41 protein-coding genes and 1 pseudogene are annotated in these 53,270 nt (G+C 49.1%); 17 read left to right on the top strand and 25 right to left on the bottom strand.

Features of this window, described 5'->3' with window-relative positions:
- Together PSE6802_RS0104875 and PSE6802_RS0104870 are read right to left on the bottom strand one after the other, a co-directional pair.
- Positions 1-344: pseudogene (locus PSE6802_RS0104875) on the bottom strand (NAD(P)H-quinone oxidoreductase subunit D4); the annotation flags it as partial.
- Between the two features lie 145 nt (positions 345-489).
- On the bottom strand, positions 490-2,349 hold the full coding sequence (locus PSE6802_RS0104870) for an NAD(P)H-quinone oxidoreductase subunit F (protein ID WP_019498940.1): 1,860 nt from the start codon (positions 2,347-2,349) through the stop codon (positions 490-492).
- 285 nt (positions 2,350-2,634) lie between these two features.
- Here PSE6802_RS0104870 and PSE6802_RS0104865 point away from each other — a divergent pair, with 285 nt between their 5' ends.
- The 12 genes from PSE6802_RS0104865 (at position 2,635) to PSE6802_RS27815 (ending at position 15,907) form a co-directional block, all read left to right on the top strand.
- The gene (locus PSE6802_RS0104865; RefSeq protein ID WP_019498939.1) at positions 2,635-3,627 is read left to right on the top strand and encodes a sodium-dependent bicarbonate transport family permease; all 993 of its coding nucleotides are present in this window, start codon (positions 2,635-2,637) and stop codon (positions 3,625-3,627) included.
- Between the two features lie 4 nt (positions 3,628-3,631).
- Complete coding sequence (locus PSE6802_RS0104860) at positions 3,632-3,946, top strand: P-II family nitrogen regulator (RefSeq protein ID WP_019498938.1); 315 nt, start codon at positions 3,632-3,634, stop codon at positions 3,944-3,946.
- A gap of 3 nt (positions 3,947-3,949) precedes the next feature.
- Positions 3,950-4,663, top strand: a complete 714-nt coding sequence (locus tag PSE6802_RS0104855; protein WP_156815425.1) for a carbonic anhydrase — start codon at positions 3,950-3,952, stop codon at positions 4,661-4,663.
- A 451-nt stretch (positions 4,664-5,114) separates the two neighbouring features.
- Positions 5,115-5,423, top strand: coding sequence for a carbon dioxide-concentrating mechanism protein CcmK (locus PSE6802_RS0104850; protein ID WP_019498936.1), 309 nt, complete (start codon positions 5,115-5,117; stop codon positions 5,421-5,423).
- Between the two features lie 122 nt (positions 5,424-5,545).
- Positions 5,546-5,887 carry a carbon dioxide-concentrating mechanism protein CcmK gene (locus PSE6802_RS0104845; RefSeq protein WP_019498935.1) on the top strand — a complete coding sequence of 114 codons (342 nt, stop codon included), beginning with the start codon at positions 5,546-5,548 and terminating at the stop codon, positions 5,885-5,887.
- Positions 5,888-5,951: 64 nt separating this feature from the next.
- Positions 5,952-6,245, top strand: a complete 294-nt coding sequence (locus PSE6802_RS0104840) for a EutN/CcmL family microcompartment protein (protein WP_019498934.1) — start codon at positions 5,952-5,954, stop codon at positions 6,243-6,245.
- Positions 6,246-6,406: 161 nt separating this feature from the next.
- Entirely contained in the window at positions 6,407-8,437 is a 2,031-nt protein-coding gene (locus PSE6802_RS0104835) for a ribulose bisphosphate carboxylase small subunit (RefSeq protein ID WP_019498933.1), read from the top strand.
- Positions 8,438-8,439: 2 nt separating this feature from the next.
- Positions 8,440-9,051: an LbetaH domain-containing protein gene (locus PSE6802_RS0104830; protein WP_019498932.1), complete on the top strand. Its 612-nt coding sequence runs from the start codon at positions 8,440-8,442 to the stop codon at positions 9,049-9,051.
- A 193-nt stretch (positions 9,052-9,244) separates the two neighbouring features.
- Entirely contained in the window at positions 9,245-10,327 is a 1,083-nt protein-coding gene (gene psbA, locus PSE6802_RS0104825; protein ID WP_019498931.1) for a photosystem II q(b) protein, read from the top strand.
- 252 nt (positions 10,328-10,579) lie between these two features.
- Positions 10,580-11,788, top strand: coding sequence for a DUF4336 domain-containing protein (locus tag PSE6802_RS0104820; RefSeq protein ID WP_019498930.1), 1,209 nt, complete (start codon positions 10,580-10,582; stop codon positions 11,786-11,788).
- 70 nt (positions 11,789-11,858) lie between these two features.
- Positions 11,859-15,482: a WD40 domain-containing protein gene (locus PSE6802_RS0104815; RefSeq protein ID WP_019498929.1), complete on the top strand. Its 3,624-nt coding sequence runs from the start codon at positions 11,859-11,861 to the stop codon at positions 15,480-15,482.
- Between the two features lie 113 nt (positions 15,483-15,595).
- Complete coding sequence (locus tag PSE6802_RS27815; RefSeq protein ID WP_156815423.1) at positions 15,596-15,907, top strand: hypothetical protein; 312 nt, start codon at positions 15,596-15,598, stop codon at positions 15,905-15,907.
- Positions 15,908-16,148: 241 nt separating this feature from the next.
- On the opposite strand, the gene PSE6802_RS0104805 is transcribed toward PSE6802_RS27815, so the two are convergent.
- Complete coding sequence (locus tag PSE6802_RS0104805; protein ID WP_019498927.1) at positions 16,149-17,036, bottom strand: hypothetical protein; 888 nt, start codon at positions 17,034-17,036, stop codon at positions 16,149-16,151.
- Positions 17,037-17,783: 747 nt separating this feature from the next.
- Between PSE6802_RS0104805 and PSE6802_RS0104800 the strand changes: the two genes are divergently transcribed.
- A complete protein-coding gene (locus PSE6802_RS0104800) occupies positions 17,784-19,448 on the top strand; it encodes a lipoxygenase family protein (protein WP_019498926.1) in 1,665 nt (554 codons plus the stop codon).
- Positions 19,449-19,504: 56 nt separating this feature from the next.
- Here PSE6802_RS0104800 and PSE6802_RS0104795 read toward each other — a convergent pair whose 3' ends face one another.
- Together PSE6802_RS0104795 and PSE6802_RS0104790 are read right to left on the bottom strand one after the other, a co-directional pair.
- Entirely contained in the window at positions 19,505-20,086 is a 582-nt protein-coding gene (locus PSE6802_RS0104795; RefSeq protein WP_019498925.1) for a cupin domain-containing protein, read from the bottom strand.
- A gap of 39 nt (positions 20,087-20,125) precedes the next feature.
- On the bottom strand, positions 20,126-20,701 hold the full coding sequence (locus PSE6802_RS0104790; RefSeq protein WP_019498924.1) for a sigma-70 family RNA polymerase sigma factor: 576 nt from the start codon (positions 20,699-20,701) through the stop codon (positions 20,126-20,128).
- Positions 20,702-20,988: 287 nt separating this feature from the next.
- On the opposite strand from PSE6802_RS0104790, the gene PSE6802_RS0104785 reads away from it, so the two are divergent.
- Complete coding sequence (locus tag PSE6802_RS0104785; protein WP_019498923.1) at positions 20,989-21,639, top strand: ferritin-like domain-containing protein; 651 nt, start codon at positions 20,989-20,991, stop codon at positions 21,637-21,639.
- 269 nt (positions 21,640-21,908) lie between these two features.
- Positions 21,909-22,286 carry a nuclear transport factor 2 family protein gene (locus tag PSE6802_RS0104780; protein ID WP_019498922.1) on the top strand — a complete coding sequence of 126 codons (378 nt, stop codon included), beginning with the start codon at positions 21,909-21,911 and terminating at the stop codon, positions 22,284-22,286.
- A 313-nt stretch (positions 22,287-22,599) separates the two neighbouring features.
- On the opposite strand, the gene PSE6802_RS0104775 is transcribed toward PSE6802_RS0104780, so the two are convergent.
- The 11 genes from PSE6802_RS0104775 to PSE6802_RS0104725 form a co-directional block, all read right to left on the bottom strand.
- Positions 22,600-23,082: a hypothetical protein gene (locus PSE6802_RS0104775; protein WP_225902650.1), complete on the bottom strand. Its 483-nt coding sequence runs from the start codon at positions 23,080-23,082 to the stop codon at positions 22,600-22,602.
- A 42-nt stretch (positions 23,083-23,124) separates the two neighbouring features.
- The gene (locus PSE6802_RS27810) at positions 23,125-23,352 is read right to left on the bottom strand and encodes a helix-turn-helix domain-containing protein (protein WP_019498920.1); all 228 of its coding nucleotides are present in this window, start codon (positions 23,350-23,352) and stop codon (positions 23,125-23,127) included.
- 265 nt (positions 23,353-23,617) lie between these two features.
- On the bottom strand, positions 23,618-27,148 hold the full coding sequence (locus tag PSE6802_RS30790; protein ID WP_019498919.1) for a Calx-beta domain-containing protein: 3,531 nt from the start codon (positions 27,146-27,148) through the stop codon (positions 23,618-23,620).
- Positions 27,149-27,349: 201 nt separating this feature from the next.
- Positions 27,350-28,084, bottom strand: a complete 735-nt coding sequence (locus PSE6802_RS30785) for a calcium-binding protein (RefSeq protein WP_019498918.1) — start codon at positions 28,082-28,084, stop codon at positions 27,350-27,352.
- A gap of 154 nt (positions 28,085-28,238) precedes the next feature.
- Positions 28,239-29,660 carry a WGR domain-containing protein gene (locus tag PSE6802_RS0104755; RefSeq protein ID WP_019498917.1) on the bottom strand — a complete coding sequence of 474 codons (1,422 nt, stop codon included), beginning with the start codon at positions 29,658-29,660 and terminating at the stop codon, positions 28,239-28,241.
- 14 nt (positions 29,661-29,674) lie between these two features.
- Complete coding sequence (locus PSE6802_RS0104750; protein ID WP_019498916.1) at positions 29,675-31,105, bottom strand: reverse transcriptase family protein; 1,431 nt, start codon at positions 31,103-31,105, stop codon at positions 29,675-29,677.
- Between the two features lie 280 nt (positions 31,106-31,385).
- Positions 31,386-33,029, bottom strand: a complete 1,644-nt coding sequence (locus PSE6802_RS0104745) for an SWIM zinc finger family protein (RefSeq protein ID WP_019498915.1) — start codon at positions 33,027-33,029, stop codon at positions 31,386-31,388.
- A gap of 65 nt (positions 33,030-33,094) precedes the next feature.
- Positions 33,095-33,466: a hypothetical protein gene (locus PSE6802_RS0104740; RefSeq protein ID WP_019498914.1), complete on the bottom strand. Its 372-nt coding sequence runs from the start codon at positions 33,464-33,466 to the stop codon at positions 33,095-33,097.
- Positions 33,463-33,738 (bottom strand): hypothetical protein, encoded by a 276-nt coding sequence (locus tag PSE6802_RS0104735; protein ID WP_019498913.1) that lies wholly within the window; start codon positions 33,736-33,738, stop codon positions 33,463-33,465. The genes PSE6802_RS0104740 and PSE6802_RS0104735 overlap by 4 nt, the downstream gene beginning before the upstream one ends.
- 222 nt (positions 33,739-33,960) lie before the next feature.
- A complete protein-coding gene (locus PSE6802_RS33150) occupies positions 33,961-34,137 on the bottom strand; it encodes a hypothetical protein (protein ID WP_019498912.1) in 177 nt (58 codons plus the stop codon).
- 165 nt (positions 34,138-34,302) lie between these two features.
- Complete coding sequence (locus PSE6802_RS0104725) at positions 34,303-37,500, bottom strand: WGR domain-containing protein (RefSeq protein WP_019498911.1); 3,198 nt, start codon at positions 37,498-37,500, stop codon at positions 34,303-34,305.
- Positions 37,501-37,985: 485 nt separating this feature from the next.
- On the opposite strand from PSE6802_RS0104725, the gene PSE6802_RS0104720 reads away from it, so the two are divergent.
- On the top strand, positions 37,986-38,897 hold the full coding sequence (locus PSE6802_RS0104720) for an alpha/beta hydrolase (RefSeq protein ID WP_019498910.1): 912 nt from the start codon (positions 37,986-37,988) through the stop codon (positions 38,895-38,897).
- A 199-nt stretch (positions 38,898-39,096) separates the two neighbouring features.
- Positions 39,097-40,398, top strand: a complete 1,302-nt coding sequence (locus PSE6802_RS0104715; protein WP_019498766.1) for an NF041680 family putative transposase — start codon at positions 39,097-39,099, stop codon at positions 40,396-40,398.
- 67 nt (positions 40,399-40,465) lie between these two features.
- Here PSE6802_RS0104715 and PSE6802_RS27795 read toward each other — a convergent pair whose 3' ends face one another.
- The 9 genes from PSE6802_RS27795 to PSE6802_RS33145 form a co-directional block, all read right to left on the bottom strand.
- Complete coding sequence (locus PSE6802_RS27795; protein WP_019498909.1) at positions 40,466-40,879, bottom strand: hypothetical protein; 414 nt, start codon at positions 40,877-40,879, stop codon at positions 40,466-40,468.
- Entirely contained in the window at positions 40,876-42,663 is a 1,788-nt protein-coding gene (locus tag PSE6802_RS0104705; RefSeq protein ID WP_019498908.1) for an Hsp70 family protein, read from the bottom strand. Before PSE6802_RS0104705 ends, PSE6802_RS27795 begins: the two co-directional genes overlap by 4 nt.
- Before the next feature lie 22 nt (positions 42,664-42,685).
- A complete protein-coding gene (locus tag PSE6802_RS0104700) occupies positions 42,686-43,414 on the bottom strand; it encodes a nucleotide exchange factor GrpE (protein ID WP_019498907.1) in 729 nt (242 codons plus the stop codon).
- Positions 43,415-43,506: 92 nt separating this feature from the next.
- On the bottom strand, positions 43,507-44,691 hold the full coding sequence (locus PSE6802_RS0104695) for an RNA-guided endonuclease InsQ/TnpB family protein (protein WP_019498906.1): 1,185 nt from the start codon (positions 44,689-44,691) through the stop codon (positions 43,507-43,509).
- A 130-nt stretch (positions 44,692-44,821) separates the two neighbouring features.
- Complete coding sequence (locus PSE6802_RS0104690) at positions 44,822-45,121, bottom strand: J domain-containing protein (protein WP_019498905.1); 300 nt, start codon at positions 45,119-45,121, stop codon at positions 44,822-44,824.
- 159 nt (positions 45,122-45,280) lie between these two features.
- Complete coding sequence (locus PSE6802_RS0104680; RefSeq protein WP_019498903.1) at positions 45,281-47,773, bottom strand: tetratricopeptide repeat protein; 2,493 nt, start codon at positions 47,771-47,773, stop codon at positions 45,281-45,283.
- Between the two features lie 31 nt (positions 47,774-47,804).
- Positions 47,805-51,227: a pre-mRNA-splicing factor CWC21 gene (locus tag PSE6802_RS0104675; protein ID WP_019498902.1), complete on the bottom strand. Its 3,423-nt coding sequence runs from the start codon at positions 51,225-51,227 to the stop codon at positions 47,805-47,807.
- A 649-nt stretch (positions 51,228-51,876) separates the two neighbouring features.
- A complete protein-coding gene (locus tag PSE6802_RS0104670; RefSeq protein ID WP_019498901.1) occupies positions 51,877-53,037 on the bottom strand; it encodes a helix-turn-helix domain-containing protein in 1,161 nt (386 codons plus the stop codon).
- Positions 53,038-53,057: 20 nt separating this feature from the next.
- Positions 53,058-53,210 (bottom strand): hypothetical protein, encoded by a 153-nt coding sequence (locus PSE6802_RS33145; RefSeq protein ID WP_156815421.1) that lies wholly within the window; start codon positions 53,208-53,210, stop codon positions 53,058-53,060.
- Positions 53,211-53,270 lie beyond the last annotated feature (60 nt).

Genomic DNA, 53,270 nt, shown 5'->3' with positions numbered 1-53,270 from the left:
AGTAACAGGATCAGAGCATAGTAAAAGCCAGGGCGCTTGACATCGCCGCTACTGTAGATCGCAATCCAGACTAAAAGAGCATTGAGAATTAATAAAGGTAGTGACAGACCATCAATACCAATGCGGTAGTTTAATCCTAAATTTGCAATCCAGGGAAAGGATTCCTGGAGTTGATAGCCGATGTGGTTGGGATCGAATTGCCATAGGAGAAAAAACGTCCAACCTAGCAAGCCAGTGGCGATCGCCAGCGATACACCTCGTAATTGTTCGGCTTTTAGATAGCTAGCACCGAAGCCCACTAGCAATGCCGCGCAGATTGGAACCCAAATTAGAACACTCAGCATTATTTATAGATTTAGTAAACGGGATTTTAAATTGAAGTTTTATAGCGATTGGTGTAAGGGCAGGTTTTGTAGTTAATCTTCACCTAGAGCCGTTGAATGCAGGCTAAAACTGCCCCTACCAGGATTTTGCGATCTCTAGAATCGCCTAAAACACGACGAATGCCACGATGCTGGCCAGAACAACACCTAGCAGGATGGTTAAGAGATATTGCTGCGATCGCCCAGTCACCGTATATTTGAGTGTTTCGCCCGTCATAATTGAGGCGAAGCCAAATAGATTAACCACACCGTCAACAATGTATCGATCGAACCATGATATGAGTCGCGAGCCATTACCCACGAGAAATATGACGCTGACGCGGTAGATACCCATAACGTAGAGGTCGTAGGCTAGGAGGTCTTGCACAAATTTCCAGATGGGTCGGACGGGACGCGGTAGCATCGGTACCGTACTACCTATTGCGTAGTTTGTGCGGAGATAGATCGCACCACCCGCTAAGCAACCGATCGCTCCGGAACCGACCAAAAGACCGACCTCATACCAGTTCCAATTGGAGCGATCGGGCAGCATCTGCCAGTTGCTCAGCATCAATGGCACTAGCAAGGTAATGATAATTGTAGAAACCATGGGAATGGCGATCGGCCAGGGGGCTTCAGGCATCCGCCGTGTCTTGATCTTTGGAGCACCCCAAAATACGAGGCCAAATACGCGCGTTAAGCCAAACGCAGTGGAGCCGTTTACAAATGCCATCACGCCTACTAGCCAGGGGTGGGCTTCCCACAAATTATCTACCCATTGCAGTATCGTCCAAAAGTTGCCCAGAGGTAAGATCGCCGTGAGACCCAGGGAAGCGACTATGAAGGCAATTGATGTGGCTGGCATCCGGGGTAACAGTCCGCCCATCTCGGTTAGATCTTGGGTTGGTGTCATCATCATCACGGAGCCACTACTCATAAATAGGAGAGCGCGGGCGATCGCATGGGTAAACAGAAATGCCAAAGCCACATCAGTCTGTTGAGTCCCCACGGCGATAAACACTAAGCCCAAATGGGCGCTGGTGGAATGGGATAGCGCTCGCTTCATGTCGATCTGGGCGATCGCCACCAGAGAAGCTCCTACTGCCGTCACCGTACCGACTGCTACCAGCGTATATAAAGCCAGAGGTGACAGACCTAGAATCGGCTGCAATTTGATTAAGATATAGGCTCCGCAAGCTACAACCACGGAATTCCGCAATATAGAAGCCGGATTAGGACCTTCCATGGCCTCATCCAGCCAGAGATGCAGCGGGAACTGGGCGCACTTCCCGATTGGCCCTGCAATTAAAGCTAACCCCAAAAGGTCAGCCACTCGGGGATTGAGATCGACATTACTCGCCCAAACTGCTAAATCGGAAAAATTCAAACTATCTGTGAGCGAGGAAAGCGCCACCACGCCCATTAGTAGGATCAAATCGCCGATACGCTTTGTCCAGAAAGCATCCCTTGCTGCGGTCACGACCAGAGGCTGGGCATACCAAAAGCCAACTAGCAAATAAGTAGAAAGGGTGAGTAGCTCCAGAAGCGCGTAACTCAAGAACAAGGAATCGCTAATAGCAATGCCGCTCATTGCTCCTTCAAAGAATCCCATCATGCCGTAGAAACGCGCCAGAGCCCAGTCCATTTCCATGGAGCCGATCGCGTAGGTTTGCGCAAATATGCTGATCGCGCCAATTAATACCGAGGCACCGACTGTAACTGTAGAAATATTGAGATCCAGATTTAAATTCAGTCCTGGGGCTTGCAACCATGCGATCTCTATTTGCAGAGCCGGTTGCAGCCAGATAGTTTTTAAAATAATCAGACTGTGCACCAGCGTAAAGATGCTCATCAATAGGTTAAGGTATGCGGCTGGGCGCGGCCCCGTGCTGCGCACAAGACCTATAGACCAGGGTAAAGTTGCGATCGCGCCGAACAGCCCATAACAGGGAACTAACCAAACCGTGTTTACTAAAAATTGATCCATTATTTAAAGTCGCCAATTTTGCGGCAAGAGGCTGCAAAAGTCTGATAGTTAAACCATAATACCGATAAACTAGACTCTATATATATTTGAGTTCCCGCGCAGATAGTTTGGCGTCTTTAACTGTCTGAGAGCCAAATATCAACAATTTGCCATAGCCATGCGAGCAATCGCCTACTGTCTGGGAGCCATAGCGCAGGGCTATATTTACATTTCTTGATAATCCAAGACTAGCTGGTAATAACTTTTGATAATGATTATTTACGGTAAGTATAAGGAGATGTGGGCATGGATGTAAGTCTGGTGATGTCTAACATCTTGAGTCCCCCTGTCCTATTTTTCTTCCTCGGTATGTTGGCGATTTTGCTGAAGTCAGATCTAGAAATCCCTCAGCCTTTGCCCAAGCTTTTTTCCCTGTATCTTTTATTTGCGATCGGGTTTAAAGGTGGTAGCGAACTTGCCAAGAGTGGAGTTACCCAGGAAGTTTTGCTCACTCTGGTAGCAGCGATTCTGATGGCTTGTGCCGTTCCCGTGTACACGTTTTTCATCCTGAGACTCAAGCTGGATTTGTATAATGCCGCTGCGATCGCTGCCACCTACGGATCCATCAGCGCCGTTACATTTATTACTGCTAGTTCTTTTCTCACGGAACTGAGCATACCCTTTAGCGGTTATATGGTAGCTGCCCTGGCTTTGATGGAATCACCCGCAATTATTGTCGGTCTTTTGCTGGTTAAAGTATTTGCCAATAGTAAGCAAGAAAATGGCGAAGATGGCAAAGATAATGGTTTCTCGTGGTCAGAGGTGATGCAGGAGGCGTTCCTGAATAGCTCGGTTTTTCTGCTGGTCGGCAGCGTGATTATTGGAGCTTTAACTGGTCAAAAAGGTTGGAAAGTAGAGGAACCGTTTGTCCAGGGTATCTTTTATGGAGTCTTGACCTTCTTTTTACTCGATATGGGCTTGGTAGCAGCGAGGCGGATTAAAGACTTGAAACAGACGGGAGTATTTTTAATTAGTTTCTCCGTCCTGGTTCCGATCGCCAACGCCTTTATTGGTATCCTTTTAGCTAAAGTAATTGGCATGTCTCAAGGGAATGCCCTGCTGTTTTCCGTATTGTGTGCCAGTGCTTCCTATATCGCTGTACCTGCGGCGATGCGGATGACCTTGCCAGAGGCCAACCCCAGTCTTTACGTTACGGCTGCCCTAGCACTAACGTTCCCTTTCAACATTATTGTGGGCATTCCCCTGTACCTGTTTGGCATTCAAATGCTGTGGAGTTAAGAATATGCATGCAGTCAAAAGATTAGAAATAGTCAGCGATTCTGTCGAACTGGCTAAAATTGTTTCCGCCTTAGAGAAGGCTGGCGTGAGTAGCTATAGCGTCGTGCGTAATGTGGCAGGCAGGCTGCCCGGTGGCATGAATTCCGACGATATGGCGGTCACGACCCTCGATAGCGTTTATCTACTGGCTTTTTGCTTGCCCGATCAAGTGAAACCCTTGGTGGAGACAATTAGACCCGTCCTCAACAAGTTTGGGGGGGCTTGCTATGTTTCTGATGCTATGGAAGTTAAATCAATGCGATGTGTGGCATCGCTGTAAATTATGGAACGTATTCATGGAATGCTAGGTCGTCGCAGTCTCATGCAAATCGCCGTTGCGGGTGGATTGGGGGTTGCGATCGATGCTTTGAATAGTGTTTCTGGCTCTATCCCGCCTGCTTATGCAGGGGAAACCGAAACCATCGGTCCCGATGCTGCTCTCAAGAAATTGCTTGAGGGCAATCAGCGCTTTATGCAACAAAAGCGCGAGTATCCGCATCAAGCCCAACAGCGCCTGCAAGAGGTAGCCCAGGCACAGCATCCAGTCGTCACTGTCCTTAGCTGTGCGGATTCGCGCGTACCGCCGGAACTGATTTTTGACCAGGGGATTGGCGACCTGTTCGACGTGCGGATTGCGGGTAATATCGTGACGCCGGAATCCCTCGGCAGCGTGGAATACGCGGCAGCTTTGCTGCATACTCCCCTGGTTTTAGTATTAGGACACGAGCGATGCGGTGCGGTGACGGCAGCGGTGCAAAACGGCACTCTACCCGGTCAAATCGGTACTTTTGTACGGGCGATCGCCCCCGCGATCGCGAGAATAAAAAAGGAATCGCTCGATCCAGTCGAGGATTTAGTAGTGGCAAATGTCCGGTATCAAGTCGAGAAATTAAGACAAGATTCACCCCTACTAGTAGATCTAGAGAAATCCGGCAAGCTCAAAATCGTGGGAGGTCGCTACGACCTCGATACAGGCAAAGTTACACTTGTGACCTGAAGGTTGCTACTTTGCTGCAACGCACCCTACGTGCAATTGTAAACAAAAAATAAGTTTTAGTAATAAACACAATTTGAAATAATCATTGCAATTTATGTTGCTAAAGGTGCAATGCCTCTTTATTCTGTATATATAAAGAAAAACTGAAAAGCTTGAAAAAGCTGATAATGACCAACTCTGTGCGTAAAGCATAAATTGTTAAGTAGTAATACACAGATTGCTGCATCAAGTCCAGTGACAGTGTATGAAAGTGTGGTAGTTCTCACAATTATTCAGAATCGCAGTTCTAAACTGCGCGAGTTTTTCGGAAATCTTAACTAAGTAGTTGCACCCATATCCTTGGTGTCTATGGGAAGGGATTAATGCGCGACTTTGGTACCAATTTAGATGTAAGATACGCATTGCTAAAGAACCGTGCCAAACACGGGAGTCCAGGAGATATTAGATAACTATGCCAATTGCAGTTGGAATGATTGAAACCAGGGGATTTCCTGCCATCGTAGAGGCAGCCGATGCCATGGTCAAAGCAGCCCGCGTCACCCTTGTGGGATATGAAAAAATCGGTAGCGCTCGCGTCACCGTAATCGTGCGCGGCGACGTGTCTGAAGTGCAAGCTTCTCTCGCTGCTGGCGTAGAATCAGCCAAGCGCGTTAATGGTGGTGAAGTAGTTTCTACTCACATCATTGCTCGCCCGCACGAGAACTTAGAGTACGTTCTACCAATTCGATATACCAAGGAAGTAGAACAGTTCTCGTTCTAGTCGCTGACGCGCGATAGATAGTTCTCATCTTTACTCGTCAGTTTCATACATATTCTCACTGAGTATATTTCTCTAATCTGATTTTTAGTTTTCCTAAAGTTTTTTGTAAGGAGTACAAACTCATGGCGATCGCCGTTGGAATGATCGAAACCCTAGGTTTCCCCGCCGTCGTAGAAGCAGCGGATGCAATGGTAAAGGCTGCTCGTGTCACGCTGGTTGGCTACGAAAAGATTGGTAGCGGTCGCGTCACCGTAATCGTGCGCGGTGATGTTTCGGAAGTACAGGCTTCTGTTGCTGCTGGAACCGAATCCGTTAAGCGCGTTAATGGCGGTCAGGTGCTATCTACCCACATTATTGCGCGTCCTCACGAAAACCTCGAATACGTTCTACCGATTCGCTACACCGAAGAAGTCGAACAGTTTCGCGATAACGTGAACGCCATTCGTCCTATGAACAGACCATAGGTGCGAGATATTTAGTTTAAATATTGCCAACAGCTAATAACTAAACGCTCAAACAAAGCTCAAAATGCAAATTGCCAAAGTTCGCGGCACGGTGGTGAGTACTTCCAAAGAGCCTAGCTTGACGGGAACGAAGTTTCTCTTTCTCCAACTTGTAGACGATCGGGGTCAACTCTTACCAGAGTATGAAGTGGCAGCGGATACAGTTGGTGCAGGTATAGATGAATGGGTACTGGTCAGTCGTGGTAGCGCTGCCCGTCAGGTGCGGGATAGTGAAAAACGTCCTCTGGATGCTTCAGTAGTGGCAATCATCGATACTGTGAATGTTGATAACTACCTGCTTTACAGTAAATATAGTTAAGGGAAAGCATTCTGGTGAGCTAGTCTCACGATCCTGACTGCTTCACCACATGGCTATCCCAACAGAATTTATAATTTGTCGTTATTCGGAGGGTGCGCTTAATATCTCAATTGCGTCTGTAAATGCCGTTGTTGAGGTAGTTAATGGCGTACTGGTTCTAGATGGTAGTTCGTGGTTTTGCTGCGCCGATCGCTACCTCATCCAAAAATCTGGCCGAGCCAATCATCGATCCCACTGCCTACGTACACTCGTTTTCCAATATTATTGGCGACGTTTATATTGGTCCGCAGGTCTCGATCGCTCCTGGTACCTCCATTCGAGCAGATGAAGGTACTCCTTTTTATATCAGCGCAGGAGCGAAGATCCAGGATGGAGCGATCGTGCATGGCTTGGCCAACGGTCGAGTAGTTGGGGATGATGGTAATGATTACTCAGTTTGGATAGGCAAAAATTCTTCCCTTACCCACATGGTTTTAATTCATGGGCCGGTCTATGTGGGAGATAATTGCTTTATCGGCTTTCGTTCTACGATTTTTAACGCACGGGTTGGTAGTGGCTGCATCGTCATGATGCACGCTCTGGTGCAGGATGTCGAAATTCCCCCAGGTAAGCTCGTACCTTCGGGAGCAATTATTACTAGTCAGCAACAAGCGGATCGACTACCCGATGTCCAGGATCGCGATCGCTTTTTTGTAGATCGCGTACTCAGTAGTAATGATGCTTTGAGAATGGAGCATCACAGCGTTGAGGGTGTCGCTGTTCGGCCTATCCACGACGAAATCAATCAATCTCAATTACATGGAGCAACTCACAACAAAGTCAAGACTATGCAGTTACAGACTAAACAAGCCAAAATGGGTATAGCCCAACAAGTACGCCAGCTTCTATCTCAGGGCTATCGCGTCGGGGCTGAGTATGCCGACGAGCGCCATTTCCGCACCAGTTCTTGGTACAGTTGCGCGTCGATTAATTCTAATAGCGAGTCCAGTGCGATCGCGGCTTTGCAAACCTGCTTGGCCGAGCATACTGGTGAATATGTCCGCCTGATCGGTATCGATTCCAAGAGCAAGCGGCGTGTATTTGAAGAGATTATCCAGAGACCTGGCGAAAACGCATCTCAAATTAGCTCGGCACCTTCTAGCGGCAGCAGCTACGCTAGCAGCTACAGCGCACCCAGCCAGAATGGCAGATTGCAAACAGATTTAATCGGTCAAATTCGACAATTGCTAGCACAAGGCTACCGTATTGGTACGGAACACGCCGACGAGCGTCGCTTCCGCACCAGCTCTTGGCATACCTGCGCTCCGATTGAGTCTAATACTGAGTCTGGTGTAGTCAGTGCTTTAGAAGCTTGTCTGCGCGAGCATAGTGGCGAGTACGTTCGTTTAATTGGCATCGATACTAAAGCTAAGCGCCGCGTTGTGGAAACCATCGTGCAGCGTCCGGGAGACCAGCCTCAAAGCATCGCTTCGATGTCTACTTCTACCAGCAGCTATTCCAGCTCTGGCCGCAGCCACAGCCCTACATTTAGCTCTGTGAGTTCTGGTAGCCAGAATGGCAAGCTCGCGTCAGATACGATCGCTCAAGTCCGACAGCTCATAAATCAAGGCTATCGCGTTGGCACCGAGCACGCCGACGAGCGGCGCTTCCGCACCAGTTCCTGGCATAGCTGCGGACAAATAACTGCCAACAACGAATCGGGCGTAGTTGCAGCTTTAGAAGCCTGTCTGAGGGAGCATAACGGCGAATACGTGCGCTTGATTGGCATCGATCCTAAATCGAAGCGTCGTGTAGTCGAAACCATAATTCAGCGCCCTGGTGGTAAGTCTGCTCCTGGTACGGCTGCTAGCTCGTCCAGCTACTCCAGTGCGAGCAGCACCAGCCCTGCTAGTTACGTCCAGTCATCCGGCGCGGCTACGGCTACCAGGATCGGTCAGGATGTCGTCACCCAAATCCGACAGTTACTGATGCAAGGACATCGCATCGGTGCCGAGCACGCCGACGAGCGTCGCTTCCGCACCAGCTCTTGGCATAGCTGCGCTCCGATTGAAGCCAGCACGGAAAGTGGAGTTGTGGCAGCTTTAGAAGCAAGCCTGAGTCAATACAGCGGCGAGTACGTGCGCTTATACGGCATCGATACCAAATCTAAGCGCCGCGTCCTCGAAGCAATCGTACAGAGGCCCAAGAAGTAGCGATGTACCAATCTCCACTGCAACCCATAAGCACCTCTCCCGCTTGTGTCAGTGGTGATGTCGCAATCGATCCGAGTGCCGCGATCGCGATCGGTGTATTAATTCAAGCAGACCCTAACAGCAAGATCGCGATCGCTGCTGGGGTCTGCATTGGCATGGGTTCGATCGTCCACGCCCAGAACGGCACGTTAGAGATCGGAGCCGGAGCCAACCTGGGCGCGGGCGTGTTGATTTTAGGTCAATGCCACATAGCCGAAAATACCTGTATTGGCTCCCTTTCCACCATCCTCAACAGCTCGACTACCCCCGGTCAAGTAATCCCTCCCAACTCTCTACTTGACGGTATCAGTACCCCAGAAATTGACGCTCCAGCCGTAGCAATTAAACCTGAAGTCACTGCATCGCATCCAACCACCCAGGCAACAGCAAATGAAACGGTAGTATCGACTTCAACTGCTCAGGTCATTGCTGAAGTGGTTACTGAAGTAAAGTCCAGCGACTCCACCAGCCAGACCAAAGCAACAGCCCACGGCCAGGAACAACTAAACCGCCTCATGGGCAAACTTTTTCCTCACCGCCAACCCCTAGATCTCTCGCCTAACAACCCTCAGTAAGGGTTTAGCATTTGTCATGAATTCTTGGCATCAAACCCAAGAATTCATGACAAATGCTAAACCACTACCCCCAATATCTACACCCAACGGCAGGTTTACAAAGCTTTACAAAACTACTAATTTGTTAATGTAGGGTTTTTACTACAAAACCACTACAAAAATTATTCCAACTAACGCTAATTAATTCGCACTTATGACAATCGCAGCCCAAAGACGCGAGAGCGCTTCGCTGTGGGATCGGGTCTGCAACTGGATTACCAGCACCGAGAACCGCCTCTATATCGGTTGGTTCGGCGTTCTGATGATTCCCTGCTTGCTGGCAGCTACCACATGCTTCGTCATCGCCTTCATCGCCGCTCCCCCCGTGGACATCGACGGCATCCGCGAGCCTGTTTCCGGCTCCTTAGTCTATGGCAACAACATGATCTCTGGTGCCGTAGTTCCTTCTTCCAACGCTATTGGCTTGCACTTTTACCCCATTTGGGAAGCAGACAGCTTAGACGAGTGGCTCTATAACGGTGGTCCTTACCAATTTGTGATCTTCCATTTCCTGATCGGCATTTTTTGCTACATGGGTCGGGAATGGGAGTTGAGCTACCGCTTAGGTATGCGTCCGTGGATTGCTGTGGCTTACAGCGCTCCCGTCGCCGCCGCCACCGCCGTATTCTTGATTTACCCCATCGGTCAAGGCTCCTTCTCTGATGGTATGCCTCTGGGTATCTCTGGTACGTTCAACTTCATGATCGTGTTCCAAGCCGAGCACAACATCTTGATGCACCCCTTCCACATGTTGGGCGTAGCGGGTGTGTTCGGTGGTAGCTTGTTCAGCGCCATGCACGGTTCTTTAGTTACCTCTAGCTTGATCCGCGAAACCACCGAGAACGAATCTGCCAACTACGGTTACAAGTTCGGTCAAGAGGAAGAAACCTACAACATAGTTGCCGCTCACGGTTACTTTGGACGATTGATTTTCCAATACGCAAGCTTCAGCAATAGCCGTAGCTTGCACTTCTTCTTGGCGCTATGGCCAGTGGCAGGTATCTGGTTCACCTCGTTGGGCGTAAGCACGATGGCGTTCAACCTGAATGGGTTTAACTTCAACCAGTCAATTGCAGACAGCCAGGGACATGTGGTGCCGAGCTGGGCAGATGTGATCAACCGCGCCAATCTGGGTATGGAAGTCATGCACGAGCGCAACGCTCACAACTTCCCGCTCGACCTGGCCGCGATTGATGTAGCTCCAGTGGCATTGACTGCTCCTGCAATTAACGGCTAATCTGGCTAATCCAGTCAATCTAGTATTCTCCAATTAGTCTAAATTAGAAACAAAGAGCCACCCTTTTGGGTGGCTCTTTGTTTTTCATCTATGGCTATATACCCGTAGCTTTAGAATTATAGCTATAGCCAACAGGCTTAGGACGGGGTGCAGGGGTGGAACCCCTGCGTGGGGGCGAAGCCCCCACACCCCCCCTTTCCTAACAGATCTGTCTATGGCTATAAGTAACCACTGTTTAGACTTGGCGCGATCGTGACTGAACCTCAAGCACCGCATTCCACTGACTTACTGAATCGCCACCGCGATCGCGCGTGGGCATTTTGGCCTGTAGTGCCTATGTATCCCTACGGTCAAAGGCGAACGCTGCGCGTAGAAGTAGTAAAGGATACGATCTGGACGTTCGAGCAGGTACAGGGCATTCTCTACGTGGTCGTTCCCATTCGCATGACGGTTGTGAAGTTAGAAGCAGGCGGCTTACTCGTACATGCACCCGTCGCACCTACGTCCGAATGCCTGCGGTTGCTTGACGAGCTGGTGCAGATACATGGCAACGTGCAATACATTATTCTACCCACGATATCGGGGCTAGAGCATAAGGTGTTTGTCGGCCCGTTTGCCCGTTGCTTTCCTCAAGCGCAGGTATTTGTTGCGCCTTATCAATGGAGCTATCCGATCGATTTGCCCCTGAGTTGGTTGGGATTTCCACCAGGACGTACGCAGATATTGCCAGAAAATAGCAGCGATGCCCCCTTTGGTAATGAATTTGACTACACCATGCTGGGGCCAGTTCGTCTCGGTTTAGGTGCATTTGGAGAAGTGGCGTTCCTGCATAAGCGATCGCAGACCTTACTAGTCACCGATGCGGTAGTTTCCATATCCGATCGCCCGCCCGCGATCGTACAGTTAGACCCCTATCCTCTACTCTTTCATGCCAGGGATAGCGCTTGCGATCGCATAGAAGATAGCGAGGAAAATCGGCTTAAGGGTTGGCTGCGCACGGTTTTATTCGCACTCTATTTTCGTCCTAGCGTACTGGAGACATTGGGCTTTGGTGAGGTGTTGCGGGTGGTGTTCAAATCGCCGGAGCGATCGCCGCAAGCCTATTTCGGTTTATTCCCCTTTAAATGGAAAGAGAATTGGCAGTCTTCGTTTGAGTTACTGCGCAATAAGGGCAATCCATTTGTGGCACCAATTTTACAAGTACTCATTCTCAATCGCGCTCCCAAAAGAACGATTATTTGGGCCGATCGGCTAGCTACCTGGAATTTCAAGCAAGTTATTGCCTGTCACTTTGATGCCCCCGTTACCGTAAATCCACATCAGTTTCGTCAAGCTTTTAACTTTCTTGAGAAGGATTCTCCCTCTTCGGATCGCATGACTGGATCTGAAAGTGACCTTACTTTTCTGAAGGAAATCGAAGCGGGTTTGAATAAAAGAGGTATTACCTTACCGGCTAAATAAATGTAGATATGGATAAGTTCAGGAAATTTCATGTAAACTGAAAACTAGCTGTTGGAAACCTTTGAGCGCGATGGACACCGATGAAGCAGCAAAAATCGCTGATGCCGCTGTGTTTGCTACGGCTAGAAGGCACTTGAAAGATATCGAGTTGCTGATCGTGCGCGGGTCGGTACGCGGGCAAAAATATGAAGAAATAGCCGAGTCCAATAGTTATACGCCGGAATACCTCAAGTCTGACGTGGGGCCGAAGCTGTGGAGCCTGCTGTCAGAAGCATTGGGAGAAAAGGTCACTAAGAAAAATTTTCAAGCGGCACTGGAGCGGCATCGTCAACTGCTTGATGGTGAAGCAACTGCCACAGCAGTTACTGAAGCGATCGCTGTCATCCCTCGCTCTAAGCTACCTTTTGCTGGGGGCAGGAAATCCTCTAATGAAGGATCTCTGCAACAACTACAAGATTGGGGCGAAGCGCCCGATATCTCTGTATTCTACGGACAGGCGGAGGCGCTAACCACCTTGACACAGTGGTTGGTGCAGGATCGCTGTCGGTTAGTAGCTCTGTGCGGTCTGGGGGGAGCTGGTAAGACTTCACTAACCGTAAAAGTGGCACAAAGGTTACAAACTGAATTCGATCGCATTATCTGGCGATCGCTGCGAGATGCGCCCCTGCCTCAAGATATTTTGCTGAGTTGGTTATCGTTTCTGTCCGACGGACAAGAAATGAGCTTGCCTGTAACCCTCGATGCTGCGATCTCGCGCTTAATGGTTTATTTGCGCGATTATCGCTGTCTGCTGATCCTCGATAACATGGAGTCAGTTTTGTCCAGTGGAGGCAGTGCCGGGGAGTACAAGGAAGGCTATGAAGGTTACGGTCAGTTATTGCGCAGACTAGCTGAGACATCTCATCAAAGCTGCGCGATCTTGACGAGCCGAGAAAAGCCGAAGGAAGTGGGATGGTTTGAGGGGAACCTATCACTGGTGCGCTCGTTGCGCGTGGTTGGTCTGACGCAAGCAGAAGGGCAAGAACTGTTACAAGCTAAGGGAATTGTGGGCGATCGCTCCGACTGCGAGACTTTGATCGAGCTATATCGCGGCAACCCGCTGGCACTCAAAATTGTCTCTACGACGATTCAAGATTTATTTGACGGACAAATATCTGCATTTCTAGATGTCGGTACGACTGCGATCGCAGATGTCTGGCGGCTTTTAGACGAGCAATTCAATCGCCTGTCGGATCTTGAAAAGCAGATTATGTACTGGTTTGCCATTAATCGCGATTGGATCTCCTTATTAGAACTTAAATCCGATTTACTAGGAGGAGTGTCAGAGAGGAACCTCTTAGATGCGCTAGATTCTTTGCAACGGCGATCGCTAATCGAGTGTAGATCGAGCCGCTTTACCCAGCAATCCGTGGTGATGGAATATATCACTGCAACCCTGATCGATTGCGTCTGCCAAGAGATTCTCACTGGAACGATTAATTTGCTCAACAGCCATGCCCTCCTTAAAGCCAGAGCCAAAGACTACATTCGAGAAACTCAACTGCGAGCGATCGTCCAACCCATTGCCGAACGACTGACGATTTCCCTGAGCACGAAAACAAATGTCGATAACAAGCTCATGCAGATCGTGTCCGATCTACAGGCACGGGAATCGACTGCGATCGGTTACGCTGCTGGTAATATTCTGAATCTGCTGGTGCAAATGCAAATCGATTTGCGCGATCGCGATTTTTCCACCTTAGTAATTTGGCAAGCGGATCTGCGCGATGTGGATTTATTAGGTGTTAACTTTGCCCACTGCGACTTAGCTCAAACTGCTTTTAACGAGACTTTTGGCGGCATTATCTCGCTCGCTTTTCACCCGCAAGGGCACCTGTTTGCGACAGGCACTGTTACGGGTGAAGTACATTTGTGGAGCGCGACCGAGGGCAAGCAAATAGTTACGTTTAGGGCGCACGTCGGTTGGGTGCTATCAGTTGCCTTTAGTCCCGATGGCAAACTGCTAGCCACCTGTAGCGACGATCGCACCGTCAAAATCTGGGATGTCAGTGCTAGAGAATGCATTAAAACGTTCCGCGAGCATAGTGATTGGGTATGGTCGGTTGCCTTTAGTCCTGATGGCGAGACGATCGCCAGCGCCAGCGCGGATCGTACGATTCGCCTGTGGCACCTGCGGCGAGATCGCGCCGTTAGCACCTGGCGCGGTCATGCGGGACTAGTGCGATCGCTTGCCTTTAGTCCCGACGGACAAACCCTAGCCAGTGGCAGCGACGATCGCACGGTCAAAATCTGGGATGTCAGCACGGGAAAATGTATTAGAACATTTGAAGGGCATCTGAGTTGGGTTTGGGCGGTTAAGTTCAGCCCGGATGGACAGTTCATTGCCAGTAGCAGCGTCGATAGCACGATTAGGATTTGGGATACCAGCACGGGCGAACTCCGGTGGAAACTGCGCGGACATACTGGCTTAGTTAAATCCATTGCCTTTAGCTGCGATGGCTGCATTTTAGCCAGTGGTGGCGACGATAATATGGTCAGGCTATGGGATCTGGAGACTGGTACTTGCCTGACAACCCTTCCGGGGCATGGTGGTTGGGTATGGGCAGTTGCCTTCAGCCCGGTTAACTATTTACTGGTGAGTTGCAGCGACAACTACATCATTAAAATTTGCGACGTGCAAGCTGCTAAGCCCCTCAGAACCCTTAAAGGACATACATCAGAAATTAGATCCCTAGCACTCAGCCCCAACGGTCAAGTTATTGCCACGGGCAGTAGCGACCACACTGCCAGACTCTGGCAAATCGATGCGGATCGAGCCTATCGGGTTTTGCATGGCAATCGGCACTGGGTAGCAGCAGTGGCCTTTAGTCCCAACGGTCAGACCCTCGCTACTGGTAGCGACCTGCTCAAGCTATGGCACGTATCTGGCTGTCAGTATATTAAATCTCTGTACGGTCATACGAGCTTGATCAACGCGATCGCCTATACTCCCACGGGTGACATGCTGGTTACAGGTAGTTGCGATAACACGGCAAAACTTTGGCACGTGGAAAGCGGCGAGTGCCTGAGAACGTTTCAGGCGCATACAAACTGGGTCTGGGCGATCGCGCTCAGTCCCGACGGTAGCAAACTGGCGACCGCCAGCGGCGACACCACCGCCAGACTCTGGGATCTGGCGACTGGCGCATGTTTGAAAGTCCTGCGCGGCCATCGCGGGCAACTGTGGGCGGTAGCTTTTAGTCCCGATGGCAAACTGCTGGCAACGGGCAGCGACGATCGTACTATTAAGCTGTGGGATGCCGATACGGGGGAATGCTTGGCCGATCTAGAGGCACACACTGGCGGTGTTAAGTCCCTGGCCTTTAGCCCCGATGGTGAAATTCTTGCCAGTGGTAGCGACGATCGCACGATCCAGATGTGGCAGGTAAAAACGCAAACCAACCTCAAAGTCCTGGGCGTGCATGAGGGGCGGGTCTGGGCGATCGCTTTTACACAGGACAGTCAAACTTTAATTAGCGGCAGTCAGGATACGACCATCAAGTTTTGGCATATACATACGGGTGCCTGCCGGAAGACTCTAAGAGTCAGCGATCCCTATGAAGGCATGAATATCACTGGCGTAACGGGACTGACGGAAGGGCAGCGATCGGTACTCTTATCCCTAGGTGCAATAGAAATAGTAGAGATTGAGTAGGAGCAGATTTAGCGAGAAATGCGGCATCACCCAATCCCCTTTTTTTCGCAATATTTGAACCTTCTTGCGAGCTAGCGTGTCTAACTGGCTGAACCAAGTTTTGGAGGAATTCAATGATGAGACGTTTAGCTTATATCATGCTCGCTACCGTTGCTACTGCCGCGATCGCCTATCCCATGTCTGCTTCGGCGGGTCAATTTAGCGATCGGCTTGTGAATCAACAAAGACGCATCTACAACGGAGTCTCTAACGGTAGCCTCACCCCGACCGAGTATGCGAATTTACAGAGACGCGAAGCCTCAATCAATCGCCAGCGCCGTCATTTTCTCAAGACTGGTGATGGCTTGCAGCCCTGGGAAAGAGGAGTGCTTGACTATCGCTTAGATAACACTTCGAGAGCTATCTATCGCAACAAGCATGATTAGTTTATAAACTAAACCACTATGCACTGGCAGTGCATAGTGGTTTAGTTGCGAATCCATACGCCTGATACGCATGTATACGAACCTAATATATAACCTGAAGGATACCACTTGCCATCGTAGAAACATCCATCTTCAGTTGCGTAAACCAGGGAAAATGAAGATAACCCAAACAGAAGAATAGATAAAGTTATTGTTCTTTTCATGAGAGATCGCTAATGAAAACTACTTGGATTTCAAAAAGTTAGTTATTTTTGGAAGTCAGAAGTCTACCACTAAAACGTGCATATGCAGACTCACATTTTCCAAGATTATTTAGTTTGTATCGTTCGGGAAATAAATATTTAGCATCAGAGAAAGATATCTGAATATAATATTTGTTACTTATAGGTTTGGGACTCTCTTGATTGCAGGGATCGTGCGGGCAAGGCCAAGGGTTATTCACTGAAACTGAGACAAGCCTAGGATAATTTACTTGTGTAGAGAGATCGATATTTTTGTTTATATAAACACTTCCTGTGCAAGCTGCAGCTTGACCTTTAACAAGGCTTGTTTCATCTGCAAAACCAACAAGGATCTGTTGATAATTAAATGGCTCTAAACCTGAGTTCATTCTATCTACAAGCTCAATAACAATTTTGTCATCTGAGTTTAATTTTGAAAGACCTTCAATGATTTTAGAGTCATGTATGTGATAAAGATTATATTTATTCAAAATATCAGAAATAGAACCTTTTGTTAATTTAACTATTTGTTCTTCATGTTTTGAATTTAGTTTATCATTACTTTTTCCTGATAAATCCGCATCTAATGTTTTTAAAACAGGTTCAACTTTAAATATACCCAACACACTAAGGTTGGCATATAATGAAACTATATTGCTTTGCGAATCACCACTGCTTTCATTTTCAGAATCTTTTTCCATTTTTTGAATTACTTTATTAAGAGGTTGACTCCCAATAGTTACCTGACCATCTTTAATGGTAATTTCATTAGACTTACTTCCTATTGAATAGCCAAGAAAAAAAGATATTAATCCTATGGCCAACCACCATCCATACTTCGATTCGAGTTTTGATAGAAGATCTTTAATGAGAGGTAATTCTTTTAAATCAAATAAAAAGTTAAACATACGATCGTTAACTCGAGAATAGGACTTAATAATTAAGCTTTAAAAACGTAGACTATTTATTTTAGAAGCTAATGCAAGCGCTCAATACCTTACACCTTGTAGAATAATGTCGTATCACCTTTACTTCTCTCTCGTATTTAAGATGACTGTAGAGTCGATCGGAGAAATTATTCTCTCTCTTGGTACTGGAATGGAACTTTGTCTTAAGCAAAGTTAACACTAGACTTTATTGGCAATAACTGACCCACGCCCTAGGTAGCAGATGAAGCTTAGCATTTAAATAGCGTAGCTATTTTATTCGATTAAGTCTATTAAATACTTTATCTACATATTATCAGAGTTTTCTGGAAATCTACTAATTTTTTAATTTAATAAACAATTTACAATATGCTGCTCTATCCGAAAGCAATACATCTATCTCTTATGACACCCGTCAAGTCCTTTAAGATCTAAACTAATTTGCAATTTAACTTGTGCTACTGGGAAATAGTTATGGTATTAAAAGGTGAGGAAAAGTGAGAAAAAGTGGGATCTTCGATCGCATCGATTGTGGATAATGGTAAAGCCGATACAATGAAGTGACTCTCATTAGTTTCCCACAGCATCACTCGCTCGGTTTAGAGTCAGGTTATTTTTCAAAATTTAGGGATTGTCCCGCGTTTGCGATCGGGGGCAGTGCCCAAAACTCTGCTCGGGGTTACTTTGGGGAGCAAATGTACTCGATCGAAAAGCTCTCAGGCCAAACCTATGAACGCGTATAACTTAGATCTGGATCCGACCTATATCAAATACAAAACTATTCTCACTGAAAACCGCAACGAATATGAATTCGATCTTAGCGATCGCGACCTCGCACCCATACCGATGCTGAAGGGAAACCTGCCGCGCTCGGAAAACTTTTCCATCGATTACCTGGGTAGGGTAGCGGCTCCAATGGCTAAGCTGGCAGCAAATACCCTGGCGGTCAAACTAAAATCTGCTTGGGATCCGCTTGACGAACTGCAAGACTATGAAGATTTCTTTCAGGTTCTGGAGAAACCCAAAGTCATCTCTACCTACCAAAGCGATAAAGCCTTTGCCGAACAAAGACTGTCCGGCCCTAATCCCCTGGTACTCAAGCGAGTTGATGACTTAGCTCAATATTTTCAGAGCAGCGATATTGCCGAAATAGAAACCAAACTAGGCGACTCCATAGATTTGACAGATAACCTGTACGTTGCCGACTACACCGAACTGCTGCCCATTCCCAGCGGCACCTTCGATCGCGGGCGTACCTATTTACCCAGACCGATCGCTTTGTTTAGCTGGCGCAGTGAGGCATCTAGCGATCGCGGTCAGCTCGTGCCCGTAGCAATTAAACTCGACGTGCCGCTCAAAGATAAAACCATCCTTACGCCCGAGGATGAATCGCTGGACTGGCTCTATGCCAAAACCTGCGTGCAGATTGCCGATGGCAACTATCACGAACTAATGAGCCACCTCTGCCGCACGCATTTTGTGATGGAACCCTTTGCGATCGCCACCGGACAGCATTTGCCCGAAACCCATCATCTCGGAGCGCTCTTGAGGCAGCATTTTAAATTTATGCTGGCGTTAAGTAAGTTTGCCCGCAAAACCCTGATTGCCAGCGGTGGTTCGATCGATCGCATCTTGGCAGGAGAACTATCCGGTTCCCTAGAGATCATCAGGCAAGCCTTTAGAACCTGGCGGTTCGATAGTTTTTCTTTCCCGCAAGCGATCGCGGCACGCGGTATGGACGATGCCCAAAAGCTGCCTCACTACCCCTATCGCGATGATGGCAAGCTGGTTTGGGATGCAATTTGGCAATTTGTTTCAGCTTATTTGGGGCTTCACTACCACACTGCCGATAGTATTAGCAGCGATCGGGCGTTGCAAGACTGGGCGCAAAAACTCCATCTCGTGTTTAGCATAGCTGGCGGTGATGGCAAAGGGATGCCTGCACAAATAGATACGCTGGAGCAATTAGTGGAAGTTGTGACTACGATTGTCTTCACCTGCGGGCCGCAACACGCGGCGGTCAATTTCCCTCAATACGAGTACATGACCTTTGCACCTAATATGCCGCTATCCTCTTATCGCGAGTTTGCCGGAGCAGCGGAGTTTACTCAAAAGGATTTCATGCGATTCCTACCGCCATCCCAACAAGCCGCCGGACAGCTCTCGACTACTTTTCTACTGTCTTCATTCCGCTACGATCGGTTGGGGCATTACGATCCATCTTTCTTCGAGGCCTTTGCCGATGGTATGCAGGACAAAGTCAAAACTGTAGTAACGGCTTTTCAGCAGCAATTGGATGTGGTAGAGGCTGAAATCGATCGCCGCAACCAAAACCGGACAGTTCCCTATCCCTATCTCAAACCATCGCTTATTCCTAACAGCATTAGCATCTAAACGGATTCCCACATATATCCACTGTAGGGGCAGTGCCCCCGTGCCTGCCCCTGCTCTCAATTACCCATGCGATCGTCAAGGGAGGCACGCACGAGGAAAAGGCATCCATCGCGGGTCGATATGGGTGGATGTTTGGAGCCACTGGCTGAAACGATATAGTCCCCACTGCTATAGGTTTTGCCCTCGCACACAAAATCTCCCTCTAGCATAAAAATTTCCTCCGTACCCGCATGACTGTGCTCTGGATAGTAGGCTCCAGGCTCGCAGCGGATCAGCGAAGTAATTTGTCGCGTCGCCCGATCCATGTGAAGTACGGACATGGTCAGACCTGGAACGGGATGTGGCTGCCATACTCGTTCGGCAGCAGTGATGGCGATGCTGGCTGGCTGAGTCGGTTGAGGTGTAGCTCGATCTTCCTCTGCGGCGATCCGTTGGAACAAGCGCTCCTTGAGATTGCTTGATATAGGTAAGGTGGGATTGCCATAGGGAATACAGCCAACTGCTTCGCGCATTTCTGCCAGTTCCCTTTCCAATTCAACTGACGTGGCTGCATAGTCATCTGCCAACTGCATTGAGCGATCGTCAAGCGCTTCGATCGCCGCCAGTGCGATAAGTTCAGAGCTTTCTGGATCTAACATCAGGTCCCTCCTGGTATACCTCGATTTTTACTGGTGTCGTCAGTCATCTTCACCGATTGCTTTGAGAGACTCACGTAACTTGTTTAGCCCTAAACGAATGCGTGTTTTGATCGTACCCAATGATTTGCCAGTGGCAAGCGCGATCTGGGTATGGGTCATGCCCTTGTAGTAAGCTAGCTCCAGCACTTCGCGCTGCTCGACAGGTAACTGTGCCAGCGCGGACTTAACTACAGCCGATCGCTCTAGCAAAATAGCATTTTCCTCGGGCGTGTCCGAAGGCGATCGCGTCATGGCCAGCTCCTCAGAGGCAACAGTAGCCTTGGTCGTTCGCGCCAAGCTGCGCAAGCGGTCTAAGGCTCGACTGCGCGTCAGCATAAATAACCAAGCATCAACTCTTCCTTTTTGGGCAGTATAGGTTCCTGCAATGCGCCACACTTGATTAAATACGTCAAGAACCACCTCTTCGGATTCCTCGACGGAACCTAAAACTCTGTAAGCCAGAGTATAAATGATGCGCGCGTAGCGATCGTAAAGAATCGAGAGTGCCGCTTGATCTTTAGCTGTAATCCTCTCTAACAGATGAGCTTCATCGACACTGTACTGTTGCTGCGCCATTGACTAGCACTGATTCCTTCTCGATTTTAACTTAACTTAATATTTTTTGCGATCGCAAGACAAAACATCGGCTACCTAAATAGTATTTTGCTTCGTACGTACGAGTCAAATCTCCTAAAGAAAGAAGCCCGATCGCTCGCATGGCATATTTGCCCAAATTTTTTGTTTTTTAGAGATCCGCCCCGAAAAAGCGATCGTATACAAGTTCAGATTGGCGCAATTTAACTGCCAACCGTCTACCGAAGCCATTCCTGTAAATCAAACCTTTTATTCTAGAGAGAAAAACTATGTACAAGACTAGAAGCAGCCTTGCCACCAAAACCTCGTCTCGTCGCCAGTTAATCAAAACCGGTATCTTTGGTGCTGTGGGTCTAGCTGGAGTCGCATCCGTGCCCAGCGTTATGGCTACAACACATGGAGCTGCTGCCAACGATATCAAGATTCTCAATAATGCTCTGTACTACGAGCATCAGGCAATTTGGGCCTATGGCTTTGCTGCAACTAAGCTCAGCCAAAGTAATGTGGGTAAGGCGGTTCTGGCGATCGCTCTGGCCAACCAAGCAGACCATAAGGAGCACCGCGACACTCTGGCTTCTGTCATAACTCAGTTGGGAGGCAAGCCCGTGAATGCGCGATCTGAGTATTTAGAAACGGTGAAACCTTATTTAGAAAAGGGTGAGGGCAACCTTGACTCTGACGTGAATATTGCCAAGCTAGCTTTAGCTTTAGAAGTGGATGCGGCGATCGCCTACACCTCAGAAGTAGCGAAGCTAAAAACTCCAGCTCTGGTGACCGCAGGTGCTAGTATTGGTTCAACGGAAGCATCTCACGCCACCGCTATTCGCTTTGCCTTCAAGACTTTAGGTGTGGATCTCAAGGTAGTACCCGCTGCCTTTGTCAGTGCCGACACCCGTAACAGTTGGATTGTGAGAGTTTAGGCGTTTCTTGTATTGTAGGGGTAGCGCCCCCGTGCCTACCCCAAACCATTAAGGCAAATACGGGGGGATTCTCTTTAACAAATACTTGTTACTGTAAAAAATCCGTTGAGGTAGGGGTAGGTTTTGCCAGAGCGCTATTGATACAAGTCAATAACTTTTAGCCAAACCTGCCCCTACATGCAGATATCAACGAAAAATTTACAGGTGGAAATATTTTATTTACGAGAGAGTTCTTTTATTGATAGAAATAAAGAGAAACAGGTGAATCCATGTCCGCAACAATTCCCAAAACGATTCAAAGCTACTTTGCCGCTACGCGCGCGATGGATGTAGATGGTTACCTGGCTGCCTTTGCACCAGATGCGATTAACTACGATCCTGTGGGTGGCGAGCCACTAAAAGGGCACGAGGCCATGCGCCAATTTTTTCTCGGTATTGCCGGACTGTTTGAGCAAGTCGGTTTAACCGAGGAGTTTGTCTCTGTGGCTGGTAACGAGGTAGCGGTGAAGTGGAAGGGAGAGGGAATTAGTAAAAGTGGAAAGGCAGTAGTATTTGAGGGAATTGATATCTTTGAACTCAACTCCGAGGGATTAGTTCAGACGCTCAAAGCCTATTGGAATCCATCTGAAATGATGACCCGACTCTAGCAAATTTGTCAGAATATCTAGGTGTTATATCCCACATTCCGCAAGTTTAACTCTCGATCAAAATATTTTCACGAGTCTATGAGCCTTCCAGAAGTCACTATTGAGATTATAGTCAATAAAGCTATCTCAAGTTGAGACTTCATTTTCTCGTGATTTTGAAAACCTTTCTGGGAAGGGCTTTAGAAAAATACCTGGTCACACTTTGTACCTGCGGAATGTGGGTTATATAGCGGTTTTCAGATGAAAACGAGAAGGGGGGTTGGGGGCTGTTACCCGACACGCAGTTCACTCATGTGTGCGACATCAGGTTACATCAAGGAGTAGTTTTGGGGAAGAGGGTACGATACTTAGCTGTGGAACGATACTGTTGCAATTGACAGATAACGGTCGGATTAATTTCCAATGCCAATGTACGTGCGACTTCGCGACCAGCGTCATCGAAAACGAGCCAATCTCCAGTGGAGGCATCAAAGCGCACCCATACGGGGTGTTTGGCTAGAGCACGAGCAACAGTGTAATTGCGGTTGTAGAGAGAGATTCTGCCAGACGCATCCACCTTCCGTTGCCAGCAACCCTGCGCCAGGTAGGTGTAAACCCGTTGTAACGACCACAGTTGTGCTTCCTGGGAGCGTCGATAGGGACGAGTGCAGATGAGTAAATCAGGATGGAGTTCTAAGCGGGTTCGTCCCCTGACAGCGAGATAAAATGGGATGGACACCCCTGCTGGCACAAACCACCTCTGCAATGTCCGTTCGCTCGGGATTTGCTGTTGTGGCCAGCGTTGTTGCAATTGCACCCGGATGATGCCGCCGCCCCAGTCGGGGTGACGTCGTTTCAGCTAAATTGCGGCTCGCCAAATTAATCGCTCTGAGCGGATCCCTCCATGTCCACAGTGTTGATAATCCGGGGTCAATGCACTGTTTCCTCCTTGGCTCCAGCGCCGACAGATTTGCCGCACACTGTGGCGCGATTGTCCTAATGCCTCTGCGATCGCTCTATAACTTTTGCCTTGTTGACGCAGTTCTATCATCCGTTGACGGATGGGGACAGCTACTGCACTGGGCATATACACCTCCTGAGATCTCAAATCCTGACTTAATTCTGGTGTACCATTTACTTCCCCTGAGGAGGGTTAAATCTTGTGTCGTTCTACATGTTCTAACCGCGTGTCGGGTAACAGGGGGCTGCGCCCCCACGCAGGGGTTCCACCCCTGCACCCCGTCCTAAGCCTGTTGGCTATAGCTATATCTCTAGCATCAGGTCAAAAGCTTAAAAGGTTTTTAGCCCCTTGTCTAGCATAGAGTACGGGGCTTTTACAGGCAGCTTCAGGGTTAAACAGCATCCACAAATGAGGCAAGCGTAGGCACAGCACCCTGTACTACTGCGACCAAGTCAGTGCCCAGGTAGATTGCCTTACCAGAAACGCCTGTCGGTAAAGTACCACCAATTGTTAGTACGTCGCTACCATATTTTTGGATGACATCGCCAGTACCGAAATCGGTAATCAAGACGTAATCTGACATCCCACTACCGACGTAATAGGTTCTGTTCGCATTTCCTAAGACAAAGCGATCGCTGCCCACACTACCAGAAAGCCTGTCAATTTCATTAATACCAAAGCTCGTAGCACCAGGGGCAGTATCGATTCCAATTAAGGTATCATTACCGCTGTTGCCGAGCAGAGTATCGTTACCGACTCCGCCAGTGAGGAGATCGTTACTCAAACCTCCATCGATGGAATCATTGCCTGCCAGACCAGATAGCACATCCTGACCGTCTAAACCAGAAATGGTATCGTTGCCAGACAATCCATTAAGAGTGTCGCTGCCTGCCGTACCCACGATCGCATCGTCATTGCGAATCGTACCTGTGGCACTTCCCGTACCGATAACCGTTCCCACTGATGGATTGGAGAGCGTGACCGTGAAGTTCTCGTCTAACTCCGCGATCGCATCTCCTTTCACATAAACTGTCACGGTTTGACTGGTTTGACTGGCTGAGAAGCTGACCGTACCAGATGTACCGTTAAAATCACCAGCATCAGCAGAGTTGGAACCGCTACCCGCAACCGACCAGCTAGCCGTACTCGTACCAGTAGTATCTCCGGTGCGGCTCACCGTGAAAGTAAAGTATTTACTACCGGAATTGCCCTCTGTCTGAACTGCATTCGTGGCAGCGATCGCTAATGTAGCAGGGATATCGTCGTTTTGGATAACTCCCGTTGCCGTAGGAGCAATAATGCTGGCACCATTAGTAGGATTAGAGAGGGTGACGGTGAATTCCTCGTTTTGCTCCAAGGAGATATCACCTCTAACATTAACCGTTACCAGTTTGCTGGTTTCTCCTGCCGCAAAGTAGACCGTACCGCTAGGGAGAGAACCGCTAAAATCACTGGCGTTAGCAGGATTAGCTCCACTACCTGTCACTGCCCATTTAACGCTATTGGCTAAACCAGTGCCACCGCCTCGCGTAATCGTAAACGTGTAAGCTTTTGTGCTGGAATTTCCTTCCATCTGCACGGCGTTCGTCGCCGCGATCGCGAATGTCGCTGGGATATCGTCGTTTTGGATTGTACCCGTCGCTGTAGGGGTGATTAGGCTGGCTCCACCAGTGGGATTAGAGAGGGTAACTGTAAATTCCTCATCCTGTTCCGTGACTGTATCTCCAATAACGTTTACCGTCACTAGTTTGCTAGTCTCACCCGCTGCAAAGTTGACCGTACCGCTGGGGAGAGCACCGCTAAAATCACCAGTAACAGCGGGATTCGCACCACTGCCCGTCACTGCCCACGACACGCTATTAGCAGCGCCCGTGCCACCACCTCGGGTAACTGCGAACGTAAAAGCTTTTGTGCCGGAATTTCCTTCCATTTGCACGGCGTTTGTCGCCGCGATCGCAAAGGTCGCGGGAATATCATCATTCTGAATGGTTCCCGTTGCTGTCGCAGTGGTGATGCTGGCTCCGCCTGTGGGGTTAGATAGCGTTACCGTGAAGTTCTCATCCTGTTCTGAGACTGTATCTCCACTAACGTTTACCGTTACCAGTTTGCTGGTTTCTCCTGCCGCAAAGTAGACCGTACCGCTGGGGAGAGTGCCGCCAAAATCACCACCAATAGCAGGATTCGCACCACTGCCCGTCACCGCCCAATTCACGTTATTCGCACTACCCGTGCTACCACCTCGCGTTACAGTGAAAGTAAAAGCTTTAGTGCCAGAATTTCCTTCCACCTGTACGGCATTTGTCGCTGCGATCGCAAAAGTTGGAGCCTGTTCGTCGTTAATAATTGTGTAAGTAGCAGTGGTCTGACTTCCTAATCCCACCTCACCAGTAGGGGTACCAAGTTGGAGGTTAATAGTTTCGTTACTCTCGAGCACGGTATCTCCCATAATTGGGATAGATACATCCTTAGTAGTTTCGCCGTCACCGAAAGTAACAGTCAATGGAAATTGATTAGTATAGTCGCTGCCTGCGCTGGCTGTTCCCGCAGAACTCGATAATTGTACGGGCACGGAGATGCTGCCAGCACTACCACCCGTACGCTGAATTGTGGCAATAACAGTACCGACAGCGCTGCCACTATTGCCCTCGTTACCGCTATAGCTAGCAGATGTGAAAGATAAGGTTGGGGAAGGAGGAATAACGCGAGTTCCAGTAATTGAGTATTGTCCGACGCGTCCGTAACTACCATTACTCTTAACGTGCAGGAAGTACTGTCCTGCCGTCACAGTAGTACTGATACTGGCAGCCTGAGAATTGGTAGGATTGCTGGAAGTAACGAGAGTACCATTACTGTCATACAATTCTGCTACGGCATCCAGATTAGCCCCAACATCAGCAACATTAACATTCAGGCTAATCGCACCAGCATCCGTCGAGAAGGAAAATACATCGACATCGCTGGTTTGGCTGATGATGCCAGAGCCAGATACAGAAGTGCCACTCGCTGTTAGCGCTGTTGCCGTAGCATTTGTATCGCCGCGATCGTCAGGGCGATAGCCACCAAAACCATTCCCAGATGAGGCGATGACCGCCATGTCATCTTGAAGTACGTTATATCCATCGGCACTTGGTCCATTGTGCCAAGTAGTCAAGCTCTGGTAGTAGCTGACTCCCATAATTGGAGCCCAACCATTACCTCCGGGATTATACTCGTCTGTTTTATCAGTACCGGAATAAATGCTTTGATGATCTAGTCCCAATGTATGACCCGCTTCATGGGAAATCGCTTCCGCTGTATATCTAGGGTCACCATTAGCCAAATTTTCCTCAAATACAAAGGCAGGCGTATCGCCGCTATCTTGCCAGGAGAAGAGATATGCAACGCCGCCAGCGCCGCCTGATTCCTCAAACCAGTCATCCCAAGCACCGCCAATTACTACGCGCATGTTATTAGCGGCGGACATATTACCGGGATCGATGGTAGTCACATCAATGTTAAACGGTGCATAGTCCTCTGCAACTCGCTTCCAAATTTCTGTAATGTTAGCGATCTCTGTAGCCGAAAAATTAGGATCGGCATCGACGCTATAAGCAGGCGTAGTAAAGGCAGCGCCGCCATTATATTTAGTATTCCAGCCAGTACCGGATGTAGTGTGACCGTTAAAATCCAGATATAGTTTTCCGGTAGCGTTGGGATTGCTACTCAAAAGTGGTAGTGCTACTGAAACAGTTGATGCCGATCTTGCGTCGATCGCAGGAGGAGGAGATAAGCGATCGCGGTTGACATATAGCGAATGACATCCCTCGCAACTACAGGCAGACAGGTGACCTGGAACTTGTTGTCTATCTGAATCTCCACCTAGATATCCAAATTGCTGAGATCCATTAGAGTTGCTGGACAAATTAATTAGTTCGCGTAGCATAGTAATTTATAAATCCCCTATCATTTAAAAGTCCCGATCGCACAGTCAAACACCCCAGTCAATCAACGCAGTCGATCGATATCGGCGAAGCAAAATCGCGCCGCAAAACGACTACTGTTAGGACATCTAACAGTTGTTCGTGCTTCACCGCAGATCGTTAGAGGCTGTCTAAAAGCCTTTAAAAACCCGATCGCAACAACGTCACACTGTCAAATCGGTATCAGAAATGGATATAAACCTTAAGGAATCAGGTGAGACATCTCTCACTACCCCTAAGATACCCCCCGTAGAAGCAAGAGCGATCGCAGTCACCTGAGCAATTTCAGGTAACCCTCCCAAAACATCACTACCGCCTTCCCCAATTACCTGGCCGCGTGGCGCAGGATTGGAAGAAAAGGCATTAGCTCTAAATAGAACTAAGTCACTGATAGTAAGCCCCCCTGCGAGCGCGATCGCATCGCCCTCGCTAGCATTAAAATCTTTGATATAGGCATATGGTGCGACATTTATGAGTGGCAACTCATTGGAAGTGCTATCCGCAGTACCCATATCCCGAACAGCTAGACTGGGATCGAGCACAAACAAATCTGCACCGCGATCGCCCCAAAGAATGGAACCGCCCATATTACCCAATAAGGTATCGTTGCCTGCGCCACCCTCTAACTGGTCGTCATCTAAACCACCAATTAGCAGATCGTTGCCGTCGCCTCCATCTAGAAGATCGTTATCGCGACCTCCAAATAAGACATCGTCACCGCCGCCGCCATTGAGAATATCTCTACCTTGATTGCCCTGGATAATTTCTCGATCTGACGAGCCAGCGATCGTATCGTCACCCTCAAGCCCCCTCACTTCATCAGCCATTTGGCTGAGTTGGCCGGGTACGAGTTGGATGAGATCGGACTCTGGTGTTAGCTCGAGAAAAGCAGAGGACATATCACAGGTTAAGACGCTCTATTGGCTTACACCATGTTGCCCACAGTTACCCGATAAGCGATCGTTACTAGTAAAAAATTTTCCGCGATCGGCAATCAGCGGTTGGCAAGAAGCTGAGAAAGGCCTGTGTTACAAGCGCTTCAGCCCAAAATAGTTAAACCAGCCGTTTGATATCGCCGTAGGCACGGTAAAAGCCGCCACGGACTGATTCGCGCACTTCATCGACGAGATAGCGATCGCCCTCGGTGCGGATATCTTTGGGGAACTGTACTCTCCAGTTGGGGTTATATCCTGGCGATACCACTCGCACCCTCAGATGGCTGCCTTCGCGAAAACACTCGACGATTACGCCCTGACCTGCATTGGAGGTCGTCTCTAAAGTGGGCGACGGCAGCGCCGCCTCTTGTTTGGGCGCTTTGATATTGACTACTTCCGGCACAGTGCCAGTCTGGGCAGCGGCGATCGCGGCTTCACTGGCATCGATACAGGCGAGAGAGCCGTCTGTCGTGACGATATACAGGCGATCGCCCGCAAACTGCATGGAAAAAGCCGACCCGCATCCCGTGCCTAGCTTCCACAGGCGATCACCCTGCTGGTTAAAGCAATAGACCGAGGAGTAATTATCGCCCGCAAAGACATACTTGCCATCTTCGGCAGCAGCACAGGAATAAACTGGAGCATCGCACCTGTAGACCGTACCGACTTCGCCTTTCTTCGTAAAGGCACGAACCTCACTATTACTCGTACCGGCATAAACCACGCTCTCCTCTTGCCAGCCAAACAATACCGCGCCATTGGTAGGTTGCTTCCAGATTTGCCTGCCATCTTCCCAATCGTACATGACCACACCTTGGGTATGTCCGTGATAAATACCGATCTCATCGCAGCGTACCATCCATCCGGCGGTGCCATCACTCTTGCGCGTCCACTGCGACTCATCCTCGTGGCTAATTGCAGTGACTTGTCCCTGGGAATCGGACACGCCCAGGATGCCATCCTTAATATCGAGCCAGTAAATATCGACATCAGGCGCAATTTCATAGGCAACGCGCGGCACTTTGCCAGTCAGATCGTACACTTTGCCATCATCGCAACCCGCATATAACCACACATCGTCGGCAACGATGCATTTGACTCCCTCGGGCAAGCGGAATTGATTTTGCACCTTGCCATCGCGATCGAGCACAAAAATGCGTCCCTCTTGATTGCCCACCCAGCAGTGCTGGCGATCGATAAAAATGCCAAACGCAGGCGCTCCCGAAGCAAATTTCCAGAGAACTGGTGCCTGGTTAGCGGTGGAGCGGTTGCTGACAATCTGGCGGCGGGTGACGGCTCGTTTCTGTCGCACGCCCATCACCGCCCGTTCGTATCCCTTGCGCAGCTTCTCATTAATTTTCTTGGTGGCATCCGCCAGGGCTTTTTCAGGCGTGGCGAAGGTGGCGGTTTTAGTTTGCCCCTTATCGCCAATGCGACCGTAGCGAATCGTCACTTCTGTTTCTTTGATGGTCACTTCATAAAACTTGTGAGAACTTCCTTCTGCTTCGGAGAGTTCTAAATAGGTCTTTTCTTCTGACATGGGTAATATCTCCACTACGGACGATCGCGCCTTTTCTTTTTCCCGTACTTCTGTTTAATTCGCTGTACCTGTTCTAAAAATATTTTTCCCCGTTCGGGGTTAACCATAGCCACAAAATTAGCAAAGCCGTGAATTGCGGAGAGCAAATTCTGAGAATTGCCCCACTGCTTGCCTTCAAGCCCGTCCTTCTCTATTTGATATAGCGTTGCTCGAAATCGTTTGAGCGTTGCTTTATCGACATTAAGCTTATCGTTTACAACAATCCCCGTGACTTCCTGTTGCTGAGAACTGCGCAGCACTCTAGTTTTCTGGGGGTTAATCGTAAAACCCTCATGAGTTACGATGGATTCAGTCCGTTTGAGGACATTACAAATTTGCCGTTGTGCGTCGCCCGCACTAGAGAAGGTGAGATCGTCGGCATAGCGGGTATAGATAAAACCAGCGTTTTCTGCCATCTCAGACAAACGACGATCTAGGCGGCGACAGAGTAAATTGGAAATCGCTGGACTGGTCGGCGCGCCTTGGGGGAGGTGTCTTTCGGTAAGTGCCACATAGTAGGTTTTGCCATCCATCTCGATCGCTTCCACCTCTGGTTCCGTACAGAGCAAGCCTAAAATCGTGGCAACAGCCTCCGAATAACCCAGCGATCGAAACAATCCCTTGACGCGCTTGTAACTAATTGAAGGAAAGAAGTCTTGCAGATCGAAATTGATAATTACATCCGCTCCTACATGCGGCTGTGCGTTAGTCACAATGGAAAATTCCTGCCGAAACCCGTGGGCGGCATCGTGCGGCGATATCCTGGTGAGGATGTGTTTGAGTATCCAGTATTGCGATCGCTTTAAGCGCGGCATGGGTGCAGAAATCAGTCTGGTGCCGCCCGTCTTTTTGGGAATCTGAAAGCGGACGTAGTGGGATACAAACGAAACATGGCGATCGAAAGCGAGGAATCGCAACTCGCCGATGCTAATTTCCATCGCTGCCGCAAGTTCAGCAGGAGTATGGCAAATCGGCAGATCGAGCGATCGCAAGCGCTGCTCGTCACCTTGCTGATGGTGCAATCCTTGAGAAACTCCATCGCCTAAAAACAGGATCTCCTGCGTTTTTCTTGCTTGCCAAGCCTCAGATTTAGCTTGTCTTTCCCGCTCGCGCCTCTCTTTGTTTTCCTGTTGCTTGCGACGCGACTCCGCCAGACGTTGCTCTAGCAAGCGCTTTTTTAATACCTTTTCGTCCTGAAGCTGGCGATCTTCCTTGCGTAATTCTTTTAGTTCCCGATCGATCTCGCCGCGCCGTCGGATCTCATCGGCAGGGTCTTGCGGGATTTGTCCCTGGGCTGGCCAAAATCCCAAGCGAATCATTTCCTCCAGGATTACCTCATCCCTCGAAGTTTGACGGATGCGATCCCAGAGTTCCTGACGCGTACGTGGCTGTGCTGGTTCGGTCATGGGTATGGGCAAAAATAAGAGCGATCGCGGGTTATCCCCTTCGTAAACCTCTCAGAACTGGATCGCTCAACTCAAGCGGTACCGGAGTACCCGTGCTCGTTAGTTTCACGGAAACTACACCGTAATAGCATGGGTACTCCGAGTAACGCACAGTCAAGAGCGAGCCAGTGATGCGCGTTTAGACTAAGTACATGGATGGCGATCCACCACCCGGATTGCAAGGTCGTTTTCCCCGCGATCGCTCTACATGTGGGACATTATACACGTTTTGCCCAGTATCCTAGACGGAGGTGCGGGCATTCTGCATGCGAAGTGCTAGCATGTGCTCGCACGGACCTTTATACAACTTGTGCTGTTGATACCAGTTGCAAGTACACTCGGCTTCAATGATGCGGCAATCGCGATCGATCGTCACGCTTGGTTTAAAAATCTTTTCTTTATCTCTCACCTCACCTTGCAAGATCGACGCTCCAGCGGTATCAACCGTTGCGCTGGTTATCGTCACGGCTTGACGCTGTAGATATAGGGTGGCTTGCTGCTCGCGCTCGTTGGCAAATCGCAATCGATCCATGGGCAGAGGTTCTCGACTCAACTCGCGCACCCGATAAACCTGCTTGTTGAGGTCGTAAATGGCACGTCCAGCCTGGGTATAGGCACCCAAGGCACCCAATACGATAGAGCGGTCTAAGTTGAGGCGATCGCTGAGAGACTCTGGACTCTCATACCAATTTTGCTTGAGGGCAGCAAATACGCGCTGCTGCGTCAAGCCATCCACTTCGGCACGGGGAGCCATCAGGTCAAAGTTGCCCGCCTGCGACCAGTCATTCGCCGTCCAACCGGACAGGCCGAGCGTAAACGCCATATCGCCCAAATCCGCCACGTAGAATGAGGGCATCCCCGTCCCCAATAGATGCACGGTGAATTTTTGGGCGACGGGAATCAGGCGTTCCAGGAATAACAAGCGGCGGCGACCCCAGACGCGAATCTCCTGTTCGTTATTGCCGTGATAGAGCGATCGCGTGCAGATCAACTCGATATCCCACGGTTCGAACGCGATCCGCACTGGCTCGCCTGGTTTGAGATGATAGCGCATGCTGCGCGGCCCCCGCTTTTCCTTTTTGCGACGCAGGATAAAGCAAATGTTATGGACATCCATAGGGTGAAACTCGATGTGGGTAGCGGGCAAAGACATAGCCGAACTCACCTGTAAAAATCCTCGCACCCAGGTATCGGGCAGGTCGATTTTCACTTCCTTATAGTCTGATTCGTTGGTGGTCTGCACCTCAAATCCAGAGGGATCGACTTCTAAGTGCGTGGACTTATAGCTGCGAATCTTTTGGAATTCGTTATAGAGAGCGGTGGAGTAATCGACATTCGTGGTGCCGCAGGCAAATTCACTCACGTTTTGAAACACCTCATAGCTGGCACTGAGCCGACCGTAGCTGGACTCATCGCGACTAAAGCACTCAAAAAACACCTCATCGGGATGCACTGTAATCACCGGATCGAATAGAAAGATGAGATCGTGAGCCTTTTGATAGCAGTAACTGTAGAAGCTCTCCCTAGCCTTGTAAAAGGGAGCCATGCGCTGGGCATGGGTTTGATAGAGCGATGTCAACTCTGCTTGCAATTCTTTTACCCGAGCTGCGATATCCTGGCGTTGGGCTGCTGCCAGTTGCCAATCGACTTCCATTTGCCGTGCCGCCCATTCCTTATAGGCCGTCTTATCTTTGGGCTGGAAGCGCAGGTCTGCGATGACGACATCGTGCAAAGCACTAATCGCTTCCCGAAAAGCCACATTCTGCCGCAGTTCGCCGCGAAAATAGGTGGGTTCGCGTGTAAGGTCTGGCGCGAACGACATCTGCGTGCGATCGCCCCGCTCCTGAACTGCCGTACTGCCCTTGTAAGTATAGTTAAATTCCATGCCTACGCTCCCAATGTCTTTAGAACTAACCTGATGTTAGACTGTGCACCACCAACTCTCTTGCTCTACCCAATAGCTTCAATTGTAACCCGACCACCTTCAACAGCCTCAATCTGAAGCTTAAAACCATACAACAAACCCATTCCCACTAGCGGCTCTGCATCAGAAGCAACAACATCAATTATCTTGTTCTGCCCATCCCAGATCGCCGCAGCCTTGTACAATTCAAAAACAACTTCGCTCCCGTCACCTAATGTACCAACGTCGCGGTAATGCCAAGTTAAACCTAGCCCTGTGATGATGGAAAGCGGTAAAGACAAAAAGCTAGTAAAGCCTGTATCAATGACTGCATCAACGGTAATTTTGGGTGAACCAATACGACCAACTGCGACTTTGATGATTGCCTCACAATTATTACTGACCACACCAAGCATCATACGGGCTTCCTCAGGCTGTGGCTCCCCATACGGAAGACGGATCGATGTCCGATCCGAATTACCCAGGGCTGGGCATCAGGATATCGCTCGTAAAGCCTATCGACTGCGACCATTGGCGTGTCATCGACCTCAAACGCTCCTGTTTCAATATCAATCGCCACGATCTTGCCATGATTGCCTTGTTCAACTTGCTGGCGCACTTGAGATTCATAAATTTCATTGCCACGTCGAGCAAATTCCTCTTTGCTATAGCGGGGTTGTCTAACAGTCATAAGCCTAACCTCGTTTCAACGACACTACCCTATTTTAACCTAGCCGATAGCCGTCGTTGTCCGGCAGAGATGCAATCGCGCTTGAGAAACCGAATCCGCCCTACAAGATCGGCGATAGCACTATGGAAACTTTTGCTTAAAAATTCTTCGGAATTCCTCAAGAAGGTACTTCAAACTTATAAAACTTATTCACATTCCTTATATGAGTTTTCTCGTGCTCATTCATAAAAGAAAAATATTCCTCAAAATCTTCTGAAATATATGCATATAAATATATACCAACCCTGCAACTGGTATATCTTTGAGAAGTTCACTCTCAGTCAACAAGTCAATTGCTATATCTGCTCCATCAGCACTTAAATCTAAGAAATCTTGTGGTAGTCCATCTTTGTTTGTCATTTAAGCTTATCTTTAAGTTAAATTTTTATTCCTTAATTTTGTAATTTTACCGTATTGCCATATAGAACTCAGCCAGAAGACGGCTTAACTCCCGATCTTATTGCTCGTCTGAAGCAAAGAATAAGGGAAGCTGCCCTGTAAGTTTAGGAAAGATAGATCGCTACTCTATCTCTGGGGCACAGCGATCGCTTTAATCGGTACAGGAATCTGAGGATAGGTATGGTGGATTTTGAGCAAAATCTCGATGGCGACGGCTTTGTCTCCAATCGCGATCGTGGCTGACTGGCGCGTGAGAATTTCGGCAATAATCTGCGCGGCGGCTTCGCTCTTTTGGGCTTCCTTCGCTAAGAAAGCAAAAATACGCCGCTTCGCCACTCGACCGCGATTCACCTGGGATAAGGCTCTGATGAAATAGGGGGCTAGCGCCTGTAAATAGGATAGATTATCCACTGCATATTCTTCTAGATAATTAGTGGCATACAATTGCATGTCCGCCGCTGGATGTTCGCTAAACTTGATCAGATATTCCTGACCGTCTGCGGTTTGGAAGCAGCGACCGATCAGATCGCGCCCGAACTTGCGCACGTCGGGGCGATTGCTGTCGCACAAACTCACAAGCACCGCAGGTGTAAAATCATCCGGCGAGAATGCTGCAAACAAGCGATCGCCGAACTCCCGCGAGTCCTGCCAATGCGACTCCAGTATTTTCATCGCCACTGAGAGTTCCGTCGTATTTTGACGGAGGCGCGCCACGATCTGCGCCAATAACTGCCATGCCGCCCGGCGGATAGAAAGAATCTCGCGATCGCCTAGCTGCACGATATCCATCGTGTCAAACGTTTCAGCCCATCGATCGGCATTACGTTCGAGGACATTGCCACCGAGTTCCTGCCCCGCCGGAGATTTAGAATTGACCAGATCCATTGCTATTGACTGCGTGGCATTCGACTGCCAGGCGGTCAGATCCGTTTGCAGAACGCGCATGATGTGACCGTGAATCCCTTCTCTCTCTTCTTCTGTCATCAGCATATCGATCAAGACAGAGGCAAATCTCAAGCCAAAATCGGGATGATTATTGCCCAGGCGACTAATTACGGGACGAATAGCTTCCCTAATCTCCGCCAGTTCGTGTACGGTCATCGTCAACAGAAGGCGATCGCGTTCCAATAAAATCTCATCCGGCAATTGCCCAAATAGCTGAATCCCCAATACTCGAATCGAATTATGGGGCGAGTTAATCAGCGAGTCAATCGTACCAGGAGGTAAATCCACCGCACTAGTTTCACGATCCACGAGAATCCTTACTCCCAATTCCTGCACCTCCAGGACAGGATGCTGGAGTAAATCGCGAATAATTCCGAAACCAAGCGATCGCAATTGAGGCGCGAAATGCCCTAATAGAGTTTGACCGATATCTGGGACAGTTTCTGCCTGAGTAGAGTCTATATTAATCAAGATAGAGATGACGCGCCCAATTACGGCAAGAGTAAACTGTTGCTCCAGGCGCGTAGTACTCAGTAGGGTGCGCGCAAACTGTCGCGTATCGGCATATCTGCTCGTAATCAGACTAGCTACAAATTGACTATCGGCAGCAAAGAAATCCCACTGCATCTGAATCCAACGGAACGCCTCCGCTCTTGCCTCAGGTAAGGAACAGTTCACCACAGCGATCGCAAGCTGTAAATCCGGGCGATCGGGCTGATATCTGTCTCGAATTAGTTCAAATCCCAAATTCGCTGTAATTGCATAACGCGATTCTAACAGTTTAATCAGATCGTCTAGCGACACTTGACTTAAAAATTCTCGATTGTCAGCGATCGCCTTGCAAGCAAACTCGTGAACGGGCGCGCATTGACTTCGCAACAGTAATTGCAGCAAATCTTCGGGATGTTGCGACCACAATTGCGGAAAGGCTTCTTCCCTGACCTGCGGCGGAGGGTCGCCTGGCTTATACGGAGATCGGCAGCGCCACGCCCTGGAGTTCAGCTTGAATTCGTAACGGGAGCTATTAGTATAGAGAACGTGATTAAACGGCAGATAGGGAGCGTAGATATCCCAATCGATAGTTACTACTGGCAGCCTTTGCCAAGTCTGGCGATCCCAACGATAAAAAATAGACTGACGCACAGGTTGAGCGTCGGCATCGGAAAACGCGAGCAGCACGCCTGCCGCCATCCTGGTGTAAGCAGGATCGCCTGCTTCGCCTAGTTTTCTCAAAGTCCGCCAGACACGCTGCCTTAGATAATCTCGTGTCTTATCGCTATAAGCAACCCTGGCATTAGAGCTTTGTAACTCTTGTGTTAGCCTCCCCATGCTTACAGCTTCCCATCGGCGAGTTTGTTCATCATACTGATAGTCTCGATCCTGGATATATTGCCCATCTGGCAAGCGAATACAATATGGATTAGAAGAGTACATCGCTGCTTCTTTTTCCAAGCGATATGCAATAACACCAAACACCTCACCATCAAGGCGATATTCCGCCATTTTAAAGATATGGCGCATTGGCTTAAAGGTATTGGGACGCAAAGGAGCAGTACGCAACCATGCGAGCAAAGGCGATCGCCACTCCGGACTATCTATTTGATAAATCAAATCCAGGACGGCATATCTTTCCGGCCCACCATTCTGCCAATAGGTTTGCAAAACCTGCAATCGATCGGCAGAATCGGCATCGATCGCGCGTTGGAGTTCCACAGGTAATTGCTGGCGTACTTCAGCTTTCAAGGCGATCGCTTCCCGTTCGTCAGCCAATTTATACATCGCTTCCCAGGCGATCCGTTGGACGAACTCAGGTGTCTGAGGGTTACGGTAGATTTGCTCAAGAGAAGGGATAACACTGCGATCGCCACACCATCCCAAAGCAGCAGCTATACAATAATCTCGCAGGGCATCGCCAGTTCCCAACAAAGATACTAGCAAGGGTACGGACTGCGCAATCTTCAGTTCGCCTGCCCGCCAGATCGCCCTCTCCAATTTCCATTTACTATTGCGTTTATATGGTTGCGCCAGACGATCTAGAATAGCCTGCTTCTGCGGATCGCCCACAGATAGATCTGGAGCGGACGGCGATGCCACCGCTGCTGTGGCGGTATTAATATCTGAACCAACATCTACCTCAGCCGTGGCATCGCGGTATCCTTTACTAGTTTTAGACTGCACTAACTTAGCAAAGATACGCTCTGCTTCAGCCAGAGTTACCGCCTGCTCCGTCTCGACCCCTTCTTTTAAAGTAGTACCGCGCCGACCGTAACGAAAATTGACAACATGGCGATCGCCACCGATTTGGCATAGATCTACCTCATAAACCTTATCGGAGCGACCTTCTTGGTACAGGAGAGTAACGCGCTTGATTAACTGCATAACGTTCGCTTAAGCCTGAATTGACATCCTCTCCACCCAACCTAGTGGTATGGTTGGAGATTCCTTGAGTCACCTCAAAGATTTCCTGCTTCTTAACCACTTAACTGGAGCAGCCCCATGACTTACTCCCCGTTTCTACCGATTCCACAGGCATCTTGTTTAACGTCCACTTGGTGCCCCCAAGCAGGACGGATCTGAATATTGGGTTTGTATGTTTGCTCTTTACAGGTTGTCAGTATCTCAATCGTTTTCTGAGCCGCCTTCGGGTGAACTGCCCCTTATCGTTTGTGCGCTTTACCGCTATGGTGATTATCGCACAGATTTGCTCCCACTCGCATGCTTCGCTTCACCAGCAACCAAGCTTTCAGCTATGATTGGAGTACTGCGAAGAATCTCGATAGATCCAAGAGCAGATATAACATCGTAATATATTGCAAAGATTTAGATCGGAGCGATCCTCCGCAGTAAAGGTAACAGTGGCAATAGTGGCAGCAAAAAAAGTAAAATTCAAGCGATCGCGTCAATTCCTAGCCAAACTAGGCTTAGCCTCCGTCAGTATTTATGCCCTCAGTTGCCTGTCGTTATGGGTAGGGCAAAATCGCTTTATCTTCGTACCGCAACGCGAAATTACCAGAACGCCGGAAACTTACAAGCTTAAATATCAAGAAGTCTACTTACCCATCACAACCGAAAATGGTAGGGTAGAAAACATGCACGGGTGGTGGCTACCATCCGATCGCGCCAATGCCAAAGTCATCCTATACCTGCATGGAAATTCCAAAAACATTGGCGGGAACATCGAACACTCCCATCGTTTTCACAAATGGGGATTTTCTGTCTTTCTGGTTGACTATCGCGGCTACGGCAAAAGTGAAGGCGACTTTCCCACAGAAGCACAGGTATATGTCGATGCTCAAGCCCAATGGGAATATCTCACGCAGAAACTGGGCGTTAATCCCAAAGATATCATTATCTACGGTCACTCTTTGGGTGGTGCGATCGCGATCGAACTCGCCAGCAAACACCCGGAAGCAGCAGGTTTAATTGTCGAAGCCTCCTTTACCTCCATCAAACAAATGGTGGATCGAGATCCTAAGTTCTCCATTTTTCCAGTCGATCTATTGCTACATCAAAAGTTTGACTCTATTAGTAAAGTAGGCTCGCTCAAACTACCAGTTCTGTATATTCACGGGACGAGCGATCGCGTAATTCCCTTTAGTATGGGCGAGCAGTTATTTGCCGCTACTCCCACAGCAACGCAGCTAGTCCTCATACCAAATGGAGGGCATAACAACAACGCCGAGACAAATCCCAGGCTCTATCTCAACTCGATTGAAGCATTTACGGATAAGCTAGCCGCTCGTATCTCAAACAATCGGAAAAGTAGACATTTATAGCCATAGACAGATCTGTTAGGACAGGGGGTGTGGGGGCTGCGCCCCCACGCAGGGGTTCCACCCCTGCACCCCATCCTAAGCCTGTTGGCTATAGCTATAACTGGAGTTTAGACTAAAAAGTGGTAAAAAGCAGCCAGCCATTGCAGACTGACCGCTTGATGATGGAAGCTGAAAAGACTATAAAATCAACAGCTTCATCATGATTAGTTTGGATAAACTTGAGCAATTTCGCAAGTACACGTACGAAATTATAGGGAACGGGAGAGATGCGCTGTTCGACTTGATGGATGCGGTACTGACGAGTCGGAGTGTTTCATCGTTTGTGGAACTTTCGTTAAGCCCATTATTTCGGAGGGAGTGGTCGAGTATCTATGAAGCACTGCAAGATAGTCATCCTCCACGTGAAGACTTGATGAAGCAATACATACAGCAAATGCCGGCAGCAGAGGTGACGATATTGGCGGGCGACCATACAGCCTGGTCGCGTCCCTATGCGGTGACATTACAAGAACGCACCTACGAACATCAACCTCAACCGGGAGTAGGAAGCAAACCTGTTACGGTGGGGCAAGGATACAGCACAATTGCCTGGATTCCAGAGTCAGAAGGGAGTTTTGCCTTACCGTTGCGGCATGAGCGGATCACCAGTTTCGAGAACCCGATTCAGAAAGCCGCTAGTCAGTTACGCTTGGTTTGTGCGGAAATTCCTGGGACTGTGCTTTTCCTGGGGGATGGCGAGTATGGGTGCGCACCATTTTTGCAGCAAACAGCAGACATCCCGTGTATCAAGCTGCTCAGGCTACGCCCCAACCGGGTTCTGTATCATGCCCCAAAGGATTACGAGGGGCATGGGCGACCCCATAAGCATGGAGAGAAATTTAGCCTCAAAGACTCTGACACTTGGTCTATTCCCCAAGCAGACATCACAATTGCAGAGCCTAAACTGGGACGATTGCAAATTCGTCGATGGCCAAACCTGCACTTAAAGCAAGCCGCAGACCATCCCTTTACACTCATTCTGGTCGAACGTCTTGATATGCCTGAATCGAAACCCCTGTGGTTGATTTGGGTCGCTAAAGACGAGCCAATCTTGAGTGAGGTATGGCAAAAATATCTGCGCAGATTTGCCATTGAGCATTGGTATCGCTTGGTGCGTCAACGTCTCCATTGGACAATCCCTCAGCTTTCTACCCCTGCTCAGATGGAGACTTGGTCGGACTTGATGCCTTTACTTACTTGGCAATTGTGGCTCGCTCGTGAACTTGTCCAAGACTCTCCTCTGCCTTGGCAGAAACCGATGACTAAATTGTCTCCTGGTCGAGTTGCAAATGCTTTTGCTTTAGTTTTGGTCAGGATTGGCTCTCCTTCCCCTGACCCTAAACCTCGCGGTAAGTCTCCAGGTTGGCCTCTTGGGAAAAAACGAACCCAACGGATTCGTTATCCTACTGTCAAAAAACGCTATGCCAAGCCCCTCAAAAAAGCTTCCGCTGCAACTGCTTAGCTCAACTTCTTCCCTTTTATCCTCTCTCTCGCTAGTTTCTATCTAGCGAGATGCTTCTTGTTGCCTTTTAGTCTAAACTCCAGTAGAAAGATTGCGTGGAAGCAGGTAAAATCTGAGCGAAAAACTGAAAAAATTTACTAGCATTTGGGTGCTCGGGAGCGATCTGTAAGGCTTTTTGCCATGCTCCGATCGCAGGTACAAACTCACCCTGCAATGCCAAAATTTGTCCTGCTAAGGCATAAAAATCAGCACAATTGGAATATAGAGCCAATGCCCGTTCGTTGCTCTGCATTGCCTCTTGCAGATTGCCAGCTTGCAAAGCTTGAATGGCTTGATGGTGATGCCAGATCGCCAGATCGTGTAGATGAATTAGCGGCGCGAGATCGACTCCACAACGGCGACAGAGATAGGCAGAAGCAGAATTAGAATTCTCTACTTTCTCTGGTACGCGGTAGGTAGCGCGACAAACAGGACATTTCATAGATTGCTGTTTGCGTAGTACACAAAGTCTGCTAGCTCTTCCCGGATTTGAGCGATGGTAGCCATTGTTCCGTCAGCGATCGCCTGTTCCATGCGATCTAGTAGATCCTGTAATTCATCTGCCTGCTCTACCTCCAGCACGTCTAATAGCGATCGAGCCTGGACAAACAGTTTTTCTAATTCAGAATCAATTTCAGTGGATGATGAATCTTCAACATCTACATTAAACATCTCATCTTCTTCCATAAATAGAGACTCTAAATCAGCCCTAGCTTGCTTGAGATCCTGGCTCGAAAGTTTCTGCACGCCTGCCGTATTCTCCACAACCAGTTTTACCTTTTGTCCTTTAGCCTTTTCTGTAGTGGTAACAGTGAGAATACCGTTGAGGTCGAAATCAAAATGAACTTCGATTTTAATGCTGCCGGCTGGACCAGGCGGAATATCCTCAATTGTATAAGCCCCTAATGGCACATTTTCTTCAGCATGTTGATTCTCGCCTTGAAAGACTTCGATCCTAACCATAGGTTGATTAGGAGAAACCGTAGAATAGACCTCCGATCGCGATACGGGCACGACACTGTTGCGTGGGATAATGACGCTGAAAAATCCTGGCATAAGACCCATCGGTGTCATCACCGCTGCCGAAATCCCGAGAGAATGAGGGATCACATCTACCAAAATAGATTCAACATCTTCACCTGCCAAAACGCCCGCTTGCAGGGCTGCCCCCAATGCCACGCAGAGATCCGGCTGTATACCATCTACGGGCAACTGCCCCAGATGTGCAGCCACCATCTCTTGCACGAGCGGAACGCGGGTAGAGCCGCCCACTAAAATCACTCGATCTAAATCGGTAGCAACTAAATTGGCATCGGCAAGCGCTCGGTCGATCGCTTCTAACGTTTCTTCTAATAACGGGCGAATTAGATCTTCAAAATCAGAACGGGCAATTTCTGTTTCCAGGTGCAGCGCGGTCTTGCCTTTGGTACCCAAAAACGCCTCTTTGACTGGGGCAAAGGCATGGGAGCTTAGCTCGATCTTAATTTGCTCCGCCGACTGAAGCAGCCGCGCTTGTGTAGCAGCATCGTCAGGTACGCTGACATCATGGGTCTGGTGGAACAATTCTGCCAAGTGCAGTTGCAACCGCCGATCGAAATCATCGCCTCCCAAGCGGTTGTTGCCGTGACTTGCCAGCACTTCTGTCACCGCCCCCGTAATCTCAACCACGGACACATCAAAAGTACCTCCACCGAGGTCATACACCAGTACCCGCTCCGTTTCTTCAGATCGCACGTCATACGCTAAAGCGGCGGCGGTAGGCTCATTGACAATCTGCAACACCTCAAATCCAGCAATTTCTCCCGCTGTTTTGGTTGCCTGCCGTTGGGCATCGGTAAAATAGGCGGGAACCGTAATCACGGCTTGAGTCACTTCTTCGCCTAAAGCCGATTCCGCACGTTGCTTGAGCGATCGCAAAATCATCGCCGAAATTTCATGGGGCAAATAGTCTCGCGTTTCCTCGGAGCCAGTACCACCGACGCGGAGGGTTGTTGTGTGGTCGGTACCCATCCAACGCTTGATCGATCGCACGGTGCGTTCGGGCGCGGCAGCGTACTGACGCAGGGCTTCGCGCCCCACTATCAATTTTCCCGTATTGCTAAATCCCACACAGGATGGCAACATCAGGTCGCCATCTTCACCGGGCAAAATCCGGGCTTGCCCATTCTCAACGATCGCTACTTCTGAATTCGTAGTTCCTAGATCGATTCCAACTGTTCTACTCATTTCTTCGCCTCCTGCTTGCTGTTTATCCTTGTTCTGTCGCCACAATCACTTGTGCTTCTCGCAGGACTTGCGATTCCCACATATACCCTCGCACTACCTCTTGTATAACTGTGTTCTCTGGAAAACCTGGGGCGATCTGACGAGAGATCGCATACATGTGTTTAGGATCGAATGGCTTGCCCTGCGCTGCAATCGGTACTACTTGTCGTTCGCGCAAAACGTCGAGGAGCGATCGCCGAATTAGATCTATGCCTTGTAAATCGCTGACCAATACATCGCGTACATCGCTTAACGATGATGGCACAGAGGACGTGGCAGGCTGGAGCCATTTTTGCCAAAAAGGCTGGGGATGATTTGCGGCATCTGTGAGATCGCGATCGAGAGATGCAATCTGTTCTTGCCAATGACTACAAGCGCGATCGAGCGCATCTACTACACCAATTAAATCGCGCCATAGAGCTTTACGATCGCTTTGAGATACCTCCTGGGAGCGGCTATTGGCTAGCTGTTGCTGCAAGTCAGACTTCTGAGCCTGTAGCTCTGCCAAAGCTACTTGCATCGTATTTTGACTTGCTTGAAATAGTTTACCTTGCTGTTTGAGTTCGTGCCGCAGAGCAATCCATTCAGCCACCATCTGATATGGATCGAAATCCATCACCGATGTGGGCGGCTCGCCCAAATACTCTGGTAAAGGTGGCGGTGTCTCCAGAGCCGCAAGAAATTTCTCAAATAGCGCTTGTCGATCTATCATGCTGGATTATTCCACATGTCAATAGATTTTTTTCAGTAACAATATATTTTTTGACATCCTCACCGAGCTAAAGCAACGGTGATTCCTAAGACTCACGACTTAGGTTTCTGTTTCTTCCCATTACTAGGGTTTCGCAACTGCCCTTTAGACTCATGCCTATCAGGTCTTATGTTCGCTCCACAGACTTTAACCGCAAGCCCTGCGGCAAGAATATTGTTAGCGGCATTAACGTCTCTATCGTGATGCGTACCGCACTTAGGGCAATCCCACTCCCTGATATTCAACGGCAACTTATCAACGATGTGACCGCAATGCCCACAACGCTTAGAACTCGGAAACCAACGGTCAATTTTAACGAGAGTCCGACCATACCAGTCGGATTTATATTTAAGTTGTCTGACCAATTCACCCCAGCTAGCATCACTGATAGCAAGGGCAAGTTTCCGATTCTTGACCATATTCTTCACAGCCAAATCCTCAATTGCGATGGTTTGGTTCTCACGCACCAATTGAGTTGTCAACTTGTGAAGAAAATCATTACGCGCATCGCTAATTTCTTGATGCACTTTTGCTGCTTTGAGACGGGCTTTCTGTCGGTTGTTAGACCCTTTTTGCTTACGACTCAACGCTTTCTTTGCTTTACGCAGCTTGATACGTTTAGCAGCAAATCTTTTGGGATTAGCAACCTTTTCGCCATTACTCAAGGCGATCAAACTTGTTATACCCAAATCAATTCCAATCTGATTAGGAGACTTAGGCAATGGCTCGATCTCGATATCCACCAACAAAGAAACTGTCCAACGTCCAGAGGGCGAAAGCTTTACCGTAATGGTAGAAGGTTCTGCGCCTTTAGGGAGTTGACGACTCCAACGGATAGCAAGCGGTTCAGAGCTTTTAGCCAAAAATACTTTGCCATCTTTCCATCTGAAAGCGGACTTAGTAAATTCAGCACTGCCACCGTGATGTTTTTTCTTGAAGTTGGGGTATTTTGCCCTTCCTGCAAAAAAGTTACTAAAGGCTGTTTGGAGATGCCTCAGTCCTTGTTGCAATGGTACACAGCTAACCTCATTAAGAAATTGCAAGTCTTCTTGCTTTTTCCATTGAGTCAGCATTGCAGAAGTTTCAATATACCCAACTCGTTCTTGTCTTTCGTACCATGCTTCAGTCCTTGCGGCGAGGGCACGGTTATAGACAAGTCGAGCGCATCCCATCGTTCTTCTTAGCAAGGTTTCTTGCTCAGGAGTTGGATAGAATCGGTACTTGAAAGCTTTTTCCATACTTCACATTATAGCACGCATTTTGTGAGGTACTCAATTTGATTAATGTAAAGCCGTCCTCCGCGTTGCTAAAGGACGGGGTTTCTACCCATTTTTCTGATGAATATTCTATGAACCTAATGCCAAAAGCTCAAAATGTTTCCTTGATTAGTTGTTCCAGGCTAATCTCTAAGCGATCGCTCACGCGTTTGCGCAATTGGTTTAAAACTTCAGGTTCAAGCTTTATTTCTAAGGGTCGGAAGGTAAAAAAGAAATCATCCGATTGGGACGATCCTTCTTTACGAATAGCTTCGTAGGCGGAACGAATGGCTTTAAATTCATCGGGGTGGCTGTGGGCGGGAAATTCCTTCAGTTTGGCATGATAGGCGGCTTTAATTTCAGCAGGAGTGGCTGTGGATAATACACCAAGGCGATCGTAGTGAGAAGTCATATAGCAATCTGAAATGATTTGTGTAATATATAGCGGTTTTCAGATCGGAAAGAGTAGGGGGTTTGGGGGCGTTGCCCCCAAGAAGGGGTGGAACCCCTTCACCCCAAAAATAAAACCCGTTCTCAAGTGAAAACTGCTATAGCTATTAGCTATTGGCTATTATCCTCTTCTTCTAGGCTTAGAAGATTTTTTAGAGCCAGGGAAGCCACCAAAAGGAAAGCCAAAGCCAAAGCCACTATCTTCTTCCTCCTCTTCAAAGTCAGGGAGATCGTTCATCATCATGCGTTTGAGATCGGGTAGCATGCGTTTCAACTCATCTTGAGGCACCTTGCCGCCTAGCATGTTGCCGATCAGACTATCGAGCAAGTCTTCCAAGTCTCCCATATCAAAATCATCGAAGCGCTCGGGTGATGGCATTGCCTCTTGGACGTACCGAGCGCTCAGGAAAGCCTCTTCCTCCCGAAACGCTTGCAAAGCTTTGGCATCCTGCAAACGCCGCGCAATCTCAAATCCCTGTTGCTTGAATTCCTCATAGTGGGGAGAATCGATCGGGTAAGTTGTAGCTTTCGCCAGTAGTAGCAGGGGGTTTTGGGGTTCTCGGCTGAGGGCATCCTCGATCGAGGGAGATAAAACTCTATCCTGGAGAATGGTTTGGGCATAGCGGCGCACGTGGAGTTGAATCTGAGCCAGAGCATTGCCAGGTTGGGGCACGGTACGCAGGTAAGACTGGAATGGAATTTCCAGTTTTTTGAGATCGCGCTCCTTGAGTGCCAAGATCGTGAGATAGGCTACGGCAGCCTCTGGATGTTCTGTCCGCAGATCGGACAGTTTGAGCATATATTGCGTAATGAGAGCGGCAATGCCCTTTTCCCGTTTGGCAAACATTTGCAGGCACAGGGCGATCGCTTGCAAAATCGGTACGCTCTCTTTTGGCGATCGCCCTTGTAACAGGGCATCCCATTTTTGCACGGCCTGGGACTGGTCGAGCACGATCTTTTGGCCGTCTTTGGTTTCACCTCGCGCCAATTCTACAAAAATCTGACAGGCACGCATGGCAGGATCGTTCTGACTCGCCTCCTTTACTAAGCGACTAAAGAAAGGATAGCTGCCCGTAGACAGAGCATCAACCCAAGGCAAAACTTCTATATCTGCTTCAGGACTGAGATCGCCAAACCTTTTACCAAAGCGGCGGCGCGTCTCCAGCGCAACTTCCGGCTTACCTAAATTTTTCCAGATTTCGAGCAGCGCTCCATAAACTTCCTGCGAGCGGCAGCCTTCTTCTAGTGCCTGAGTTAGCAATTGAGTGGCATCGTCATAACGCCCTTCCATGTCGGCAACTAGCCCCCGCCGCCCTTTGACCTCGGGAGAGTCCGCCCAAATACGCTCTGCCGTTTGCAGAGACCCCATCGCAGTGCGCTCCCGTCCCATCGCTATCCAGGTATCGGCCAAGCGGCAGTACCCATAAGCCAGAGTAGCTTTACGGCGATCGTCCGACCAGTCATGGGGATTCTGCTCGATCTCTCGCTCCAACCATTTGAGCAACTTGGTAATCAACAACTGTAGTTCTTGATAGTCTTCATTAAGATCCAGAACCTTCATTAAATTGACCGATCGCTGCGGATCGAAAGGTTGCTCCCGCTGCGCTAGCTGCAAAAACTCGGAAGCGCAGGACATTTCTCCTTGGATCATCGCCTGCTGCCCTGCTAGGAGTAGCAGAGATGGACGCATTGCCGCTACTTCTGGGAATTGGGTAGAGCGACGATCGAGCTTTAGTAACACATGGGCAGCATCATGGAGATTGTCCTCGTCAATCAATTCCAACATGTCAATAACGCGCAACATCTCTATAGAAGCCTGACTATTCTGATTTAAGCGCATGCTCTGTAAAGACGGCTTGCCAGTTTTAAACTTTTGGAGGAGAGCTAACTGCATTAATCTTGGATCGACGGCATAGGCTGGTTGCTTGAGATCGAAGGAGAACCCGCTCTTGGGTGTATTGTCTAACCCCAATTTTTGAGCTGCTGCCTCCCAGTTTTGCAAGACCTGTTGAGTGTAAATCTGCCAAATATCAGGTCGATCGCCCTGCGTGACAGGCTGCTTGACCTTTTGAAATTCTGTGAGAGCCACTTTAGGCTGCTCGGCTTTGAGAGCCAAAACACCGCGCAGCCAGTTTTGATGGGCGGAGGGAAAGCGCTTGACCTGCTGGCTTAACAACTGCTCGACCGCTTCGGTATCTCCCTTTAGCAACAACAGCTTGGCATAGCAAATACTGTACTCTTTGGGCAAACTACCATCTGCAAAGGCAGGCTGAATTTGCGCGATCGCGTCGTCGATCAGATCGCGCTCTAACAAAGATTTTGCCAACCAGTAGTGCACTTCACCAGTTAAACCTAGCTGCACAGCACACTGGAACGAAGCTGCCGCCTGCTTAAAGTCTTTCTTTTGGAATTCCTGCTTGCCACGCAGCAACCAAATTTCCGCCTCGGAAGGGGAAATCTTGAGATCGGGCTGAACGCGTAAAGCCTTGCGAATTTCTTCGATCGCCTGCCGATATTTTTGCTGCCTTAGCAAAGATTGCAGTTGCGTCTGAAACCCATCCTGGGTAATCGGTGCCCTGCGCTGTTCGAGTTTTGGAAAACGTTTCTTAGCCACCAAGGTTTCTCCACGCGAACTATTCTTATGTCTAAGTTAAAGCATTAATCATAGCTCTGGCTAAGCGCGATCGCGTATCAAAAGCAGTAAGTCCTAAAATTCTTTGCCAGCCCTGCCAGCCTACAGCCGCAATGATATCGCAAAATTCCTTCAGCAAGTCTGTAGGTGGGTAGTGCGCCAGGATTGGTAGATATTTCTCCGCCAAGGACTGATAGTCGGGGTCGGAAATATTCCAAAACCTATAAGGAGTATCTAATAGACTTTGGAATATTTTTAGCCACTCCTTCCAACCTCCGGCAAATTGAGTAAATAGCTTGGATAAATACGACTGCTTTATACCGACAAAGTCGGTAATTTCGGCCTGGGTGGGGGGGCGACCCAAATTGTCGTAAATTTTTTGGAAGGCATCGGTTACCTGCAGCCATAGTTGCTCGGCGTTAGTGCCAGCTTTTGGGGTAATATCTACGGCTCTGACTGCTTTGGCCTTGAGTGCGGCTGGCAGATCGTAGTCGGCACAGAAGTAAAACGTCAGTTTTTGCTCTGGTCGGAGGTGGGCGCGCAATCTACCTACCGCTTGCAAAATTTCCGCATTTGTCGTCCACTGCACGAATGCCTGAAACTCAGATGAGCCATCTTCGGCATTGTCTTCGCGATCGATTGCCTGCCCTGTCAAAGCAATATAGCGATCTGCCAGGCTGCCGATATTGGTGTAGGGGATGCCAAAGGAGGCGATCGCGCTGCGCGTCTCAAAACTATTGGAGCCTCGTGAGGTGACAAACCAGGCCCCATCGCCCGATTTTGCCTTGGCTTTCCAGTCGATTACACCGAGATCCGGATATTTTTCCTGTAATGATTGCTTGAGAGCATTAATGCGCAGATCGCAAACTTCGGAGCGGTTTTTCCCTGCTAGACCTAAGCCGCCAACTTGAATGACTTCCAGGTTGTCGTGTTGGGGCAGAGCCTGGGCGATCGCGATAATTTGCTGGGGCGAAATGCCCAGCCATAGACCCAGATATTCGGTGGTGGCGGTGGCATCCTGGTAGCAGTTCCATCTGGCTGCCCTGGCGATCGCACCGTGTCGGTTGTTGCGGGTTGTAATCGTCAGTCTGTCCCCATCTATGCGTAATGCTCCTGTCTCCTGCCCCGACCATACCAATAGGAATGGCACCAACCAGTTCAGGAGCAGGCGTTCCTGGATTTGTTGTTTGGCCTCCTGGTAGTCTGCTTGCCGCAGGCTTTGGCTAGCGCTTCGTAGTAGCGATGCTTCGGCTTTGGTCAGTCCGGCGATCGCACTAACGTCAATACCGTCGGGCATTTCTAAGAAATTCAGATCCGGCTCCATCACCTTTGCCACCTCTGCGAGAATGTCAGCAATATTAGCTGGCACTTCGCCGAGAGCTTGCTTGAGATCGCGATCGCTCCAACCGTAATAAGGCTTGTCTAGCTCCCCATTCAGCCGAGCGCGAATGGCTGCAAACGCGGGGCGCAGCTCCTGATAACGATCTGGTAGTTCGGTTGCCAAGGTTGCGATCGCCCGATCTATATCAGTTAAGCGAGCCGCGATCGAATGGGTGGGTGAAATCGTAGGGATGGCTTCGTCCCAGAAAATGCCCACATTTCCCCAGTCGTAGTCCAAATTGGGGGCGCTGTCGGGGTGGGCGCGCACGCGATCGCGCTGCAATGCCTCGCGACGACCGTGCCTAAACCCAAAGCCATCGCCGGATTTGCCTTGACAGACTGCTTGCAGGTGACAGGTAGCACAGATAGGGTTGTCGGCACTCTCGATATTAGGGATATTTTTGCTACGCAGAGTATGAAAGAGCGGGGTTCGGAAGCAGTTACCAGTTGTGTCGGGCTTTTCTGCACCTTGCGGCCAAACTTGCCAGGGCTTGCCAGAGGGGGTTTGGCGATCGCGATCTAGTTTCATGCCATTGTGGCGTACAGGTAAATCAGTATAGTGGCTCTCAATCGTCGCGACGGTAGGGTTGCGGTGCTGGTGGCTGAAGTAAAACAGTTGGCGCGCGCCCAAACTCCCTGGTGTAGCAGTGCCCGCCTCATGACTCTTGCCGGTGCCGGGGGCAGAGCGATCGAGGATATGCTGCCAGCCTGCCATGACTAATTCGCGCAGAAGCTGGAGTCTTTGTCCGGGCTTAAAGATGATAATTTCTGGGCAATTGCCGTCCTGAGGACGGGGTAGCTTACCCGGCTTGTATGTAATTGTCGTGGGGATCTGTTTTGGCGGTTTTGGCTGTGGTGCCTCGAAGCCTTGATGGGGAAGATAGCGATCGATCGCTCTGCCGAGCCACAGTTTCAGCCGATACAACATACCGATGTCTTCAGCCGTGTTATCCGTTAACCGCCGTTGCATGTCTGGACTGCACAGGGCAAAGAAGGCATCGGGCGTAATGTAGTCGATGCTCGTACCATCTGGTAGTTCGTCAATGTCGCGATCGCTTTTGTCAGCCTGACCCCACCAGGCGATCTCGATTTCGTAGCCCCAACTTGTGACGAGCGCGATCGCTTTTTGGTACTGGCGCAAAACATTGAAATTAGCGATCGCGCCCGCGTCTGGGTAAAGCTGAATGGTTTTGGTAGATAGCTCTGCGGACAGTGTATCTAGATAAGTTTTGAGGGTTTGAGGCGACGAGCTAAAGTTACCGCCTGCCGCGCCGATGACGATCGTTTTGAGTTTTTGGGCAGCGATGTAGGGTTTGAGGAAACCTTCGGCGAGACCGATTTTGTGTTGTCCTGCGATCGCCTGGGTTTGATCGGGCCGGCAGCAGGTGAGGGGCATCTCGCCATTGGGCAGGTGGGCGGTGGCACCTTTGGGGTTTTGTTTGGTGCGGCTGGTCGGCCAGCGGTACTTGCCATTTTCATCGCGATCGAAGCGGGTTTGCCAACCAACAATTTGACCCGATACGTCCCAGATCGGACAAATTATACCTGCCTGGTTAATTAATAATTTTTGCCCTGATGGGTCAATGCCAGCCAAACGTGCGTCGATATGACTTATGGGTTGCCCAGGGGCAACGCTCCTGAACATGCCCTGGTCGATCTGGTCGTCGCTCAAGCCGCGATCGCTGAGGTTTTGTCTGTGTGCGGGATTTAGATCTAGCTGGGCTAGGAGTATCTGGATGGCGCGATCGCGATCGTGCAGGCTTAACGATAGACGGGGAACGGCTGAGGCTTTGCGGCGGTTGCGATCTAGACGATTCGATCTTGGCGCGGCGGTGTAGGGTTTGCGATCGCGATCGTCGGCGATCCACATGTTAAAGCCAATTTTGTCTTGCCCGATGAACTGAAAACCTGGGACGGCAGAAATATCGTGGCGGCAGTGAACGATCTCAGAGTCCCTATTGATGCGGCAATCGCGGCGTATGCCTTGACAAATTGGACAGTTTTTGCGAAGGGGGGCAAATTTGGGTGTTGGAAATAGCGATTTTTCTGTTATCATAGGTCTAGGAATTTGTAGTCCCTTCCTTTTGGAAGGGTCGTTTTTATAAACGTGATTTTTCTTTTTTGAAGAGTCATTTTTGTAAAAGTAAGGGTTCTTAGGTAGTGAAAACCCCCGTCGGGAAAGAAGCAGACTAAAGGGCTAGGTTGGTTGTTATAGCTAATTTGGTTTTTTAGGTTGGTTTTTCTCCTTTAGGGTTTAAAAACTGAACTAGTTGCTTGCGACTAAATTGGGGTTTTTAGGTTGGTCTTTCCTCCTTTCTTTCTTTCTTTAATTTCGTTTACTAGGTTTGTTTTCCTCCTTTTCAGGAGATGAGTCTGATCGAAGTCTAGGTCTGGAAAACTTTAGGACTTGGTTCAGATTAAAATAATCATAATAAGCCTTGGCTGTATGCGCAACAGCCAAGGCTTATTAGTTTGTGTTTTAGGTTGAGATTTAGATAGGGAAAGGCTTTACCTTTGTTTTGCAGTATAAAGAAGGTCGATGTGGGGCATGCTTGTATTTTTACTCGGACTGGATTGAAATTGTGAAAATGCTTGCCAAGTAAGAGATTTAGTCATGTGACTGCCCTGGCGCGACAGCTAAACCACCGGACAGTATTAACTTTTGTAAATATTAAGTAAAGAGTTAATTTTTATTAACTGCGACCCTATATTTTTGCGGTACGAGACTTGGATCGCCAACTTTGCACTGTTTCTGCGACGCGGCGGCTAATTTTGCGAAGGTCGCGCTCCATTTTTGACACCATGTCTGTGGAGACCCCTAAGCGATCGGCAAGTTCTTCCTGGCTCCAGTTTTGCGATTCGCGAAATGCTTTGATCTCCGCCCCGGTCACCGTTACTGTTCTTTTCTTGTGTGGTTTGCGTGCTAGCTGAGAACCAATTCTAGGTGGCTTGACTATTACCCAACTGGCCAGCAAATTTTCCAGCCTGGACTCTTTGCCATAGCCATCAACGTACCAGCCTAAAGTCTCGAGTAATTTAAATGTCTCGTTGAGTTCTTGCCTGAATTCCTGCGTGCGTCGGCGATCGCCCTGCCACCTCTCCACATAAACGTGGGGTAAGGTTTCTTTAATCAGGTGACGCAGGCGAAACTCAGATCTAGCATTTATATGCTGTGACATAAACGCGTACACAGCAATGCGGAAAGCTAGCTCATACTGCCTGGGATCGATCCTTAAAACTTGTTGACACATCCAGTCGAACTCCGCCGCCGCATCTTTGTTGCCAAAATGCTCTGGCCAAGCCCCTACTTCGATCGACAGGGCTAAATCTTGTGATTCTTCGATTTCACCTGCTAAGTTGGCATGACCGTGTTCCCGAATTAGTGGTACGTGCCAAAGACGGGCGTGATCGATGCTGCTCTGTGGTGTATTGTCTTTACTGCTGTTAGGTGTATTTTCGCTCCAGAGCAGTTTGACAGCCAGACCGCTTAAAACCCAAGCTGCATGGGCAATGCGATCGAACAGTTCTGCTTGCGTTACATCGCTCTGCTGCTGCCAATTTAGTTCTTCAATCAGATTGCTACCAACCAGGTCAAATTCCCCTGACCAGGGCTGGTCGAGCTTAAAAGCATGGGAAGCCAAAACCATGTGCAGGCTGGCAATGTCGGGATTAAACCTGCACAAAATTTCCCACGTAGTCTTTTGGGCAAACAGCAAAATATCTTGGGTTTCAGGTACCGCAGGGGTGATGAAGTGATCTATGGTATTGCCCCGGCGCAGTTCCTGACGAAATAAACTGGGCGCTCTGTCTGTGTCTGCGACCGACCAGAGGCTGGGTTGTCTAGATTTCTGTGGGCTGCTAATCATAGAGGCGCTATGGAGGAAAGTTATGAAGGCAACGTAAAGGCAATATTATGCCCTAGTTGCAAATATACAGTGACGCTCTGACTGACTTCCTGTGGTATTTCGCACAAACCTGGCGTATCTCTTGAAGTTCGCGATCGCTTTCTATCATAAGCAATTCTACGAGTTTTTGCCATTCAGATTTGCCTCGATCTAGATATTTTTTTCGCAGAATACTGCACTGGTCGTAGACTGTA

Origin of the sequence: Pseudanabaena sp. PCC 6802, assembly GCF_000332175.1 — a bacterium.
Lineage (GTDB): Bacteria > Cyanobacteriota > Cyanobacteriia > Pseudanabaenales > Pseudanabaenaceae > PCC-6802.
Note: the sequence above shows the minus strand (reverse complement) of the source record. Positions and strands in the feature narration are given on the sequence as shown.

Bases quoted from the DNA above. Each gene is read 5' to 3' on its own strand.
- PSE6802_RS0104870 (WP_019498940.1), bottom strand. From the start codon at position 2,349: ATGGATCAATTTTTAGTAAACACGGTTTGGTTAGTTCCCTGTTATGGG.
- PSE6802_RS0104865 (WP_019498939.1), top strand. From the start codon at position 2,635: ATGGATGTAAGTCTGGTGATGTCTAACATCTTGAGTCCCCCTGTCCTA.
- PSE6802_RS0104860 (WP_019498938.1), top strand. From the start codon at position 3,632: ATGCATGCAGTCAAAAGATTAGAAATAGTCAGCGATTCTGTCGAACTG.
- PSE6802_RS0104855 (WP_156815425.1), top strand. From the start codon at position 3,950: ATGGAACGTATTCATGGAATGCTAGGTCGTCGCAGTCTCATGCAAATC.
- PSE6802_RS0104850 (WP_019498936.1), top strand. From the start codon at position 5,115: ATGCCAATTGCAGTTGGAATGATTGAAACCAGGGGATTTCCTGCCATC.
- PSE6802_RS0104845 (WP_019498935.1), top strand. From the start codon at position 5,546: ATGGCGATCGCCGTTGGAATGATCGAAACCCTAGGTTTCCCCGCCGTC.
- PSE6802_RS0104840 (WP_019498934.1), top strand. From the start codon at position 5,952: ATGCAAATTGCCAAAGTTCGCGGCACGGTGGTGAGTACTTCCAAAGAG.
- PSE6802_RS0104835 (WP_019498933.1), top strand. From the start codon at position 6,407: ATGGTAGTTCGTGGTTTTGCTGCGCCGATCGCTACCTCATCCAAAAAT.
- PSE6802_RS0104830 (WP_019498932.1), top strand. From the start codon at position 8,440: ATGTACCAATCTCCACTGCAACCCATAAGCACCTCTCCCGCTTGTGTC.
- psbA (WP_019498931.1), top strand. From the start codon at position 9,245: ATGACAATCGCAGCCCAAAGACGCGAGAGCGCTTCGCTGTGGGATCGG.
- PSE6802_RS0104815 (WP_019498929.1), top strand. From the start codon at position 11,859: ATGGACACCGATGAAGCAGCAAAAATCGCTGATGCCGCTGTGTTTGCT.
- PSE6802_RS27815 (WP_156815423.1), top strand. From the start codon at position 15,596: ATGATGAGACGTTTAGCTTATATCATGCTCGCTACCGTTGCTACTGCC.
- PSE6802_RS0104805 (WP_019498927.1), bottom strand. From the start codon at position 17,036: ATGTTTAACTTTTTATTTGATTTAAAAGAATTACCTCTCATTAAAGAT.
- PSE6802_RS0104800 (WP_019498926.1), top strand. From the start codon at position 17,784: ATGAACGCGTATAACTTAGATCTGGATCCGACCTATATCAAATACAAA.
- PSE6802_RS0104795 (WP_019498925.1), bottom strand. From the start codon at position 20,086: ATGTTAGATCCAGAAAGCTCTGAACTTATCGCACTGGCGGCGATCGAA.
- PSE6802_RS0104790 (WP_019498924.1), bottom strand. From the start codon at position 20,701: ATGGCGCAGCAACAGTACAGTGTCGATGAAGCTCATCTGTTAGAGAGG.
- PSE6802_RS0104785 (WP_019498923.1), top strand. From the start codon at position 20,989: ATGTACAAGACTAGAAGCAGCCTTGCCACCAAAACCTCGTCTCGTCGC.
- PSE6802_RS0104780 (WP_019498922.1), top strand. From the start codon at position 21,909: ATGTCCGCAACAATTCCCAAAACGATTCAAAGCTACTTTGCCGCTACG.
- PSE6802_RS27810 (WP_019498920.1), bottom strand. From the start codon at position 23,352: ATGCCCAGTGCAGTAGCTGTCCCCATCCGTCAACGGATGATAGAACTG.
- PSE6802_RS30790 (WP_019498919.1), bottom strand. From the start codon at position 27,148: ATGCTACGCGAACTAATTAATTTGTCCAGCAACTCTAATGGATCTCAG.
- PSE6802_RS30785 (WP_019498918.1), bottom strand. From the start codon at position 28,084: ATGTCCTCTGCTTTTCTCGAGCTAACACCAGAGTCCGATCTCATCCAA.
- PSE6802_RS0104755 (WP_019498917.1), bottom strand. From the start codon at position 29,660: ATGTCAGAAGAAAAGACCTATTTAGAACTCTCCGAAGCAGAAGGAAGT.
- PSE6802_RS0104750 (WP_019498916.1), bottom strand. From the start codon at position 31,105: ATGACCGAACCAGCACAGCCACGTACGCGTCAGGAACTCTGGGATCGC.
- PSE6802_RS0104745 (WP_019498915.1), bottom strand. From the start codon at position 33,029: ATGGAATTTAACTATACTTACAAGGGCAGTACGGCAGTTCAGGAGCGG.
- PSE6802_RS0104740 (WP_019498914.1), bottom strand. From the start codon at position 33,466: ATGATGCTTGGTGTGGTCAGTAATAATTGTGAGGCAATCATCAAAGTC.
- PSE6802_RS0104735 (WP_019498913.1), bottom strand. From the start codon at position 33,738: ATGACTGTTAGACAACCCCGCTATAGCAAAGAGGAATTTGCTCGACGT.
- PSE6802_RS33150 (WP_019498912.1), bottom strand. From the start codon at position 34,137: ATGACAAACAAAGATGGACTACCACAAGATTTCTTAGATTTAAGTGCT.
- PSE6802_RS0104725 (WP_019498911.1), bottom strand. From the start codon at position 37,500: ATGCAGTTAATCAAGCGCGTTACTCTCCTGTACCAAGAAGGTCGCTCC.
- PSE6802_RS0104715 (WP_019498766.1), top strand. From the start codon at position 39,097: ATGATTAGTTTGGATAAACTTGAGCAATTTCGCAAGTACACGTACGAA.
- PSE6802_RS27795 (WP_019498909.1), bottom strand. From the start codon at position 40,879: ATGAAATGTCCTGTTTGTCGCGCTACCTACCGCGTACCAGAGAAAGTA.
- PSE6802_RS0104705 (WP_019498908.1), bottom strand. From the start codon at position 42,663: ATGAGTAGAACAGTTGGAATCGATCTAGGAACTACGAATTCAGAAGTA.
- PSE6802_RS0104700 (WP_019498907.1), bottom strand. From the start codon at position 43,414: ATGATAGATCGACAAGCGCTATTTGAGAAATTTCTTGCGGCTCTGGAG.
- PSE6802_RS0104695 (WP_019498906.1), bottom strand. From the start codon at position 44,691: ATGGAAAAAGCTTTCAAGTACCGATTCTATCCAACTCCTGAGCAAGAA.
- PSE6802_RS0104690 (WP_019498905.1), bottom strand. From the start codon at position 45,121: ATGACTTCTCACTACGATCGCCTTGGTGTATTATCCACAGCCACTCCT.
- PSE6802_RS0104675 (WP_019498902.1), bottom strand. From the start codon at position 51,227: ATGATAACAGAAAAATCGCTATTTCCAACACCCAAATTTGCCCCCCTT.
- PSE6802_RS0104670 (WP_019498901.1), bottom strand. From the start codon at position 53,037: ATGATTAGCAGCCCACAGAAATCTAGACAACCCAGCCTCTGGTCGGTC.
- PSE6802_RS33145 (WP_156815421.1), bottom strand. From the start codon at position 53,210: ATGGCAAAAACTCGTAGAATTGCTTATGATAGAAAGCGATCGCGAACT.